Here is a 54,801-nt window from a genome sequence, read left to right as displayed (position 1 = left end):
AGCGACCTTCCGTAGTAACCGAACGCATCACCGTTGGGGGAGCGATGTCACACCAGACCGAGCAGAGCGCGCGGACCGCGCACGGTGGCGGGGCCGCCTGGGCCCTCGTCATCACCAGCGTCGCCGGGTTCATGGCGGCGCTCGACAACCTCGTCGTCACCACCGCACTGCCCTCCATCCGCAAGGACCTGGGTGGAGCGCCGGGCGACCTGGAGTGGACGGTGAGCGCCTACACGTTCACGTTTGCCGTCCTGCTGATGTTCGGCGCGGCGCTGGGCGACCGCTTCGGCCGTCGCCGGCTCTTCCTCGTCGGCATCTCGATCTTCACCGGCGCGTCCGCCGCCGCTGCCCTCGCGCCCGGCATCGACTCCCTGATCGCCGCCCGCGCGGTGCAGGGCGCCGGTGCGGCGATCATGATGCCGCTGACGCTGACCCTGCTGACGGCGGCCGTGCCCGCGGCCAAGCGTGGGATGGCGTACGGCATATGGGGCGCCGTCAACGGGCTCGCGATCGCGTCCGGGCCTCTCATCGGCGGCAGCCTCACCGAGCACATCTCCTGGCAGTGGATCTTCTGGCTGAACGTTCCGCTGGGCCTCGCTCTGCTGCCGCTCGCCCGCCTGCGCCTCTCCGAGTCGTACGGCACCGGAGCCCCGCTCGACATCCCCGGCACGCTGCTCGCCAGCGGCGGCCTGTTCGGGATCGTGTACGGCCTGGTGCGGGGGCCGGTCGACGGCTGGACCGCGCCCTTGGTCCTGACCGGCCTGTTCGCCGGAGGCGCGCTGCTGGCCGGATTCATCCTCTACAGCACCCGCTCCAAGAACCCGATGCTGCCGATGCGGCTGTTCCGCTCCCGGGCGTTCTCCGGGATCAACGCCGCGAGCATGCTGATGTTCCTCGGTATGTTCGGGTCGATCTTCCTGCTCAGTCAGTACATGCAGATCGTGCTCGGCTACTCGCCGACCGAGGCAGGGCTGCGGATGCTGCCGTGGACCGGCATGCCGATGCTCGTCGCGCCGATCGCCGGCATCCTCTCCGACCGCATCGGTGGGCGCCCCGTCGTTGCTACCGGCTTGTTCCTCCAGGCCGCCGGGCTCGCCTACCTGGCCCCCGTGACCACCGTCGACGCGTCGTACGCCGCCCAGTTGCCCGGCCTGATCATCAGCGGCATCGGCATGGCCCTGTACTTCGCCCCCGCTTCCAACCTGGTCATGTCCAGTGTCCGTGCCTCACAGCAGGGTGTCGCTTCCGGAGCCAACAACGCGCTGCGGGAGGTCGGCGGGGCGCTCGGCATCGCCGTCATGGCGTCGATCTTCTCCGCGCAGGGTGGGTACGAGACCGGCCAGACCTTCGTGGACGGGCTGCGGCCCGCGTTGGTCACCGGTGCGGGGGTGGTGGCTCTCGCGGGGGTGGCTGCGCTGCTGATCCCGGGGCGGCGGCGGGCCGACGGGGGCGTGCGGCCGGCCGAGTCGGCGCCGGCGCTGGAAACGGTCGCCGGCTGACAGTGCCTGGGGGTGCCGCCCGCACCATCGGGTTCCTCGCCCCCGCCGCCCCTACCCGTCCCGTCCCCAGGGGCTCCGCCCCTTCGACCCCGCCAGGGGGCTGCGCCCCCTGGACCCCCCATCGGCCTGAACGACCTCGTCCTCAAACGCCGGACGGGCTGAAATGCCGGGACCGGCGCCGAGAAGCACCGTCTGAGTGCCGTCGGATTGCCGGGACCGGCGTCGCACAGCGGCCGAAGCGGCGGCGCGCCCCCCCCGGGCCGCACCCCCCGGCACGGCCCCGACCCACCCACCGCACCGCAGGCGCCACGCGCACCCCCACCCAACCCCCACAGGCCGCCGCAGGCATCCCACCCCCCACCGTCTCGTACTCTTGAGCCCGTGCAGGAACTCCACGACGCCCCCCTCGCCCCCCTCACCACCTTCCGGCTGGGCGGCCCCGCCACCCGGCTGGTCACCGCCACCACCGACGCCGAGGTGATCGACGTCGTGCGTGAGGCCGACGCTGACGGCACCCCGTTGTTGATCATCGGCGGCGGATCGAACCTGGTCATCGGGGACAAGGGCTTTGACGGCACCGCGCTCGTCATCGCCACGAAGGGCTTCGAGCTGGACGGCACCACGCTCGAGCTGGCCGCCGGCGAGGTGTGGACCGACGCCGTCGCCCGCACGGTGGAGGCCGGTCTCGCCGGCATCGAGTGCCTCGCCGGAATCCCCGGCTCCGCAGGCGCCACGCCGATCCAGAACGTCGGTGCGTACGGCCAGGAGGTCTCCGCGACGATCACCGAGGTGATCGCGTACGACCGACAGGCAGGCGAGACCGTCGTCATCCCGAACGCCGACTGCGCCTTCTCCTACCGCCACAGCCGCTTCAAGGCCGACCCCGACCGCTACGTCGTCCTGCGCGTCCGCTTCCAGCTGGAGAACGCCGAAGGCCTCTCCGCCCCCATCAAGTACGCCGAGACCGCCCGCGCCCTCGGCGTCGAACCAGGCGACCGCGTACCCCTCGCCGCCGCCCGCGAGACCGTGCTGAAGCTGCGTTCCGGGAAGGGCATGGTCCTGGACCCGGAGGACCACGACACCTGGTCGGCCGGCTCCTTCTTCACCAACCCGATCCTCACGGACGAGCAGTTCACGGCGTTCCACGCGCGCGTGCGCGAGCACCTCGGCGCCGACGTGGAGCCGCCCGCGTACCCGGCGGGGGAGGGGCGCACCAAGACCTCCGCGGCCTGGCTCATCGACAAGGCCGGCTTCACCAAGGGCTACGGCACAGGCCCGGCGCGTATCTCCACCAAGCACACCCTCGCCCTCACCAACCGTGGCGAAGCGACGACCGAGGACCTCCTCGCGCTCGCCCGCGAGGTCGTAGCCGGAGTGCGCGAGACCTTCGGCATCACGCTGGTGAACGAGCCGGTGACGGTCGGCGTGAGCCTCTAGCCCGCCTCGGAGGCTCCCGTAGCCGCGGCCGTCAGTAGGCCACTCCCACCCCCTGCTTCACCGTCGCCGAGTCCTCCGCCATCTTCAGCATCGCGTGCGCCACATCCGCCCGCCCGATGAAGCGCCCCTTGCGCGGAAACCCGCCGATCACGGTCCGGTACCTGCCGGTGAGCGGCTTGTCCTGCAGCCGCGGCGGCCGTACGACCGTCCAGTCCGTGCCGCTGCCGGCCACCTCGGTCTCCATCTCCCGCAGGTCGGTGTAGATGTCCTTGAGGACCGCCGACACGACGCCGAGCACGGCACGGTCCAGCAACCCGTCCCCCTCCGGCGTGGGCCCGACCGGCGCGGCGCTGACCACGAGCAGCCGCCGCACCTCCGCGGCCTCCAGGGCCGCCAGCACCGTCCGGGTCAACCGTGCCGCTACGCCCGCATCCTTGCGCCCGCGGGCACCGAGGCCGGACAGCACGGCGTCCCGTCCGGTGACGGCGGGTCGAAGGGCATCGGGGTCGGTCAGATCTGCTCGGAACACCTCCAGACGGTCACCGGTGAGGGGGAGACGCGCGGGGTCCCGTACGACGGCCGTGACGTCGTGACCGGCGTCCAGGGCCTGGCGGACGATCTCCTTGCCGATACCGCCGGTGGCACCGAAAACGGTGAGTTTCATGAGAGCTCCCGTACGCATGAGACAGGTCCTTGGATTGCAGAGCAGGTCGGAGGACCGACCGGTGGGTGAGTATTCACTCACCCACGCTCACCTCTAGAGTGAGTAAGTACTCACCCACCCGTCAAGGGCGATTGGACAAGCCATGGAGAACAAGCCGACCCGGGTCCGGCTCCTCGACGCCGCTCACGAGCTGATGCTCACGGTCGGGCTGGCCCGGGCGACGACGAAGGAGATCGCGCGGGCGGCCGGATGCTCCGAGGCCGCGCTCTACAAGCACTTCGACAGCAAGGAAGAGCTGTTCATCCGGGTGCTCACCGAGCGCCTGCCCCCGCTGCGCCCCCTGCTCAGCAGCCTCGCCGCCGAGCCGGGACGGCGTTCCGTCCAGGAGAACCTCACCGAGATCGCCCGGCAGGCGGCGCTGTTCTACGAACAGAGCTTCCCGATCGCCGCGTCGCTGTACGCGCAGACCGAGCTGAAGCGACGGCACGACGACGCCGTACGGCAGATGGGGGCGGGCCCGCACGTGCCGATCCAGGAACTCGACACCTACCTGCGGGCCGAACAGGAGCTGGGCCGGGTCAGCACGGACACGGACACGTTCGCGGCGGCGTCACTGCTGATGGGGGCTTGCGCGCAGCGGGCGTTCGCCTACGACGCGACGAAGGAGGCCGTACGGCCGCCGGTTGACGAGTTCGCCACCCGGCTGGCCCGCACGCTGCTGGCCGGTATCGCCGACTGACGCCGGCCATGGGACGAGCGGCCTAGGCGAGCCAGTCGTCCACCCCGGCCAACAGCTTCGCCTTCACTTCCTCCGGCGCCGCCGACCCCCGCACCGACTGCCGCGCCAGTTCCGCCAGTTCCTCGTCCGTGAAGGCGTGGTGGTGGCGGGCGATGTCGTACTGGGCGGCCAGACGCGAGCCGAAGAGAAGGGGGTCGTCGGCGCCCAGGGCCATCGGGACGCCGGCCTCGTACAGCGTCCGAAGGGGGACGTCCTCCGGCTTCTCGTAGACGCCGAGGGCGACGTTCGACGCGGGGCAGACCTCGCACGTCACGCCCCTGTCGGCGAGGCGCTTCAGCAGCCGCGGGTCCTCGGCGGCCCGCACACCGTGGCCGATCCGGTTCGCGTCCAGGTCGTCCAGGCAGTCACGGACCGAGGACGGGCCGGTCAGCTCGCCGCCGTGCGGGGCCGACAGCAGGCCGCCCTCACGGGCGATGTGGAAGGCACGGTCGAAGTCGCGCGCCATGCCCCGGCGCTCGTCGTTCGACAGCCCGAAGCCGACCACGCCCCGGTCGGCGTACCGCACCGCGAGCCGCGCCAGTGTGCGGGCGTCCAGGGGGTGCTTCATCCGGTTCGCGGCGACCAGGACGCGCATCCCGATCCCCGTGTCCCGCGTCGCAGCGTCCACCGCGTCCAGGATGATCTCCAGCGTCGGGATCAGACCGCCCAGCCGGGGCGCGTAAGACGTCGGGTCGACCTGGATCTCCAGCCAGCCGGAACCATCCCTGACGTCCTCCTCCGCGGCCTCTCTGACCAGCCGCTGGATGTCCTCCGGCTGCCGTAGGCACGAGCGCGCGGCGTCGTACAGGCGCTGGAAGCGGAACCAGCCCCGCTCGTCCGTCGCCCGCAGTTTCGGCGACTCCCCACGGGTCAGCGCGTCGGTCAGCGCCTCGGGCAGGCGCACGCCGTACTTGTCGGCCAGTTCCAGCAGGGTCGCCGGTCGCATCGAGCCGGTGAAGTGCAGGTGCAGATGGGCTTTCGGCAGTTCAGAGACATCACGTACACGCTCCATTCCAGGATCCTGCCGTACGTGTGCGCCGTCCCGGTAGCGGTTTCCCCGTTCGTGGTCTTGCTCGCACAAACAAATGGGTCACCCACGAAAAAAGGGTCACCTCCGGAAAACCGGAGGTGACCCTTGGGAAACGGAAGGCGGACGTCAGTCCCTGGCCTCCGCCAGCAGCTTCTGGATGCGGCTCACGCCCTCGACGAGGTCCTCGTCCCCGAGCGCGTACGACAGCCGCAGATAGCCCGGCGTGCCGAAGGCCTCGCCCGGCACCACCGCGACCTCGGCCTCCTCCAGGATCAGCGCGGCCAGCTCGACCGTGTCCTGCGGGCGCTTGCCGCGGATCTCCTTGCCGAGCAGGGCCTTGACCGACGGGTACGCGTAGAAGGCGCCCTCGGGCTCCGGGCAGAGCACGCCGTCGATCTCGTTGAGCATCCGCACGATCGTCTTGCGGCGGCGGTCGAAGGCCTCACGCATCTTCGCGACCGCGTCCAGGTCACCGGACACCGCGGCCAGCGCCGCGACCTGGGCGACGTTCGAGACGTTCGAGGTGGCGTGCGACTGGAGGTTGGTCGCGGCCTTCACCACGTCCTTCGGGCCGATGATCCAGCCCACCCGCCAGCCCGTCATGGCGTAGGTCTTGGCGACACCGTTGACCACGATGCACTTGTCGCGCAGCTCCGGCAGGACCGCGGGCAGCGACACGGACACCGCGTCGCCGTAGACCAGGTGCTCGTAGATCTCGTCCGTCAGCACCCACAGGCCGTGCTCGACGGCCCAGCTGCCGATGGCCTCGGTCTCGGCCTCGCTGTAGACCGCGCCCGTCGGGTTGGACGGGGACACGAAGAGGACGACCTTCGTCTTCTCCGTACGGGCCGCCTCCAGCTGCTCCACGGAGACGCGGTAGCCGGTCGTCTCGTCGGCGACGACCTCGACCGGGACGCCGCCCGCGAGACGGATCGACTCCGGGTACGTCGTCCAGTACGGGGCCGGGACGATGACCTCGTCGCCCGGGTCGAGGATCGCGGCGAAGGCCTCGTAGATGGCCTGCTTGCCGCCGTTGGTGATCAGGATCTGCGACACGTCGGGCTCGTAGCCGGAGTCGCGCAGCGTCTTCGCGGCGATCGCGGCCTTCAGCTCGGGCAGACCGCCGGCGGGGGTGTAGCGGTGGTACTTCGGGTTCTTGCAGGCCTCGATTGCGGCCTCGACGATGTAGTCCGGGGTCGGGAAGTCGGGCTCGCCGGCGCCGAAGCCGATCACCGGACGCCCGGCGGCCTTGAGGGCCTTGGCCTTGGCGTCCACGGCGAGGGTGGCGGACTCGGAGATCGCGCCGACTCGGGCGGAGACCCGGCGCTCGGTGGGAGGGGTTGCAGCGCTCATGGGGCCCATCGTTTCAGACAGGAAACGCGCCCGGCACGGGGGTTTCACGGACTGAACATCAGTTGAACAACCGTGCGGATCGCGGCCGCGGCCAGCGGATCTTGTGTTCCGCGACCGGTGATCTTCGGCCGATCTTTCGCGGACCAAGCCCCCCACGGGCGCTTTCTGTTCGACGGCGCGCCCAGGACCACGTACACTCTCACCTCGTTGGCCTTCAGCGGTCCGCAGTCGCAGGGTGTACACCGAGCACCCGTCCGGATGCGGTACGTTGGTGGACAGACACAAAGGGTCGTAGCTCAATTGGTAGAGCACTGGTCTCCAAAACCAGCGGTTGGGGGTTCAAGTCCCTCCGGCCCTGCTACACACTCCTTCGCCAGGATGTGTGCGCATGTACGTACAGCAATGCAACGCCGTGCGGCTCAGACCGGGCGCGGCACGGCCACGACCCGGAATCAGGTGAGGACGAGTGACGGACGCCGTGGGCTCCATCGACATGCCTGATGCCCAGGACGAGGCGCCGGAGTCCAAGAAGACCCGTAAGGGTGGCAAGCGCGCCAAGAAGGGCCCGCTGAAGCGACTCGCGCTCTTCTACCGCCAGATTGTCGCGGAACTCCGCAAGGTTGTCTGGCCGACGCGTAACCAGCTGACGACGTACACCACTGTGGTGATTATCTTCGTCGTCATCATGATCGGTCTGGTGACCGTGATTGACTATGGGCTCGACAACGCCGCCAAGTACGTCTTCGGCTGAGCCAAGAGCGAAGGGCGCCGTGGTTACCGGCGCCCCTTTCGCATGTTCCACCCCTATGTATCCAGGAAGAAGCAGCCACCGTGTCTGACCAGAACCTGAACGACGCCGTCGAGCCGGACGAGTCCGTGGAAGACGAGCTCGACATCGTCGAGGGCGCGGACGAGGACCTGGACGAGGTCGAGGCTGCCGATGCCGAGGCGGGCGAGCCCGCCGAGGAAGCCGCGCTGCACGTCGAGGACGAGGAAGAGGCCCCCGAGGAGGAGGCCGAGCCCGTCGACCCCGTCGCCGCCCTGCGCGAGGAGCTCCGCACGCTGCCCGGCGAGTGGTACGTGATCCACACCTACGCCGGCTACGAGAACCGCGTGAAGACCAACCTGGAGCAGCGCGCCGTCTCGCTGAACGTCGAGGACTACATCTTCCAGGCCGAGGTGCCGCAGGAAGAGGTCGTCCAGATCAAGAACGGCGACCGCAAGACGATCAAGCAGAACAAGCTGCCGGGTTACGTCCTGGTCCGCATGGACCTGACCAACGAGTCCTGGGGTGTCGTCCGCAACACCCCCGGCGTCACCGGTTTCGTGGGCAACGCCTACGACCCGTACCCGCTGACCCTGGACGAGATCGTCAAGATGCTCGCCCCGGAGGCCGAGGAGAAGGCCGCCCGCGAGGCCGCAGAGGCCGAGGGCAAGCCCGCTCCGCAGCGCAAGGTCGAGGTCCAGGTGCTGGACTTCGAGGTCGGCGACTCGGTCACCGTCACCGACGGCCCGTTCGCGACGCTGCAGGCCACGATCAACGAGATCAACGCCGACTCGAAGAAGGTCAAGGGCCTCGTCGAGATCTTCGGCCGCGAGACCCCGGTCGAGCTCAGCTTCGACCAGATCCAGAAGAACTAGCCCTTTCCGGGCTGCTTCGGTTCCTTCTGGACACACCGCTTCCGAGCAGGTCAGATCGGCTCTCATAGCCGCTCTGACCTGCTCGGTTTTTGGCCGCGCATAGATACCCGTTATCGTTGTGCGGTATGCCTCCATCCGGATGATCCGGACTGGATGGCTGAACACTCTCACTAAGACCCGGAGAGAGAGCACATGCCTCCCAAGAAGAAGAAGGTCACGGGGCTCATCAAGCTCCAGATCCAGGCCGGTGCCGCCAACCCGGCCCCGCCGGTCGGCCCCGCGCTGGGCCAGCACGGCGTCAACATCATGGAGTTCTGCAAGGCCTACAACGCCGCGACCGAGTCGCAGCGCGGTTGGGTCATCCCGGTGGAGATCACGGTCTACGAGGACCGCTCCTTCACCTTCATCACCAAGACTCCGCCGGCCGCCAAGATGATCCTCAAGGCTGCGGGTGTTGAGAAGGGCTCCGGCGAGCCGCACAAGACCAAGGTCGCCAAGATCACCGAGGCGCAGGTCCGCGAGATCGCCACCACCAAGATGCCCGACCTCAACGCCAACGACCTGGACGCCGCCGCGAAGATCATCGCCGGCACCGCCCGTTCCATGGGCATCACGGTCGAGGGCTGAGCCCAACCTTCCCAGCAGAAGTGAGTGGCAGGGCCTGCTCGGCCCGGACCACAACTCCTAAGAAACCCAGGAGCAGTAGTGAGCAAGCGCAGCAAGACTCTCCGCGCTGCGGACGCCAAGATCGACCGGGACAAGCTCTACGCCCCGCTCGAGGCCGTCCGTCTCGCCAAGGAGACGTCCGCGACCAAGTTCGACGGCACCGTCGAGGTCGCCTTCCGTCTGGGTGTAGACCCGCGCAAGGCCGACCAGATGGTCCGTGGCACCGTGAACCTTCCGCACGGCACCGGTAAGACCGCCCGGGTCCTGGTCTTCGCGACCGGTGACCGTGCCGAGGCCGCGCGTGCCGCGGGCGCCGACATCGTCGGCTCCGACGAGCTGATCGACGAGGTCTCGAAGGGCCGCCTGGACTTCGACGCCGTCGTCGCCACCCCGGACCTCATGGGCAAGGTCGGCCGCCTCGGCCGTGTCCTCGGCCCGCGTGGTCTGATGCCGAACCCGAAGACCGGCACCGTGACCCCGGACGTGGCCAAGGCCGTGACCGAGATCAAGGGCGGCAAGATCGAGTTCCGCGTCGACAAGCACTCGAACCTGCACTTCATCATCGGCAAGGCGTCCTTCGACGACACCAAGCTGGTGGAGAACTACGGCGCCGCGCTGGACGAGATCCTTCGTCTGAAGCCGTCCGCCGCCAAGGGTCGCTACATCAAGAAGGCCGCCATCACCACCACGATGGGCCCCGGCGTTCCGGTCGACCCGAACCGCACCCGCAACCTCCTCGTCGAGGAGGACCCGGCCGCGGTCTGAGCCATCGGCTCACCAGGCTCGAAACGGGCCCCGCACCTTCAGGGTGCGGGGCCCGTCCCTGTCTTCCCCTTGTCTCCCCTGTTTGTCAGTGCCCTGGGTTAACGTGCATTCACGGGATTCGCACAGGGGGGACGAATGACGAGCACGAGGGCGCGCCGGTCGGTGCTGTGGGTCGCGCTGCTGACGGCGCTGACAGCCCTGGCCGCCTGTACGTCCTCCGACGACCCCGGCCAAGCCGATCGCACTGGGCCCGCCCGCGCCGTGACCGCAGCCCTGCGCACCGTCGAGCGGTCCACCGGCCAGGCCGAGTCCGCCCGCGTCAGGTCGACGACGACCATGGGCTCGACGCTGTCGATGAGGGCCACCGGCACTCTCGCCTGGAGCGACGGCCTCACCGGCAGCCTGACGATCACCTACACCGGCGGCACGACGGCCGAGACGATGCGCCGCCTCGGCACCACGTCGATGGAGGCCCGCTACCTCCCCGACGCCTACTACGCGCGCATGGGCGACACATTCGCCGAGAAGACCGACGGCAAGCACTGGATCAAGTACGCCTACGACGATCTGGACGACCTCGCCGGCAGCTCCGGAGCCGCTCTCGCGGACCAGATGCGTGGGACCGCGCCGCATACGTCGGTGAAGCTGCTGCTCTCTTCCGCCGACGCGCGCAAGGTCGGCGAGGAGACGGTGAGCGGCGAGCACACCAGGCACTACTCCGGCACGGTGCAGGGGGAAGGCGCCACCGAGCAGACCGTCGACATATGGGTCGACGACCGGGACCTGCTGGTCAAGAAGGTCGAGAAGGGCCGTACGGCCACGGGGGCGCTGACCCAGACCGCGTACTACAGCGACTACGGCGTGAAGACCGAGGTCGAGAGACCTGCGGCGGGGGACACCGCGGACCTCAAGGAGCTGCTGAAGAGCTCCGAGCGCCACTGACTCCTGACTCCTAAGTCGTGAGTCGTGAATTCGAAGACCGTTTCCTTGGGGGGAACCAGTGCGGGAATCAATGCGGCTTGGCGTGCGCGCCTTCGTGCCGCGTCGGGCGGCGGGTGCAGGCCTTGCCGCGCTGCTGCTCGCCGGCTGTGAGGCAGGCGCCGGCGCGGAGCCGGCCGCGGGCTCATCGGCCGCCGAAGCCGTCACGCGGGCCGTGGAGAAGACCGAGGGCGTCGTCTCTCTCAGCTACCGGGTCACCGGCCAGTTTCCCGAGCGCGGACGCATAGCGGACGAGGCGACCGTCCGCACGACGCAGCCGGTGGCGGCGCGCCTCAGGACGGCCAACCTGAGCGGCGATCAGCAGGGCGAGTCCGAGCTGCGGTTGGTCGACGGGGTGCTGTACGGCAGCGCGACCGGCGACATGGTCGAGGAGATGGGCGGCCGGCACTGGATCAGCTACGGCCCGAACGCCGAGTTCACCACGCACGGTGGCCTGCGCATGGACGTCGGCGGCCTGCGCGACCAGGTCAGCCGCAACCCGGCCCGGGAAGCCGCCTTCCTGGCCGCCGCCGAGGACGTGAAGCGGATGGGCTCCGAGCAGGTCGGCGGTGCCGCCACCACGCACTACACGGGTACGGCCTCCGTCGACGGACTCCGCGCCTCCCTGGACGAGGTGAAGGACAAGGCCACCCGGACGGGGCGTGGGAACAGCCTCGACCAGTACGAGAAGCTCGGAGTGGACGAGCTCACCCTGGATGTGTGGGTCGACGGCGACGAGCACATCAAGCGGCTCCGCACCCAGGGCTTCGGACGCCACGGCACGCTCGACCTCACCTTCACCTTCCTCGACCACGGCAAGACGGTGACGGTCCGGGCACCACGCCCCGACGACACCGCGGACCTGCGCAAGCCCCTGAAGAAGAACGGCAGCTGAGCACCGTACGGGCCGATTTGCCTGACGGCGATTCCGTCCCGTATTCTCCTACAGAAGCCAAAGACCGCTGGTCGTTGCCGTGCGCTCGCAAGAGGGTGTGGTGGCCGAAGGATCCGCTGAAATGCGGACGACCCGCGCAGGTGTCAGTGGAAGAACTCCCGTAGTGCGTATGTCTTTCGTATGTGCAGTCGGTCGAGTCCGCCCCGTGCGCCTGCGCCGGGGCGTTTCGTTTCCACAGTCCTCCTTCGGGTCCGCGCGGTCCGAATCACCCGGAAGGAGGCCGAGGCTCATGGCGAGGCCAGACAAGGTCGATGCCGTCGAGGAGATGCGGGACAAGTTCCGCAATTCCAACGGCGCTGTCGTTACCGCGTACACCGGTCTCACCGTGGCGCAGCTCCAGCAGCTGCGTCGTTCACTCGGTGAGAACGCTCAGTACCGTGTGGCGAAGAACACGCTGACCAAGATTGCGGCCAACGAGGCCGGGATCACCACGATCGACGACCTCTTCACGGGTTCGTCGGCCGTCGCCTTCGTGACCGGTGACCCGGTCGAGGCGGCGAAGGGTCTCCGTGACTTCGCCAAGGACAACCCCAACCTCGTCATCAAGGGCGGCGTCCTTGACGGCAAGGCGTTGTCCGCCGATGAGATCAAGAAGCTTGCGGACCTCGAGTCCCGCGAGGTTCTGCTCTCCAAGCTGGCCGGTGCCTTCAAGGCGAAGCAGTCCCAGGCTGCCTCCGTCTTCCAGGCGCTGCCGTCGAAGCTCGTCCGCACCGTGGACGCGCTCCGTGCCAAGCAGGACGAGCAGGGCGGTGCCGAGTAACTCGGCTCGCACACTGGCCCCCGCTGCCTGAACGCGGAGGCCACAGCGGGCCGACGTACGCCCGCCACACCCAGTACATCCGGCACCTGCCGATTTAGTGGAAGGACCGCCATCATGGCGAAGCTCAGCCAGGAAGACCTGCTCGCGCAGTTCGAGGAGATGACCCTCATCGAGCTCTCCGAGTTCGTGAAGGCGTTCGAGGAGAAGTTCGACGTCACCGCCGCCGCTGCCGCGCCGGTCGTCGTCGCCGGTGGTGCCGCTGGTGGCGCCGCCGCCGAGGCCGCTGAGGAGCAGGACGAGTTCGACGTCATCCTCACCGGTGCCGGCGACAAGAAGATCCAGGTCATCAAGGTCGTGCGTGAGCTGACCTCCCTGGGTCTGAAGGAGGCCAAGGACCTCGTGGACGGCGCCCCGAAGCCCGTTCTCGAGAAGGTCGCCAAGGAGGCCGCCGAGAAGGCCGCCGAGTCCCTCAAGGGCGCCGGCGCCTCCGTCGAGGTCAAGTAAGACCTTCCCGGTCCTACTGGTCGACCACGACCTCCGCGCTTGCTGAAAGACAGTCCTCCGGGGCTGTAACGCAGTCGCACCGAAGAGCGATCATCCATTCGGGTGGTCGCTCTTCGGCGTTCCTGGGGGCGCGGCCACGGTTGCCTTGCGCCCGCTATGGCGAGGGGTATGGTGATCTTCGTCGTGTCCCTGGGCGCCTCCGCGTGGGGCATGGGGGCCTTGACGAACCGCACGCAGCGCGCAATTCTCAGGACGCGTCGTCACAAGGATCCGAATCCGAGGCATGGATCGGCGGCGAAGAGGGCAGTATCAACGTGCATTGAGGGCGAGCATGCCGAGGGCGTTGAGAACAACGAGGGTCGCGAAAAACCCGCACTGGACATCAGTGTGCCAACTGGCTACACTGACCCTTTGCGCTGCCTGTTAGCTGTCCCCTGCCCGTCACCAGGGGCATGCCCTCGCTTGAGCACCGATGACCGGACCTCCCTGACCTGGCCTTCTTTGGTCGGACAAGGAAACGCCTGTCTCTGTGTCCCTGTGAGGGGCCGGTACGCGCGTAGTGAGTCCGAGCCCTCGGAAGGACCCCCTCTTGGCCGCCTCGCGCACTGCCTCGACCGCGAATACGAATAACGCCGCCAGCACCGCCCCGCTGCGCATCTCCTTTGCAAAGATCAAGGAGCCCCTCGAGGTTCCCAACCTGCTCGCGCTGCAGACCGAGAGCTTCGACTGGCTGCTCGGCAACACCGCCTGGCAGAGTCGGGTCGAGGCGGCTCTGGAGTCCGGTCAGGACGTCCCCACCAAGTCCGGTCTGGAGGAGATCTTCGAGGAGATCTCTCCGATCGAGGACTTCTCCGGGTCGATGTCGCTGACGTTCCGCGACCACCGTTTCGAGCCGCCGAAGAACAGCATCGACGAGTGCAAGGAGCGCGACTTCACGTACGCCGCTCCGCTCTTCGTGACGGCTGAGTTCACCAACAACGAGACCGGCGAGATCAAGTCCCAGACGGTCTTCATGGGCGACTTCCCGCTCATGACGCACAAGGGCACCTTCGTCATCAACGGCACCGAGCGTGTCGTGGTGTCCCAGCTGGTCCGCTCGCCCGGTGTCTACTTCGACTCCTCCATCGACAAGACGTCCGACAAGGACATCTTCTCCGCCAAGATCATCCCGTCCCGGGGTGCCTGGCTGGAGATGGAGATCGACAAGCGCGACATGGTCGGTGTCCGCATCGACCGCAAGCGCAAGCAGTCCGTGACCGTTCTGCTCAAGGCTCTCGGTTGGACGACCGAGCAGATCCTCGAGGAGTTCGGCGAGTACGAGTCCATGCGCGCCACCCTGGAGAAGGACCACACTCAGGGCCAGGACGACGCGCTGCTCGACATCTACCGCAAGCTGCGTCCGGGCGAGCCCCCCACGCGTGAGGCCGCGCAGACGCTTCTGGAGAACCTGTACTTCAACCCGAAGCGCTACGACCTCGCCAAGGTCGGCCGCTACAAGGTCAACAAGAAGCTGGGCGCGGAGGCCCCGCTCGACGCGGGCATCCTGACCGTCGAGGACATCATCTCGACGATCAAGTACCTGGTGAAGCTGCACGCCGGCGAGACCGAGACCACCGGGGACAGCGGCAGCACGATCGTCGTCGAGACCGACGACATCGACCACTTCGGCAACCGTCGTCTGCGCAGCGTCGGCGAGCTCATCCAGAACCAGGTCCGTACGGGTCTGGCGCGTATGGAGCGAGTCGTCCGTGAGCGCATGACGACCCAGGACGTCGAGGCGATCACGCCGCAGACCCTGATCAACATCCGGCCGGTCGTCGCCTCCATCAAGGAGTTCTTCGGCACCAGCCAGCTGTCGCAGTTCATGGACCAGAACAACCCGCTGTCGGGTCTCACCCACAAGCGCCGTCTGTCGGCTCTTGGCCCGGGTGGTCTCTCCCGTGAGCGGGCCGGCTTCGAGGTCCGTGACGTGCACCCGTCTCACTACGGCCGTATGTGCCCGATCGAGACTCCCGAAGGCCCGAACATCGGTCTGATCGGTTCGCTGGCCTCCTACGGCCGCGTCAACGCGTTCGGCTTCGTCGAGACGCCGTACCGCCGGGTCACCGACGGTGTCGTCACCGACGAGGTCGACTACCTGACGGCCGACGAAGAGGACCGCTTCGTCATCGCGCAGGCCAACGCCACGCTCTCGGACGACATGCGGTTCGCCGAGAACCGCGTCCTCGTCCGCCGCCGTGGCGGTGAGGTCGACTATGTCGCCGGTGACGACGTGGACTACATGGACGTCTCGCCGCGCCAGATGGTGTCGGTCGCGACCGCCATGATCCCGTTCCTCGAGCACGACGACGCCAACCGTGCCCTCATGGGCGCGAACATGATGCGTCAGGCCGTGCCGCTGATCAAGTCCGAGTCCCCGCTCGTCGGCACCGGCATGGAGTACCGCTCCGCCGTCGACGCCGGCGACGTGGTCAAGGCCGAGAAGGACGGTGTGGTCCAGGAGGTCTCCGCGGACTACATCACCACCGCCAACGACGACGGCACGTACATCACGTACCGCCTGGCCAAGTTCTCCCGGTCCAACCAGGGCACCTCGGTCAACCAGAAGGTCATCGTCAACGAGGGCGACCGGATCATCACGGGCCAGGTGCTCGCCGACGGTCCCGCCACCCAGAACGGCGAGATGGCGCTGGGCAAGAACCTGCTCGTGGCGTTCATGCCGTGGGAGGGTCACAACTACGAGGACGCGATCATCCTGTCGCAGCGCCTCGTGCAGGACGACGTCCTCTCCTCGATCCACATCGAGGAGCACGAGGTCGACGCCCGTGACACCAAGCTCGGCCCCGAGGAGATCACCCGGGACATCCCGAACGTCTCCGAGGAGGTCCTCGCCGACCTCGACGAGCGCGGCATCATCCGTATCGGTGCCGAGGTCGTCGCCGGCGACATCCTCGTCGGCAAGGTCACGCCCAAGGGTGAGACCGAGCTGACGCCGGAGGAGCGCCTGCTTCGTGCGATCTTCGGTGAGAAGGCCCGTGAGGTCCGTGACACCTCGCTGAAGGTCCCGCACGGCGAGATCGGCAAGGTCATCGGCGTCCGCGTCTTCGACCGCGAGGAGGGCGACGAGCTTCCCCCCGGTGTGAACCAGCTGGTGCGCGTGTACGTGGCGCAGAAGCGCAAGATCACCGACGGTGACAAGCTCGCCGGCCGCCACGGCAACAAGGGCGTCATCTCCAAGATCCTGCCCATCGAGGACATGCCGTTCCTCGAGGACGGGACCCCGGTCGACATCATCCTCAACCCGCTGGGTGTGCCGTCCCGAATGAACCCGGGACAGGTCCTGGAGATCCACCTCGGCTGGCTCGCCAGCCGCGGCTGGGACGTCTCCGGCCTCGCGGACGAGTGGGCGCAGCGCCTCCAGGCGATCGGCGCCGACGCGGTCGAGCCGGGCACGAACGTCGCGACCCCCGTCTTCGACGGTGCGCGCGAGGACGAGCTCGCCGGTCTGCTGGAGCACACGATTCCGAACCGCGACGGCGAGCGCATGGTGCTCCCGACCGGTAAGGCGCCGCTGTTCGACGGCCGTTCGGGTGAGCCCTTCCCGGAGCCGATCTCGGTCGGCTACATGTACATCCTGAAGCTGCACCACCTGGTCGACGACAAGCTGCACGCCCGTTCGACCGGCCCGTACAGCATGATCACCCAGCAGCCGCTGGGTGGTAAGGCCCAGTTCGGTGGCCAGCGCTTCGGTGAGATGGAGGTGTGGGCGCTGGAGGCATACGGCGCCGCGTACGCCCTCCAGGAGCTGCTGACCATCAAGTCCGACGACGTCACCGGCCGCGTGAAGGTCTACGAGGCCATCGTCAAGGGCGAGAACATCCCCGAGCCCGGCATCCCCGAGTCCTTCAAGGTGCTCATCAAGGAGATGCAGTCGCTCTGCCTGAACGTGGAGGTGCTGTCCAGCGACGGTATGTCCATCGAGATGCGTGACACCGACGAGGACGTCTTCCGCGCTGCGGAGGAGCTCGGCATCGACCTGTCCCGGCGCGAGCCGAGCAGCGTCGAAGAGGTCTGACGGGAGTCCGGCGGGGCCCTTACCCACAGGGCCCCGCCGACCCCCAGGCCCCCGTTTCAGACCCCAAGACTTACAACCCTGAGAGGGATTGACGCATAGTGCTCGACGTCAACTTCTTCGATGAGCTCCGGATCGGTCTGGCCACCGCTGACGACATCCGTCAGTGGAGCCACGGCGAGGTCAAGAAGCCCGAGACCATCAACTACCGCACCCTCAAGCCCGAAAAGGACGGACTCTTCTGCGAGAAGATCTTCGGTCCGACCCGGGACTGGGAGTGCTACTGCGGCAAGTACAAGCGTGTCCGCTTCAAGGGCATCATCTGTGAGCGCTGCGGCGTCGAGGTGACTCGCGCCAAGGTGCGTCGTGAGCGGATGGGCCACATCGAGCTGGCCGCTCCTGTTACGCACATCTGGTACTTCAAGGGTGTCCCGAGCCGGCTGGGCTACCTGCTCGACCTGGCTCCCAAGGACCTCGAGAAGGTCATCTACTTCGCGGCGTACATGATCACGTACGTCGACGAGGAGCGCCGTACGCGTGACCTGCCCTCCCTGGAGGCGCACGTATCCGTCGAGCGGCAGCAGGTCGAGAACCGCCGGGACGCCGACCTGGAGGCCCGCGCCAAGAAGCTCGAGACCGACCTGGCCGAGCTCGAGGCCGAGGGCGCCAAGGCCGACGTGCGCCGCAAGGTGCGCGAGGGTGCCGAGCGCGAGATGAAGCAGCTGCGTGACCGTGCGCAGCGCGAGATCGACCGTCTCGACGAGGTGTGGACCCGGTTCAAGAACCTCAAGGTCCAGGACCTCGAGGGCGACGAGCTCCTCTACCGCGAGCTGCGTGACCGCTTCGGCACGTACTTCGACGGCTCGATGGGTGCCGCGGCGCTGCAGAAGCGCCTGGAGTCCTTCGACCTCGACGAGGAAGCCGAGAAGCTCCGCGAGATCATCCGTACCGGCAAGGGCCAGAAGAAGACCCGTGCGCTCAAGCGCCTGAAGGTCGTCTCCGCGTTCCTGCAGACCAGCAACAGCCCCAAGGGCATGGTGCTCGACTGCGTGCCGGTCATCCCGCCGGACCTTCGCCCGATGGTGCAGCTGGACGGTGGCCGCTTCGCGACCTCCGACCTGAACGACCTGTACCGCCGTGTGATCAACCGGAACAACCGACTGAAGCGCCTTCTCGACCTCGGTGCGCCCGAGATCATCGTGAACAACGAGAAGCGCATGCTCCAGGAGGCCGTCGACGCGCTGTTCGACAACGGTCGTCGTGGTCGCCCGGTCACCGGTCCCGGTAACCGTCCGCTGAAGTCCCTCAGCGACATGCTGAAGGGTAAGCAGGGTCGATTCCGTCAGAACCTGCTCGGTAAGCGTGTGGACTACTCCGCGCGTTCCGTGATCGTCGTCGGTCCGCAGCTGAAGCTGCACCAGTGCGGTCTGCCCAAGGCGATGGCGCTGGAGCTCTTCAAGCCGTTCGTGATGAAGCGCCTGGTCGACCTGAACCACGCGCAGAACATCAAGAGCGCCAAGCGCATGGTGGAGCGCGGCCGCACGGTCGTGTACGACGTCCTCGAAGAGGTCATCGCCGAGCACCCGGTTCTGCTGAACCGTGCTCCCACCCTGCACCGCCTCGGTATCCAGGCCTTCGAGCCGCAGCTGGTCGAGGGCAAGGCCATCCAGATCCACCCGCTCGTCTGCACCGCGTTCAACGCGGACTTCGACGGTGACCAGATGGCCGTGCACCTGCCGCTGTCCGCGGAGGCGCAGGCCGAGGCCCGCATCCTGATGCTGTCCTCGAACAACATCCTCAAGCCCGCCGACGGCCGTCCGGTGACGATGCCGACCCAGGACATGGTCCTCGGTCTGTTCTTCCTCACCACCGACAGCGAGATGCGGAACGTGAAGGGCGCGGACCGCGGCTTCTCGTCCGTGGCCGAGGCGATCATGGCCTTCGACGCCGGCGAGCTCTCGCTCCAGTCGAAGATCGACATCCGCTTCCCGGTGGGCACCATCCCGCCGCGTGGCTGGATGCCGCCCGCCCAGGAAGAGGGCGAGCCGGAGTGGCAGCAGGGTGACAGCTTCCGTCTGAAGACCACGCTCGGCCGTGCGCTCTTCAACGAACTGTTGCCCGAGGACTACCCGTTCGTCGACTACGAGGTCGGCAAGAAGCAGCTCTCCGAGATCGTCAACGACCTCGCCGAGCGCTACCCGAAGGTCATCGTGGCGGCGACGCTCGACAACCTGAAGGCGTCCGGCTTCTACTGGGCCACCCGTTCCGGCGTCACCGTCGCCATCTCCGACGTCGTCGTTCCCGAGGCGAAGAAGGAGATCGTCAAGGGCTACGAGGCGCAGGACGAGAAGGTCCAGAAGCAGTACGAGCGCGGTCTGATCACCAAGGACGAGCGCACGCAGGAGCTCATCGCGATCTGGACCAAGGCGACCAACGAGGTTGCCGAGGCGATGAACGACAACTTCCCGAAGACCAACCCGATCTTCATGATGGTGAACTCGGGTGCACGAGGCAACATGATGCAGATGCGTCAGATTGCCGGTATGCGTGGTCTGGTGTCGAACGCGAAGAACGAGACCATCCCGCGTCCGATCAAGGCCTCGTTCCGTGAGGGCCTGTCCGTGCTGGAGTACTTCATCTCCACGCACGGTGCCCGTAAGGGTCTGGCGGACACCGCCCTTCGTACCGCCGACTCCGGTTACCTCACCCGTCGTCTGGTCGACGTCTCCCAGGACGTCATCATTCGCGAGGAGGACTGCGGCACGGAGCGTGGCCTCAAGCTGGCCATCGCCGAGCGCGGCGCGGACGGTGTGCTGCGCAAGGCGGACAACGCCGAGACCAGCGTGTACGCGCGCTGCCTCGCCGAGGACATCGTCGTCGACGGCAAGGTGCTCGCCCCGGCGGGCGTCGACCTCGGTGACGTCCTCATCGACCAGCTGGTCAAGGCCGGCATCGAGGAGGTCAAGACCCGCTCGGTCCTGACCTGCGAGTCCGCCGTCGGCACCTGCGCCATGTGCTACGGCCGCTCGCTGGCCACCGGCAAGCTGGTCGACATCGGTGAGGCGGTCGGCATCATCGCCGCCCAGTCCATCGGTGAGCCCGGTACCCAGCTGACGATGCGTACCTTCCACACCGGTGGTGTGGCCGGTGACGACATCACCCAGGGTCTGCCGCGTGTCGTCGAGCTCTTCGAGGCCCGTACCCCGAAGGGTGTCGCCCCGATCTCCGAGGCCACCGGCCGCGTCCGGATCGAGGAGACCGAGAAGACCAAGAAGCTGGTCGTCACCCCGGACGACGGCAGCGACGAGACGGCGTACCCGATCTCGAAGCGTGCCCGGCTCCTGGTCAGCGAGGGCGAGCACGTCGAGGTGGGCCAGAAGCTCACCGTGGGTGCCACCAACCCGCACGACGTGCTGCGCATCCTGGGCCAGCGTGCCGTCCAGGTCCACCTGGTCGGCGAGGTCCAGAAGGTCTACAACTCGCAGGGTGTGTCGATCCACGACAAGCACATCGAGATCATCATCCGGCAGATGCTGCGCCGCGTGACGATCATCGAGTCCGGCGACGCCGAGCTGCTGCCCGGCGAGCTGGTCGAGCGCTCGAAGTTCGAGACCGAGAACCGTCGTGTGGTCCAGGAGGGTGGTCACCCGGCCTCCGGTCGTCCGCAGCTGATGGGTATCACCAAGGCCTCGCTGGCGACGGAATCCTGGCTGTCGGCCGCCTCCTTCCAGGAGACGACCCGAGTCCTGACGGACGCGGCGATCAACGCCAAGTCCGACAGCCTCATCGGCCTCAAGGAGAACGTCATCATCGGTAAGCTCATCCCGGCCGGTACGGGTCTGTCCCGCTACCGCAACATCCGGGTCGAGCCGACCGAGGAGGCCAAGGCCGCGATGTACTCGGCCGTCGGCTACGACGACATCGACTACTCGCCGTTCGGCACCGGCTCCGGCCAGGCCGTTCCGCTGGAGGACTACGACTACGGTCCGTACAACCAGTAAGCGAGCAGCCTGAGTCAGGCACAGTCGAGGGCGGTCACCTTTCGGGGTGGCCGCCCTTCGGCGTGCCTGGCTTGATTCGGGCCGTAGCGGGCGTCTCCGGGTTTTCTCCGGGCAGACCCCGATGCCCTCGATGCCGGTTCGGCGCATCATGGAGGGACCCGACCAGTACGGGGGAGGTGCTCCATGACGCATCCGTCGTGGCAGCCGGGGCAGCCGTGGCAGCCATGGAAGGGCAGCAGTGCGCCGCAGCCGTGGTCCGGCGCCGGCGCGCCGCAGCCGTGGACGGGGCCGAGCGCGCCGTCCATGCTGGCCTCGCACGCCGACCGTGAGCGCGCCGTCGACGTGCTCAGAGCCGGCTACGCCGAGGGGCGGCTGGAGCAGCCGGAGTTCGAGCAGCGGGTCTCGCGGGCCTACACGGCCCGTACGGTGGGGGACCTGGCCCTGCTCGTCGCCGACCTGCCCCAGGGCCCCATGCCGCACCCGGCGCCCATGACGCCCGTACCACCGACGTTCCTGGCGGCGCCCCGGCCGCCGACGAACGGCAAGGCCGTCGGTTCGGCGGTCTGCGGGGTGCTGTGCCTCGTGAGCTTCGGCCTGACCGGCATTCCGGCCGTCGCCCTGGGGCACGCCGCGCGCGCCGAGATCCGCCGAACCGGCGAGGGCGGCGATGCCCTCGCTCTCACCGGCCTCGTGCTGGGGTGGCTGTCGACCGCGGCCTGGGCGGCCATGCTGACGCTGATGATCGTCGCTGCCGCCTTGTCCGCATGACGGCTGCGGGCGCTCGTTCCGTCGACCGTGCGATGTGGCGCTGACATGCCGGGATCGCCGATTCGAAGATCAAACACGGCGTACGGTCTTGACATCGGCCGTATGGCGATGCGGGCGAGGCCCATTTGTTTTGACCGCAGCGAATGAGGTAGGTACGCTCAGACCTTGTGCCTGGGGTGTGCCCTGGCTCTCGTGCGTGCCTTTACCCGCATCGCGAGCTGTGAGCGGCCACCGTAATCTGTGCTGTTTTCGCCTTGCGGCGGGAGTCCGCCGGATTCGACACACCCGACCGCGTGGGTCGGCGACGTTCCAGGTTAGCTTCACCATTCGGCACACAGAAACCGGAGAAGTAGTGCCTACGATCCAGCAGCTGGTCCGTAAGGGCCGGCAGGACAAGGTCGAGAAGAACAAGACGCCCGCACTCGAGGGTTCCCCTCAGCGTCGTGGCGTCTGCACGCGTGTGTTCACGACCACCCCGAAGAAGCCGAACTCGGCCCTGCGTAAGGTCGCGCGTGTGCGTCTGACCAGCGGGATCGAGGTCACCGCTTACATTCCGGGTGAGGGACACAACCTGCAGGAGCACTCCATCGTGCTCGTGCGCGGCGGCCGTGTGAAGGACCTGCCGGGTGTTCGCTACAAGATCATCCGTGGCTCCCTCGACACCCAGGGTGTCAAGAACCGCAAGCAGGCCCGTTCCCGCTACGGCGCCAAGAAGGAGAAGTAGAAATGCCTCGTAAGGGCCCCGCCCCGAAGCGCCCGGTCATCATCGACCCGGTCTACGGTTCTCCTCTGGTGACGTCGCTCATCAACAAGGTGCTGCTGAACGGCAAGCGCTCCACCGCCGAGCGCATCGTCTACGGCGCCATGGAGGGTCTGCGTGAGAAGACGGGCAACGACCCGATCATCACGCTGAAGCGCGCGCTGGAGAACATCAAGCCGACCCTCGAGGTCAAGTCCCGCCGTGTCGGTGGTGCGACGTACCAGGTTCCGATCGAGGTCAAGCCCGGTCGTGCCAACACGCTCGCGCTGCGCTGGCTGGTCGGTTACTCCCGCGCCCGTCGCGAGAAGACCATGACCGAGCGTCTGCTCAACGAGCTTCTCGACGCTTCGAACGGCCTCGGTGCGGCCGTCAAGAAGCGCGAGGACACGCACAAGATGGCCGAGTCCAACAAGGCCTTCGCGCACTACCGCTGGTAGTCGCTACCCACATCGAGACCGAGAGAAGACTGAAGCCTTATGGCTACCACTTCACTTGACCTGGCCAAGGTCCGCAATATCGGGATCATGGCCCACATCGACGCGGGCAAGACGACCACCACCGAGCGGATCCTGTTCTACACCGGTGTGTCTTACAAGATCGGTGAGGTCCACGACGGCGCTGCCACCATGGACTGGATGGAGCAGGAGCAGGAGCGTGGCATCACGATCACGTCTGCTGCGACCACCTGTCACTGGCCGCTCGAGGACAACGACTACACCATCAACATCATCGACACCCCGGGGCACGTCGACTTCACCGTTGAGGTGGAGCGCTCCCTGCGTGTGCTCGACGGTGCCGTGACGGTGTTCGACGGTGTCGCCGGTGTCGAGCCGCAGTCCGAGACGGTGTGGCGTCAGGCCGACCGTTACGGCGTGCCGCGTATCTGCTTCGTCAACAAGCTGGACCGTACCGGCGCCGAGTTCCACCGCTGCGTGGACATGATCTCGGACCGCCTGGGCGCCCAGCCGCTCGTCATGCAGCTTCCGATCGGCGCCGAGGCCGACTTCAAGGGCGTCGTGGACCTGGTCCGCATGAAGGCGCTCGTGTGGTCCGCCGAGGCCGCCAAGGGCGAGATGTACGACGTCGTCGACATCCCGGCCACGCACACCGAGGCTGCCGAGGAGTACCGCGGCAAGCTGATCGAGGGCGTCGCCGAGAACGACGAAGAGATCATGGAGCTGTACCTGGAGGGCCAGGAGCCCACCGAGGAGCAGCTGTACGCCGCGATCCGTCGCATCACCATCGCGTCCGGCAAGTCCAGCGACACCACCGTCACCCCGGTGTTCTGTGGTACCGCGTTCAAGAACAAGGGCGTCCAGCCCCTGCTCGACGCGGTCGTGCGCTACCTGCCGACCCCGCTCGACGTCGAGGCCATCGAGGGCCACGACGTGAAGGACCCCGAGCTGGTCGTCAAGCGCAAGCCGTCCGACGACGAGCCGCTGTCCGCGCTGGCGTTCAAGATCATGAGCGACCCGCACCTCGGCAAGCTCACCTTCGTCCGGGTTTACTCGGGCCGCCTGGAGTCCGGCACCGCCGTGCTGAACTCCGTCAAGGGCAAGAAGGAGCGCATCGGCAAGATCTACCGCATGCACGCGAACAAGCGTGAGGAGATCGACTCGGTGGGCGCCGGCGACATCATCGCCGTCATGGGCCTGAAGCAGACCACCACCGGTGAGACGCTGTCCGACGACAAGAACCCGGTCATCCTGGAGTCCATGGACTTCCCGGCGCCGGTCATCCAGGTCGCCATCGAGCCCAAGTCGAAGGGCGACCAGGAGAAGCTGGGCGTCGCGATCCAGCGCCTGGCCGAGGAGGACCCGTCCTTCCAGGTCCACTCGGACGAGGAGACCGGCCAGACCATCATCGGTGGTATGGGCGAGCTGCACCTCGAGGTGCTGGTCGACCGTATGCGCCGTGAGTTCAAGGTCGAGGCCAACGTCGGCAAGCCGCAGGTCGCCTACCGTGAGACGATCCGCAAGGCCGTCGAGCGCGTCGACTACACGCACAAGAAGCAGACTGGTGGTACCGGCCAGTTCGCCAAGGTGCAGATCGCGATCGAGCCGATCGAGGGCGGCGACGCCTCGTACGAGTTCGTGAACAAGGTGACCGGTGGTCGTATCCCGAAGGAGTACATCCCTTCGGTCGACGCCGGTGCGCAGGAGGCCATGCAGTTCGGCATCCTCGCCGGTTACGAGATGACCGGCGTGCGCGTCACCCTCATCGACGGTGGCTACCACGAGGTCGACTCCTCGGAGCTCGCCTTCAAGATCGCCGGCTCGCAGGCCTTCAAGGAGGCCGCGCGCAAGGCCAGCCCCGTGCTCCTTGAGCCGATGATGGCCGTCGAGGTCACCACGCCCGAGGACTACATGGGCGAGGTCATCGGCGACATCAACTCCCGCCGTGGCCAGATCCAGGCCATGGAGGAGCGGGCGGGTGCTCGCGTCGTGAAGGGCCTCGTGCCCCTCTCGGAGATGTTCGGTTACGTCGGCGACCTGCGCAGCAAGACGTCCGGCCGTGCCAGCTACTCCATGCAGTTCGACTCCTACGCCGAGGTTCCGCGGAACGTCGCCGAGGAGATCATCGCGAAGGCCAAGGGCGAGTAACGCACCGCGTTCACACGCTTTAGGCTTGACTCCGGAGCCTTGAGGGGCAAACACCCGCGAACACGGATGTTTGCCCCGAGGCCCGGGCTTTCCAGCAAAGATCACCTGGCGCCGATGAAGCAAGGCGTTCAGAACCACTCCACAGGAGGACCCCGTGGCGAAGGCGAAGTTCGAGCGGACTAAGCCCCACGTCAACATCGGCACCATCGGTCACATCGACCACGGTAAGACGACCCTTACGGCCGCCATTACCAAGGTGCTGCACGACGCGTACCCGGACCTGAACGAGGCCTCGGCCTTCGACCAGATCGACAAGGCTCCCGAGGAGCGCCAGCGCGGTATCACCATCTCCATCGCGCACGTCGAGTACCAGACCGAGACGCGTCACTACGCCCACGTCGACTGCCCCGGTCACGCGGACTACATCAAGAACATGATCACCGGTGCTGCCCAGATGGACGGCGCCATCCTCGTGGTCGCCGCCACCGACGGCCCGATGCCGCAGACCAAGGAGCACGTGCTCCTGGCCCGCCAGGTCGGCGTTCCGTACATCGTCGTCGCCCTGAACAAGGCCGACATGGTGGACGACGAGGAGATCCTGGAGCTCGTCGAGCTCGAGGTTCGTGAGCTGCTCTCCGAGTACGAGTTCCCGGGCGACGACCTGCCGGTCGTCAAGGTCTCGGCGCTCAAGGCCCTTGAGGGCGACAAGGAGTGGGGCAACACCGTCCTCGAGCTCATGAAGGCCGTGGACGAGAACATCCCGCAGCCCGAGCGTGACGTCGACAAGCCGTTCCTGATGCCGATCGAGGACGTCTTCACGATCACCGGTCGCGGTACGGTCGTCACCGGCCGTATCGAGCGTGGTGTCCTCAAGGTCAACGAGACCGTCGACATCGTCGGCATCAAGACCGAGAAGACCACCACCACGGTCACCGGCATCGAGATGTTCCGCAAGCTGCTCGACGAGGGCCAGGCCGGTGAGAACGTCGGTCTGCTGCTCCGCGGCATCAAGCGCGAGGACGTCGAGCGCGGCCAGGTCATCATCAAGCCCGGTTCGGTTACGCCGCACACCGAGTTCGAGGCCCAGGCCTACATCCTGTCCAAGGACGAGGGTGGCCGCCACACGCCGTTCTTCAACAACTACCGTCCGCAGTTCTACTTCCGTACGACGGACGTGACCGGCGTTGTGACCCTCCCCGAGGGCACCGAGATGGTCATGCCGGGTGACAACACCGAGATGAAGGTGGAGCTCATCCAGCCCGTCGCCATGGAAGAGGGCCTGAAGTTCGCCATCCGTGAGGGTGGCCGGACGGTCGGCGCCGGCCAGGTCACCAAGATCAACAAGTGAGCTTGTTGATTTGACCTGGTAGCTCCAGCGCGAGCTCCTGAAGGGGCCCGTACGACTTTGGTCGTACGGGCCTCTTTGCTGTGCGGCGTGGGGGACGCGTCAGGTGTTGGAGCCGTCCTCGACGAGGCAGAAGTCGATGTGGCTGAGGCCGTAGAAGTCGTCCGGGTCCATCTGAGTGCTCGTGTTGAGCGGCGCGTGGAGATCTTCGTCGGCCTGGATGCCCGTGGGCCGGTAGTCATAGAGATTGGCGTTCGGGCCGCCCTTGACGATCACGCCCGCGGCGTTGAAGTCGTCGCTGATGACGAAGTCGAAGGTGTTGTCGGTGTCGATGTTCTGGATGGTGATCTCGTCGTCTTCCCCGAACGTCCCCTCCGTCACCGGGTCGACCTTGACGATCCGGTCGCAGTCGAAGGGGGGAATGGTGGTGGGCAGCGTGGCGAAGGTCGGGTTGCCCGCCACCTCCACCGGCTGCTCGCCGGAGTCGCTGGGGGGCCCCGGCTGTGCCGACGCGGAACCGGCCCCGAGGGTGACCGCCAGGGCCGTGGTCAGGCCGAGGCCGACGCAGCGCGCTGCCCATCTCGCTCGCGTCGGCCACGCGGCCGCTCGACTGGTTACTCGCACGATAAGTGCTCCTTTTGCTCTGGATCTGCCTGTTTGCACCCTTTTGTGGGCAGTCTGATTATTCGCACAATCGGGTCGGCGTCAGTCCTGGGGAATCCATTTCTTGGGCCGTCCGGGGTGCAGGGCACCGGAAAGGACGAACGTCGGCCCCGGCGGCGTGCGCCGGGTAGTCGAGGGTGTCGGCAACACGCCCGTATGTGCTGGTGCTCGCGATGCGGTCATAGTAAATACACGTAAATACAGATTCTGCGCATTTCGGGAAGGGCGCCGCCATGTCAGAGACCGCTGCGCCGCCTGGTGGAAGCGCCCGTGCGGGCCAGGCCGGTCACAGGGCTGTCGTCGAGCGTTCTCTGCGGGGTTTCACCGGGGCGGGCTACGACAAGGGCCGGCCCTGGCTGATCCAGGCCGCGTGGTTCGCCGTATTGCATCTCGTGTTCCGCAAATGGTGGTTCCCGGCCCGCTGGCGGCCTGCGGTGCTGCGGGCGTTCGGTGCGCGGGTCGGGCGGCGGGTGCTGATCCGGCACGGTGTCCGGGTGCACTGGCCCTGGCGGCTGTCCGTCGGCGACGACGTGTGGATCGGTGAGGGCGCCTGGTTGCTGAACCTTCAGCCGATCACTATCGGCAGCGACGTGTGTGTCTCGCAGGACGCGTTCCTGTGCACCGGAAGTCACCAACACCGCAGCCCCACCATGGAGTTCGACAACGGGCCGATCCGCCTGGAGCCCGGATCCTGGGTCGCGGCGCGGGCCGTCGTGCTGCGCGGCGTGACCGTCGGCCGCAGCGCGGTCGTCGGTGCCTCGGCGATCGCCCACCGGGACCTCGCTCCCGGCGAGGTCATCACCCAGGGGGTCGCGGCATGAGAGTCGTCCATGTGGTGACGCTCGTGAGCGACGACGGAGCGTACGGCGGTCCGACCAGCGTGGCCGCCGGGCACCTTGAGGAGTGCGCGGCCCGAGGCCACGAGGTCACGCTGGTGTCGCTGTGGCGAGGCAGGTCCTCAGCGCCGAAACGCCTCGGCTCGGTGCCGCTGCGCACGCGTCCGGCCCGCTCACTGCTCCCGGGGCGCTTCACCGGGCTCATGCATCCGCTGCTGGTCAGGGACCTGTGGGTCTCGATGGGCAGGGCCGACGTGGTCCACGTCCACGCGGGGCGCGACCTCGTCTCCCTCGCGGCGCTCGCCGTCGCCGCGTTGCGCCGCAAGAAGTTCTTCGCGCAGACGCATGGCATGCTGCAGCCCCGGCACGCGGCCGTTGCCAGGCTCTTCGACCGTGTCTACGTGCCGCTGCTGCGGCGCGCGCACGGCTGCCTGGTCCTCACCGAGCACGAGCGCCGGGCCGTGGCCGAGGTCATCGGTGCCGACGGTCCGCCGCTGATGACCCTGCCCAACGGGGTGCGACCCGAGCCCGGGGGAGGGGCGGAGCACCCGCGGCGCCACCGCGAGGTGCTCTTCCTCGCCAGACTGCACCCGCGCAAGCGTCCGGAGGCGTTCGTCGAGATGGCCGCTCTGGTCCACCGGCGGATGCCCGACGCCCGGTTCACCATCCATGGGGCGGACGAGGGGATGCTGCCGACGGTGCGCCGGCTGATCGCCGCCCATGGACTGCAGGGGATCGTCTCCTACGGCGGGGCTCTGCGGCACCCGGAGGCGGTGCGGGCGTATGCGAGGGCGGCGGTCTATGTGCTGCCCAGCGTCGACGAGCCGTTCCCAATGACCGTGATGGAGGCCCTCTCGGCCGGCACTCCCGTGGTCTGCACGGACAGCTGCGGCATCGCGGACGAGCTGGCTCGCCGGGGCGCGGCGAAGGTCACCGACGGCAGTCCGGAGGCGCTGGCCGAAGCCGTGTGCGGTGTGCTGGCCGACGACGCCGAGCGGGACGCCCTCGTGGAGGCGGGGCATCGCGCCGTCCGGGAGGCGTTCTCGATTCATGCGGTGACGGATCGGCTGGAGGCGATCTATCGGGGTGCCTGTCACGTGCCCTCTCGGGATTAGCTCGCGCGCGGACGACTCCGAGAATTCGGTACGCGGTTGCTCCTTCTGCCCGTTCACGCACGAGGTCAGGTAATGGAATTCTCCAGCACGCTGCAGCAGCTCTCGAAGGTGCAGAAGCCCGCCCAGGGGGTTTCCGTCTACGCACGGTTCGTCAACCGGCCGGCCGGGAGACTGCTCGCAGCAGCGGCGTACCGTATCGGGCTCTCGCCCAATCATGTGACGGCCGTCAGCGCGCTGGTCACTTTCGCGGCCGTTCTCGCGATTGCACTGTGCCCGCCTTCATATGCGGTGGGACAGTGGGTCTCACTCGCGCTGCTTCTCGGGTTCGCGCTCGATTCCGCGGACGGTCAGCTGGCCAGGCTGCACCGGTCGTCCAGCCTTTCCGGGGAGTGGCTGGACCATGTGGTGGACTGCGCGAAAATCCTGGGCATTCACGCTGCGGTGCTGATTTCCTTCTACCGCTTCTTCGATCTGACGCAGCCCGCGCTACTGCTCCCGGTCATCTTCCAGTTCGCCGCCGTCCTGCTGTTCTTCGGAGGGATTCTCACGGAACAGCTGAGAAGGCGAAGGGTGAAGCCGCCCACCGGGCCGCCGGCCCCGGCTTCCAGTGTTCGGGGCATGGTCCTGTTGCCCGTGGATTACGGCCTGTTCTGCCTGATCTTCCTGTCCCTGGGGAACCAGAAGCTGTTCCTCGCACTGTACGTCGCCCTGCTCGTGGCCCATGTCGTGCTGCTTCCGGCGTTCTTTGCCAAGTGGCTCCGGGAGCTCTCCTGACGCGAACTCGGACGGAGGTATCGGGCACCTTGTGATGCGGAAACGCGCGTCATATCACATGAAAAGGTGTAAACAGTGATTAATCTGCCAGTCGGATTCCGGCTTTCCAGAAGGAGCTGCCATGAGCAAGCAGGTGGATGTCGTTGTCGCGGGTGGCGGAGGATTCATTGGTGGGCATCTGGCGGCCCACCTTTTGTCCCAGGGCCTGACCGTGCGGTGTGTCGACATCAAGCCGCAGCATGAGTGGCAGCAGGTGCATGCCGGCGCCGAGAACGTCGTCGCCGATCTGTCCCTCCTCGAAAGCGCCCGCGCCGCCGTCCGGAACGCCCGTCAGGTGTACATGCTGGCCGCCGACATGGGCGGCATGGGATTCATCGAGAACCACAAGGCGGCCTGCATGATGTCGGTGCTGACCAGCACCCACATGCTCAAGGCCGCGCAAGAGGCGGGTGTGGAGCGCTATTTCTATTCCTCGTCCGCCTGCGTGTACGCCGCCGACAAACAGGGCGACCCGAAAGTCACCGCCCTCAAGGAGGAGGACGCCTACCCGGCGCAGCCCGAGGACGGCTACGGCTGGGAGAAGCTCTTCTCGGAGCGCATGTGCCGCCACTTCGAGGAGGACTACGGGTTCACCTGTCGTGTCGCGCGCTACCACAACGTCTACGGCCCCGCGGGCACCTGGACCGGAGGACGCGAGAAGGCCCCGGCCGCCGTGTGCCGCAAGATCGCCGAGGCGGTCATCTCCGGTGAGCACCGGATCGACATCTGGGGCGACGGCCGGCAGACCCGTTCCTTCATGTACGTCGACGACTGCCTCCACGGCACGCAGATGCTCATGAACGGCACCAGCAGCGTCCCGGTCAACCTCGGCTCCTCCGAGCTGGTCACCATCAACCAACTGGTCGACATCGTCGAGGAGATCGCGGGCATCCGCTGCGAGCGCGCCTACCGGCTGGACGCGCCGCAGGGCGTACGCGGCCGCAACTCCGACAACGGCCTGATTAGGGAACTGTACGGCTGGGAGCCGTCGATCCCGCTGGCCGACGGGCTCGAGAAGACCTACGCCTGGGTCTTCGACCAGGTCAAGCGCGCTCGTTCCTGATCCCTCGAACCGGCCGGGAGAGCAGTACATGAGGATCCTCGTCCACGACTACAGCGGGCACCCGTTCCAGGCCCAGCTCAGCCGTGAACTGGCATACCGCGGTCATGACGTCGTCCACTCGACCTGCTCGGCCTACGTCTCCGGGAAGGGCAACCTCGCCGAGGACACGGTCGTCGGCCTCCGCTTCGTCACCATCGGCGACCGTGTCGTACTGGACAAGGGCGCCTATGTCCGACGCCTCTTCAAGGAGACGTGGCTGGGTCTGGAGCTGGCACGGCAGGTGCGGCGCGAGAAGCCGGACGTGGCGATGCTGGCGAACCTGCCGATCCCGACCCTGGTCGTGGCCGCGTCGGCGCTGAAGGCGCTGCGTATCCCGTGGGTGCTCTGGCACCAGGACATCACCGCCGTCGCACTGAAGAGCTTCGCCGCCGCAGGGGTGTCGAGGCTGATGGGCGTCGCCGCCCGGGTCTTCGAGCAGGGCGAGAAGTGGTCGGCGCGACGGGCCTCGGCGATCGTCGTGATCGCCGACTCCTTCGTGCGGGTCCACCGGGAGTGGGGCACCGCCGGCAAGGTCACCGTCATTCCCAACTGGGCGCCGCTGGACGAGATCCTGCCCGTGCCCCGCGCCAACGCATGGTCGCAGGAGCACGGCCTCACCGGCGTCAGGACCGTGCTGTACTCGGGCACGATCGGCCTCAAGCACAACCCCGTCCTGCTGGTGCGGCTGGCCGAGACCCTGCGTGAGCAGGGCGAACGAGTCCGCCTCGTCGTCGTCAACGACGGACCGGCCGTCCCGGTCATCAAAGAGGCTGCCGCCGCTCGCGGCGTCGACCTGACCCTGCTGCCCTTCCAGCCCTACGAGCGGCTGCCCGAGGTGCTGGGCGCGGGCGATGTGCTGGTCGTGCTTCTGACGGCGGACGCGGGAGAGTTCTCGGTCCCCTCCAAGACGCTGTCCTATCTGTGCGCCGGACGCCCGGTGCTGGGCCTGATGCCGGCGGACAACCTGGCGGCGAAACTGCTCCGGCGGGCCGGCTCGCCGGTGTTCGCCCCCGAGGAGTCCTCGCTGTCCGAAGCGGCCACATGGGTCCGGGAGGTACTGAACGACCCGGCGCGGGCGGAGTCCCTGGGCAAGGAGAGCAGGGCCCTGGCCGAGCGGGAGTTCGCCCTTGAGCGGTGTGCTTCGCGGTTCGAGGAAATTCTGCGGGCGGCAAGCCACGCCCTCACGTGATTAATGTGACTTTATAGTAATTCACGTCATGTGAAACGCCCTCTGAAATGCGCGGGATCGGCCTGGCCTTTGGGCTATAAATCTACCGGTGTCGATCCATTACGTTTGCTCGCTCAATCGGGGGTGCAGGTGCGAGGCGGTGAACAGCGTTCCGTGGCAGCGGTGTGCTGCTGGGCCTTCTTTTTCGTCGCCTTCCTGCCCGCGCTGATTCTCCAGGCCATCGACACGCGATTCGGGACGGCACTCGCCGTGCAGTGTGTCGTCGTGGTGCATACCGGAGTGGGGCTGGCCCGGGTGCTCACCGATACGTCGGTGCGCCTGGTCGCGTTCGGATTCTGGCTCTTCTCCTACGTATGGCTCGGTCTGGCGCCGCTCGCCATGCTCGCCACCGACACCTATCCGCTGGGCCACCGCAGCGGTGAGACGACCGCTTTCGTGGCCGTCATGCTGACGGAACTCGGTCTCCTCGCCTACACCGCGGGGGCGGCCCTGGCCGCCGGACGCAAGCGCGGCAGGTCGGCCGTACTGGAACCGCTGCTGTCCCGCACGCTCTCGCCGCTGCCCGTCCTCCTCCTGTGCGGCCTGTCGCTGCTGCTCGCGGTCGCGCTGATCCCCGGGCAGGAAGGCGGCCTGCGGGCCTACTTCACCAGCCGCCAGGCTCTGTGGCAGTCGGACACCCAATCGGACACGGTGCACGCGCTGCGCGTCTGGTGCCTCGCCGTCCCGGCCTTCTGGTCCATGGTGGCCCTGGTCCACCTGCCCCGCAGGGCCACCGGCGACCGGCTGCTGCGCGCGGTCCGCCGGCTGCTGCTCCCGGCCCTGCTCGCACTCAACGTGATCGTCAACAACCCCATCAGCAGACCGCGGTTCTGGGCCGGAACCGTCCTTTTGGTGCTGCTCTTCTCATGGCGCCGGTTCAACACCCCGCGGGCCTTTCGCGGCACCGCCGTAGCCATCACCGCCGTGGTGCTGTTCGCTTTCCCCTACAGCGACTACTTCCGCTACGACGAACGTGAATCGCTGCAAGTCGTGGGACTTGCGGAGCAGTTCAGCACCAGCATGGACTACGACGCATTCCAGCAAATGCAGACCGGCATCGACTATGTGCAGGAAAACGGCTTCTCGCCGTCGGCCCTGCTCGGTGTCGTCCTGATCGTGATTCCTCGCACCGTGTGGCCCGGAAAACCGCAGGCCACCGGTATCGAATTCGCAGAGTACGCGGGTTATGACTTCCACAACCTCTCCGCGCCGCTGTGGATCGAGAGTTATCTGTGGGGCGGTCCGCTGTGTGTCGTCGCGGTCTTCTGCCTGCTGGGCGCGGCCGGACGGCGGGTGGACGACATCAGGGCACGGCTGCGGGACCGGCAGAGCACCCTGGCGGTTCTGCTGGTCCCCGCCTACGCCTTCTACCAGTTGATCTTCCTGCGCGGCAGCCTCATGGCGATCATCGCGCCCCTCGCGCTGCTCCTGATCCTCCCGCTCTTCCTCACCCGCGCCGTCGGGCCGTCACGGCTCCCGGCCCCGGCGCGGTCACCCGCCACCGCGGGCCACGCACTCATCCCCGGCCACAGGAGGCACCCGTGACCAGCCCCGCCGGTTTCGACGATCGGTACGACGACCCCGACGAGCTTCGCGACCAGGTGCGCCTGCTGCTGAGGTACCGCGCGACCCTCGTGTCGGGCGTGATCCTGGGGCTGCTCGGCGGGCTGCTGCTGGTTCTGCTGCGCGCGGGCAGTTACACCTCCACCGCTGAAGTGCTCGTGCGCCCCAGGTCCGACCCCTTCAGCACGATCGGAGTGGGCGCGGACAGCCAGGTGAGCATGGGCACGGAGCGGCAGATCGCGCTCAGCGCGACCGTCGCGTCCCGGGCTGCAACGGAACTGCGGCACAAGCCCGGCGCCGACGCGCTGCTGGCGGACATGCGCGTGACGAACCTCCCGGACACCCAGGTGCTCCGGTTCGAGTACACGGCGGGCACCGCGCAGGGTGCCGCTCGGGTCACCAACGCGTTCGCCCGGGCCTACCTCGCCGATCGCCAGGACCGCTCCGAGGCCATGGCCGCGCGGATGGCTGCCGGTCTGGAGCGGCAGATCGCCGAGCTGACCGAGCGGCTCGACACGAAGAAGGGCGACCCGCCCGTCGCCGGCGCCGCGGGACTGCGGGAACAGGTCGGCATTCTGCGCAAGAAGATCTCGGACGTAAGGACCTACGACCCCTTCGCCGGCGACATCGTCCGCAGGGCCGAGCCGGCGGCACGGCCCGCGGGACCCGCCCCCGGTTGGCTCATCGCGGCCGGCCTGATCGGCGGTCTCATCCTGGGTGTCGTGCTCGCCTGGCTGCGATCCGCCCTCGAACCACGGGCGCGTTCGGTCGGCGAGGTCCAGCAGGCGCTGCACGCTCCCGTGCTGGGTATCCTCCCGGCTCCTGGCACCGGGGGCGAAGTGCTGGAGGTCGGCCGGGCCGACGGCAGCCGAGCGGAGGCGTACCGGGCCCTGGCCCTGCGTCTGCGGGGCAGCGACGGCCGTATGTCCCTGAGCAGGCTCATGATCGTGGCGCCGAGGCAGCATCGAGGTGCCGAGGCCGTGGCCGTGAATCTCGCCGCCGCCCTCGCCGAGTCCGGTGACGAGGTACGACTGGTGGACGCCGGCGCGCACACCCCCGACCTCTGGGCCCGACTGCCGCTGTCGTGCGGCGACCCGGAGACGGACGACGTACCTGAGGGCGCGGTGGTCGTCGACGCGGGCACGGCCGGGCGGTTCACGCTCTTCCCCCACAGCCGCGGCGCCAGCGGCGAAGACGGGCCGGCGTTTCCGGCCGCGCGTGCCGTGCCGGATGCCGATTCCTGCGGGCCGACGCTCGTCCTGAGCCCGCCTCTTCTGGAACACGGCGACGGTCTGGCGCTCGCCCCGTGCGTGGACGGTGTTCTCGTGGTGGGCGCGCTGGACGACATCAGGCGCGACGACCTCAAGCGCGTGCGCGAGCTGGTCAGCTGCTTGGGCGGACACCTCGTCGGTGCTGCGCTCCACGACGGCACCCGGTCCGGCTTGCTCCGCCGTGTCAGGGGCGGCGATCCGCCGCGCCGGCGGCGGGAAAGGAACGGGCCCATGACTTCCGCTCCGGCCGACGAAGCCCCGGCGAAGCCGACCGCGCCCATGCGGGACGACACGCTCACCACCTCCCGGTGAGCACCTCCGGTACGACGGTGCCGGCCACCGGCCGGTCGACCGTCCGCTCCGGCGTCGCCGCCACCGCACGCGGCGGGTGGTGGGGGTTCCTGGGCTCGACGGTCAACGCGGTATTCGGCTATGTCCTGGTCACCCTGGTCACCCGCGGGCTCGGGGCGTACGGGGCCGGAGCGGTGTTCACCGGCGTCGCGGCCTTCACCATCCTGTGCAACGCCTGCAAGCTCGGCGCCGACACCGGGCTGGTGCGCTTCGTCCCCGGCGACCTGGCCATCACCGGTGGCCGCAAGGTGGGCGCGCTGCTGCGCAGCGCGGTCGTGCCAGGTGCCCTGGCGAGCACCACGGCCGCCGCGCTGCTGTTCCTGTCGCCTCGCACAGCCACCGCGCTGCTGCCGAGTCTCGCTCCAGGCGACGCGGTGACCCTGGTCAGGCTGTTCGCCGTGTTCCTCCCCCTGGCCACGGTCACCCTGATCCTGCTGGGTGCCACTCAGGGGCACGGCACCGTGATCCCGTACGTCGGTGTCGAGCAGATCGGGAAGCCGGTACTGCGCGTACTGATCGCCGTACCGGTTCTGCTGCTGGCCCCGGGGGTGCTGAGTCTGGCCGCCGCCTGGCTCGTGCCCTCGCTGGCCGGTTTCCTCTTCGCCTGGATCGCCCTGCGCAGGTGCCGTCGCAGGAGTACTGAACCCGTCTGCGTACGGGAAACCGCCGTACGGGAGATCGCCGCCACCCGGCGCGGGTTCTGGGCGTTCGCCGCGCCCCGGGCGATCTCGTCCGTGTTCGACATCAGTGCGGTCTGGCTGGGCGTCGTCCTGCTGTCCTCCCTGGCGACGAGCGAGGAAGCGGGTATCTACACCGCCGTCGCCCGCGTGGTCATCGCGGCGACGCTCCTCCAGTTGGCCATCCGGCTGGCCGTCGCCCCGGAGATCAGCCGCCTCCTGGCCCTGGGCGACCTCGCGCAGGCCGCCCATCTCCACCGTGTCTCGACGCGGTGGATCGTGCTGTTCTCCTGGCCGCTGCTCGCCCTGCTCACGAGCTTCCCGGGCACCGTTCTGTCGCTGTTCGGACCGGAGTTCGAGCAGGGGGCGAGCGCGCTGGTGCTGCTCTGTATCGCCTCGGCGGTCAACGTCGGGGTCGGCAACGCCCAGACCGTGCTGCTCATGGCGGGCAAGAGCACCTGGCATCTGGCGGTCACAGGCGTCGCGTTCGCGGTGCAGCTGACGGTCGGGTTCCTCGCGATTCCCCGGCTCGGCGTCCTTGGCGCCGCCCTGTCCTGGGGGGCGGCGACCGTCGTGGAGAACGTCGTCGCAGCCGTGTTGGTGCGGCGGCATCCCGGCTTCGTCTTCATCGACGGCGGATACCTGCTGGCGACGGCCGTCGCACTGTGCCTCACCGTGCCCCTGGTCGTCACCGGCAGGCTGCTGGCAGGTGACACGGCCGTCGGAATTGCCGCCGCAATCACCATGGGATTGTGCGCATTTGGTATAGGTTTGTGGCGATTTCGTACAGCTTTGGGAGTGCACGAACTCGTCGGTGTGCTGCGCGAACGCACCCCATGAGGCCGTCTCGAAACCGAGACCGCCGCTCCATCTCCCCTTCCTCCACCCGTCCTTGCTGCAACCCGGGATGTTCCATGCGCTTGAGAAAAAGCACGAAGCGGGGAGTCACCGCGGCTTCGGTCGCGGCCCTCCTCGCGGCTGCCTCGCTCATCACCGCTTCGGCCTCGGTGGCCGACAGCGACGAAAAGACCCTGACCGCCGACCCCTTGGCGACCTGGCAGACCGACGGCATCGTCTGGTCGATCGAGTACGCACGCGGCGTCGTCTATGTCGGCGGAACGTTCAACAAGGTCCGGCCTCCTGGCGCCGAGCCCGGCCGGCAGGAGGTCGCACGCAAGAACTTCGCGGCCTTCGACGCCGTCACCGGCAAACTGCTGCCGTGCGCCCACCGCTTCACCGGCGCCGGAAACACCGTGCGGGCGCTCAAGGCGACCGCGGACGGCAAGTTGCTCTACGTCGGCGGCTCTTTCGCCAACGCGGGCCAGGCCAGGGCAACCAACGCGGTCGCGCTCAACACGGCCGGCTGCTCGCTGCGCCAGGACTTCCGCCCGAAGATCTCGTCTGCCGTTCGGGCCATCGACGTCACGAAGGGCGCGGTCTACCTGGGAGGCGACTTCACGGCCGTCAACGGCCGGGAGAGGGAGCGCATCGCGGCGTTCACCCGCAGCGGTGCGCTGCTGCCGTTCAAGGCGGAGATCGAGGCTCCGGTACGCGCCATCAGCGCCGCGCCCGAGTACGGCAAGATCATCGTCGGCGGTGACTTCCAGCTGGTCAACGAGGACCTGGAGGCATCGCTCGTCGCCCTGCACCCCCGCACGGGGAAGACGGTGGCCCAGTACACGGACTGGCTGCCGGCCCGATCGGTCGTGAAGGCGCTGGTCCGCGACAAGACCAAGTTCTACGTGGCGGCCGAGGGCACCGGAACGGGCATCTTCGACGGGCGCATCGCCGCCAGCCTCCGTACCGGCAAGCTGGTGTGGAAGGACACCTGCCTGGGCGCAACCCAGGCCCTCGCCCTGCACAACGGCGTTCTCTACAGCGGATCCCACGCCCACGACTGCCGTGACACACCGGGCGGCTTCGCCGAGCACCACAACCGCCAGCACTTCCTGGCCCAGTCGACCCGTGACCGCCGCATCCTGCACTGGTTCCCCGACACGAACGAGGGGATCGGCGAGCAGAACGGTCCCCGGGCCATGGCGATGGCCGGCGGCATCCTGTGGGCGGGCGGCGAGTTCACCACCGTCAACAACCGTCCGCAGCAGAGCCTGACACGCTTCGCGTCCGGCCCGGACCGGGGGGCTCCGGAGAACCCGCCCCGGCTCACGGCCTCGGTCAAGAGCGCCGGTCGGGTGACGCTCACGTGGCGTGCCGCATGGGACCGGGACGACGCGGAGCTGAAGTACCTCATCTACCGGGACGGCGTGCTCGTGACGACGCGGACGGGACGGTCCCAGGAGTGGAACCGTCCCACGATGAAGTACACGGACACGGTCACCCCCGGCTCGCGCCATCGGTACACGATCGCCGTCTCCGACGGGCAGAACACCACGCTCAGGTCGCAGGCGCTCACAGTCACCGCGGTCGCCGACAAGGCTACGAAGGCCTCCAAGGCGTCCAAGGCGTCCAAGGCCTCCAAGGCGTCCAAGGCTTCGAAGGAAAGGCGGCGATGAGGGAGCGTCTCGGCTACGCGCCAGGGGTCTTCGACCTCTTCCACGTGGGCCATCTGAATGTCCTGCGCCGGGCCCGCGGGCACTGCGACCGGCTCGTCGCCGGAGTGTGCTCGGACGACCTCGTGGTGCGCCTGAAAGGCAGGCCGCCCGTGGTACCGCTCGCCGAGCGACTGCAGATCGTCCGCAGTGTGCGCTACGTGGACGAGACTTTCGTCGCGACCGTGGACGACAAGATGGAGATCTGGAAGGAAGTCGGTTTCGACGTCATCTTCAAGGGTGACGACTGGCTCGGCACGGACGTCTGGACGACGCTCGAAACCGAATTCGCGAGGGTGGGGGTGGAGGTCGTCTACTTCCCCTACACCGAGCACACCTCAAGCACCTTGCTCCGGGATGCGCTCCACCTCCTCGCCCCGCAGAAGCCTTCCGAGGCGCTCACGGGTCAGCTCGCCGGACCCCGTCCGGGCGGAGCGGAGAGCTGACGCGGGCGCCGATGGTCTGATGCTGGTGTGACTGACGGGTCCGTTGAGGTTGCGGGCCCGTCAGTCCGTCTGTCCGCCCCCGAATCAGGCGCCGCGCACCCCGCCCGGTCCGGGGCACGGCTGCCCGGGTTTCACCTACGTCACCCTCGGGGTATTCTCTCCGGCTCGATTGGCCAGCCCCCTGCCCCATATGGCAGACTGTCCGAGTTGCTCGGTCGAGTGTTGATGCTGCGCGCCTCCCGCCGGGAGGACCGGAAGCGAGTCCCACAGTACTCGTCGCCCTAACTGCCGTAAGGCAGCGCTGGGGCGGACGTACGGGAATCTTTCGGGAAGTGACAGTGCGACGCCGACCAGGCGCCCGGTGGGCCTCCTAGCTCCCGGCTTGCGGTTCCGGAAGGGCCGTGTTCCCACGCAGGGATGTTCGATCAAGGGGCATCTGTGTCAGCGGGAGCGCGACACGCCCGACCGCGTGGGTCGGAGGAGGTCAAGGGAACACCGGGTTCCAGAGCGTAAGAGAGACAGGACTACTGAGTAGCCATGGCGGGACAGAAGATCCGCATCCGGCTCAAGGCCTACGACCACGAGGTCATCGACTCCTCGGCGAAGAAGATCGTCGAGACGGTGACCCGCACTGGTGCGTCGGTCGCGGGCCCGGTGCCGCTGCCCACTGAGAAGAACGTGTACTGCGTCATCAAGTCGCCGCACAAGTACAAGGACTCGCGCGAGCACTTCGAGATGCGCACGCACAAGCGCCTGATCGACATCCTCGACCCGACTCCCAAGACCGTTGACTCTCTGATGCGACTCGACCTCCCGGCCGGTGTCGACATCGAGATCAAGCTCTGAGGGCCGGTGATCTGAGAATGGCTAAGCAGATCAAGGGCATCCTGGGCGAGAAGCTCGGCATGACGCAGGTGTGGGACGCGAACAACCGTGTTGTTCCGGTCACCGTCGTCAAGGCCGGCCCCAACGTCGTGACCCAGGTGCGTACGAACGACATCGACGGCTACGAGTCGGTCCAGATCGCCTTCGGCGAGATCGACCCGCGCAAGGTGAACAAGCCCCTCAAGGGTCACTTCGCCAAGGCCGACGTCACGCCCCGCCGCCACCTCGTCGAGATCCGCACCGCGGACGCCTCCGAGTACACGCTGGGTCAGGAGATCTCTGCGGAGGTCTTCGAGGCCGGCGTCAAGGTGGACGTGACCGGCAAGAGCAAGGGCAAGGGCTTCGCCGGTGTCATGAAGCGTCACAACTTCAAGGGCCTCGGCGCCGGACACGGCACCCAGCGCAAGCACCGCTCTCCCGGTTCCATCGGTGGCTGCGCCACCCCGGGCCGTGTGTTCAAGGGCCTCCGCATGGCGGGTCGCATGGGCAACGAGCGGGTCACCACCCAGAACCTGACCGTCCACGCCGTTGACGCGGAGAAGGGTCTGCTGCTCATCAAGGGCGCGGTTCCCGGTCCGAACGGCGGCCTCGTCCTGGTCCGCACTGCGGCCAAGGGGGCCTGAGGTAACCGATGAGCACTGTTGACATCCTTTCGCCGGCGGGCGACAAGGCCGGTTCCGTCGAGCTCCCCGCGGAGATCTTCGACGTAGAGAAGATCAGCGTTCCGCTGCTCCACCAGGTCGTCGTCGCGCAGCTGGCCGCTGCCCGCCAGGGCACGCACAAGACCAAGACCCGCGGTGAAGTCCGTGGCGGTGGCAAGAAGCCTTACCGCCAGAAGGGCACCGGTCGCGCCCGTCAGGGTTCGACCCGCGCGCCGCAGTTCGCCGGTGGTGGCGTCGTGCACGGTCCCGTGCCGCGTGACTACTCGCAGCGGACCCCGAAGAAGATGAAGGCCGCGGCCCTGCGCCACGCCCTGACCGACCGGGCCCGCAACAACCGCATCCACGTCGTCTCCGGCGTGATCGAGGGCGACAACCCGTCCACGAAGGCCGCCAAGAGCCTGTTCGGCAAGATCTCGGAGCGCAAGAACCTGCTCCTGGTCGTCGAGCGCGCCGACGAGGCCGCGTGGCTGTCCGCCCGCAACCTGCCCCAGGTCCACATCCTGGAGCCGGGCCAGCTGAACACGTACGACGTTCTCGTCTCGGACGACGTGGTCTTCACCCAGGCCGCGTTCGAGTCCTTCGTGTCGGGCCCGAAGGCCAATGACACCGAAGGGAGCGAGGTCTGATGGCCATCCGTCACCCCGCCATTGCCTCGAAGGCCGCGAAGAAGGCCAAGGAGGCGCGCGTCAAGAAGGCGCGTCGCCACGCCGCCGAGGGCAAGAACACCGTCGTCACGCCGGCGAGCAAGGCGTTCACGGACCTCCGTGACATCCTGATCAAGCCGGTCGTGTCCGAGAAGAGCTACGCGCTCCTCGACGACAACAAGTACACGTTCGTCGTCGCCCCGGGCAGCAACAAGACCCAGATCAAGCAGGCCGTCGAGACGGTCTTCGAGGTCAAGGTCACCGGGGTCAACACGATCAACCGCCAGGGCAAGCGCAAGCGCACCAAGACCGGTTTCGGTCAGCGTGCCGGCACCAAGCGCGCGATCGTGACCCTCGCTGAGGGCGACCGTATCGACATCTTCGGCGGTCCGACCGCCTAAGGGCGGTCCGGATCGTCCGATATCGGACGAGGACTGAGAAATGGGAATCCGCAAGTACAAGCCGACTACGCCGGGCCGTCGTGGCTCCAGCGTCGCCGACTTCGTCGAGGTCACGCGGTCCACGCCGGAGAAGTCGTTGGTCCGCCCCCTGCACAGCAAGGGTGGCCGTAACAACTCCGGTCGTGTGACCGTCCGCCACCAGGGTGGTGGCCACAAGCGCGCCTACCGAGTGATCGACTTCCGTCGTCACGACAAGGACGGCGTGCCGGCGAAGGTCGCGCACATCGAGTACGACCCCAACCGCACCGCGCGCATCGCGCTGCTGCACTACGCCGACGGCGAGAAGCGCTACATCCTCGCCCCGCGCAACCTGCAGCAGGGTGACCGCGTGGAGAACGGTCCCGGGGCCGACATCAAGCCGGGCAACAACCTGGCGCTCCGCAACATCCCGGTCGGTACCACGATCCACGCGATCGAGCTCCGTCCCGGTGGCGGCGCCAAGTTCGCCCGCTCCGCCGGTGCCTCCGTGCAGCTGCTCGCGAAGGAGGGCTCGATGGCCCACCTCCGCATGCCCTCCGGCGAGATCCGCCTGGTCGACGTGCGCTGCCGCGCCACCGTCGGCGAGGTCGGCAACGCCGAGCAGAGCAACATCAACTGGGGCAAGGCCGGCCGTAAGCGCTGGCTGGGCGTTCGTCCGACCGTTCGCGGTGTGGCGATGAACCCGGTTGACCACCCCCACGGTGGTGGTGAGGGCAAGACCTCCGGTGGTCGCCACCCGGTCAGCCCCTGGGGTCAGAAGGAAGGTCGTACTCGTGCTCCCAAGAAGGCGAGCAACAAGTACATCGTCCGCCGCCGCAAGACGAACAAGAAGCGCTAGGAGCGGGTTTAGATGCCGCGCAGTCTCAAGAAGGGGCCCTTCGTCGACGACCACCTGATCAAGAAGGTGGAAACGCAGAACGAAGCAGGCACCAAGAACGTCATCAAGACCTGGTCCCGTCGCTCCATGATCGTGCCGGCCATGCTCGGCCACACGCTCGCGGTGCACAACGGCAAGACCCACATCCCGGTGTTCGTCACCGAGTCGATGGTCGGCCACAAGCTCGGCGAGTTCTCGCCGACGCGCACCTTCCGGGGCCACGTCAAGGACGACCGGAAGTCGAAGCGCCGCTAGTAGCGGATCGCATTCAGACACGTAAGTAACTGAGAGGGACAACCATGGAAGCCAGGGCCCAGGCGCGGTACATCCGCGTTACGCCCATGAAGGCCCGCCGCGTGGTGGACCTTATCCGTGGCATGGATGCCACGGAGGCTCAGGCTGTTCTGCGATTCGCTCCGCAGGCAGCCTCCGTGCCCGTCGGCAAGGTGCTCGACAGCGCCATCGCCAACGCCGCGCACAACTACGACCACCCGGACGCCTCCTCGCTGGTCATCAGCGAGGCGTACGTCGACGAGGGCCCGACCCTGAAGCGGTTCCGGCCGCGCGCCCAGGGCCGTGCCTACCGGATCCGCAAGCGGACCAGCCACATCACCGTGGTCGTCAGCAGCAAGGAAGGAACCCGGTAATGGGCCAGAAGGTAAACCCGCATGGGTTCCGGCTCGGTGTCACGACCGACTTCAAGTCGCGTTGGTACGCCGACAAGCTGTACAAGGACTACGTCAAGGAAGACGTCGCCATCCGTCGGATGATGACGTCCGGTATGGAGCGCGCCGGTATCTCGAAGGTTGAGATCGAGCGCACCCGTGACCGCGTGCGGGTGGACATCCACACCGCTCGTCCGGGCATCGTCATCGGCCGCCGTGGCGCCGAGGCCGACCGCATCCGCGGTGACCTCGAGAAGCTCACGGGCAAGCAGGTCCAGCTGAACATCCTCGAGGTCAAGAGCCCCGAGACGGACGCTCAGCTGGTTGCTCAGGCCGTTGCCGAGCAGCTCTCCTCCCGCGTCTCCTTCCGTCGCGCCATGCGTAAGAGCATGCAGGGCACGATGAAGGCCGGCGCCAAGGGCATCAAGATCCAGTGCGGTGGCCGCCTCGGTGGCGCCGAGATGTCCCGCTCGGAGTTCTACCGCGAGGGCCGTGTGCCCCTGCACACGCTCCGTGCGAACGTGGACTACGGCTTCTTCGAGGCCAAGACGACCTTCGGCCGCATCGGTGTGAAGGTCTGGATCTACAAGGGCGACGTCAAGAACATCGCCGAGGTCCGCGCCGAGAACGCTGCCGCCCGTGCGGGTAACCGCCCGGCTCGCGGTGGCGGCTCCGACCGCCCGGCCCGTGGTGGCCGCGGTGGCGAGCGGCGCGGTCGTAAGCCGCAGCAGGCTGCCGGCGCCGAGGCCCCCAAGGCCGAGGCCCCCGCCGCTCCGGCTGAGAGCACCGGAACGGAGGCCTGACCGAAATGCTGATCCCCCGTAGGGTCAAGCACCGCAAGCAGCACCACCCGAAGCGCAGCGGTATGTCCAAGGGTGGAACGCAGGTTGCGTTCGGCGAGTACGGCATCCAGGCGCTCACCCCGGCCTATGTGACGAACCGTCAGATCGAGGCCGCTCGTATCGCCATGACGCGTCACATCAAGCGTGGTGGCAAGGTCTGGATCAACATCTACCCGGACCGTCCCCTCACCAAGAAGCCTGCCGAGACCCGCATGGGTTCCGGTAAGGGTTCTCCGGAGTGGTGGATCGCCAACGTGAAGCCCGGACGCGTGATGTTCGAGCTGTCGTACCCCAACGAGAAGATCGCCCGTGAGGCGCTGACCCGTGCGGCCCACAAGCTGCCGATGAAGTGCCGGATCGTCAAGCGCGAGGCAGGTGAAGCGTGATGTCGGCCGGTACCAAGGCGTCCGAGCTGCGCGAACTGGGTGACGAGGAGCTGCTGAACAAGCTCCGCGAAGCCAAGGAAGAGCTGTTCAACCTCCGCTTCCAGGCGGCGACGGGCCAGCTCGAGAACCACGGTCGGCTCAAGGCCGTCCGTAAGGACATCGCGCGGATCTACACCCTGATGCGTGAGCGCGAGCTGGGCATCGAGACGGTGGAGAGCGCCTGATGAGTGAGAGCAACGTGACTGAGCAGACTGCAGAGGCCCGCGGCTTCCGCAAGACCCGTGAGGGTCTCGTCGTCAGCGACAAGATGGACAAGACCGTCGTCGTCGCCGTCGAGGACCGCGTCAAGCACGCGCTGTACGGCAAGGTCATCCGCCGTACCAACAAGCTCAAGGCGCACGACGAGCAGAACGCCGCGGGCGTCGGCGACCGTGTCCTCCTCATGGAGACCCGGCCGCTGTCCGCGACGAAGCGCTGGCGCGTCGTCGAGATCCTCGAGAAGGCCAAGTAATTTCCTGCGGGCAAACCCGCAGGTCAGTTCCGCCAGGCTCGGCAGGGGCACGCCTCGTCATGAGACGGCCCCTGCCGGGAACCGGCAGACAAACAGGAGATAGACGTGATCCAGCAGGAGTCGCGACTGCGTGTCGCCGACAACACTGGTGCGAAGGAGATCCTTTGCATCCGTGTGCTCGGTGGCTCCGGTCGCCGCTACGCGGGCATCGGTGACGTCATCGTCGCCACCGTCAAGGACGCGATCCCCGGTGGCAACGTGAAGAAGGGTGACGTCGTCAAGGCGGTCATCGTTCGCACCGTCAAGGAGCGCCGCCGTCCGGACGGCTCGTACATCCGCTTCGACGAGAACGCCGCCGTCATTCTGAAGAACGACGGCGACCCTCGCGGCACCCGTATCTTCGGCCCCGTCGGCCGTGAGCTGCGCGAGAAGAAGTTCATGAAGATCATCTCGCTCGCGCCGGAGGTGCTGTAAGCATGAAGATCAAGAAGGGCGACCTGGTCCAGGTCATCACCGGCAAGGACAAGGGCAAGCAGGGCAAGGTCATTGCCGCTTACCCGCGCGACGAGCGTGTCCTGGTCGAGGGTGTCAACCGGGTCAAGAAGCACACCAAGGCCGGCCCGACCGCCAAGGGTTCGCAGGCCGGTGGCATCGTCACGACTGAGGCGCCGATCCACGTCTCCAACGTCCAGCTGGTCGTTGAGAAGGACGGCAACAAGGTCGTCACGCGTGTCGGTTACCGCTTCGACGACGAAGGCAACAAGATCCGCGTTGCCAAGCGGACGGGTGAGGACATCTGATGGCTACCACCACCACTCCGCGTCTGAAGACGAAGTACCGCGAGGAGATCGCGGGCAAGCTGCGTGACGAGTTCAAGTACGAGAACGTCATGCAGATCCCCGGCCTCGTCAAGATCGTGGTCAACATGGGTGTGGGCGACGCCGCCCGCGACTCCAAGCTGATCGAGGGCGCCATCCGCGACCTCACCACGATCACCGGTCAGAAGCCGGCCGTCACCAAGGCCCGCAAGTCCATCGCGCAGTTCAAGCTGCGTGAGGGCCAGCCGATCGGTGCCCACGTCACGCTCCGTGGCGACCGCATGTGGGAGTTCCTGGACCGCACCCTGTCGCTCGCGCTGCCGCGCATCCGCGACTTCCGTGGTCTGTCCCCCAAGCAGTTCGACGGCCGTGGCAACTACACCTTCGGTCTCACCGAGCAGGTCATGTTCCACGAGATCGACCAGGACAAGATCGACCGTACCCGGGGCATGGACATCACCGTGGTGACCACGGCGACCAACGACGCTGAGGGCCGTGCGCTCCTTCGTCACCTCGGCTTCCCCTTCAAGGAGGCGTGAGCGAGATGGCGAAGAAGGCTCTGATCGCGAAGGCTGCTCGCAAGCCCAAGTTCGGCGTGCGTGGCTACACGCGCTGCCAGCGTTGTGGCCGTCCCCACTCCGTGTACCGCAAGTTCGGCCTGTGCCGCGTGTGCCTTCGTGAGATGGCTCACCGTGGCGAGCTGCCGGGCGTGACCAAGAGCTCCTGGTAATCCCCCTTTTAGGGATTCCAAGGGCTCTCGGTAAGCACTGGGCGTGTCAGGCGCCCTCCCTTCCATGGCTTAGGCTTGGAGGGTTGGGCGCCTGACGGTCGCCCGTACGACTTACTACGCCGTAGGTCCACCGCGCCGCACCCGTCCCGTCTCGGATCGGGGAGAGGGATGGCGCACCAGGAAACCCCGGCGAGAGAGGCCGAAGGCCAATTCATGACCATGACTGATCCGATCGCAGACATGCTTACGCGTCTGCGGAACGCGAACTCGGCATACCACGACTCCGTGACGATGCCGGCATCGAAGATCAAGTCGCACATCGCGGAGATCCTCCAGCAGGAGGGCTTCATCACGGGCTGGAAGGTCGAGGACGCCGAGGTCGGCAAGAACCTCGTTCTCGAGCTGAAGTTCGGCCCGAACCGTGAGCGCTCCATCGCGGGCATCAAGCGGATCTCCAAGCCCGGTCTCCGGGTGTACGCGAAGTCCACCAACCTGCCGAAGGTGCTCGGCGGCCTCGGCGTGGCGATCATCTCCACGTCGCACGGGCTCCTCACCGACAAGCAGGCCGGCAAGAAGGGCGTGGGTGGGGAAGTCCTCGCCTACGTCTGGTAGCGGAAGGGAACGGAGGAAACAGCTATGTCGCGTATTGGCAAGCTCCCCATCACGGTTCCCGCCGGCGTGGACGTCACCATCGACGGCCGTACGGTTTCGGTCAAGGGCCCCAAGGGCGAACTGACCCACACCGTTGCCGCGCCGATCGACATCGTCAGGGATGAGGAGGGCGTTCTGAACGTCACCCGCCCGAACGACGAGCGTCAGAACAAGGCCCTGCACGGCCTGTCCCGCACGCTGGTGGCGAACATGATCACCGGCGTGACCCAGGGTTACGTGAAGAAGCTCGAGATCAGCGGTGTCGGTTACCGCGTGACGGCCAAGGGTTCGAACCTGGAGTTCGCTCTGGGCTACAGCCACCCGATCACCGTCGAGGCCCCCGAGGGCATCACCTTCAAGGTGGAGGCCCCCACCCGGTTCTCGGTCGAGGGCATCGACAAGCAGAAGGTCGGCGAGGTTGCGGCCAACATCCGCAAGCTGCGCAAGCCCGACCCGTACAAGGCCAAGGGCGTCAAGTACGAGGGCGAAGTCATCCGCCGCAAGGTCGGAAAGGCGGGTAAGTAAGCCATGGCATACGGACAGAAGATCCTTAAGGGCGACGCCTACAAGCGCGCCGCGATCAAGCGCCGCCACATCCGGATCCGTAAGCACATCAACGGAACGGCGGAGCGTCCGCGTCTGGTCGTTACCCGCTCGAACCGCCACATCGTGGCCCAGGTGATCGACGACATCAAGGGTCACACCCTTGCGTCGGCATCCACCCTGGACACCACGATCCGCGGTGGCGAGGGCGACAAGTCCGCGCAGGCCAAGCAGGTCGGCGCCCTGGTCGCCGAGCGCGCCAAGGCCGCCGGCGTCGAGGCTGTCGTATTCGACCGTGGTGGCAATCAGTACGCCGGGCGCATTGCCGCCCTGGCGGACGCCGCCCGCGAAGCCGGGCTCAAGTTCTGAGCCGCTTCCGTAGCTAGCGGAAAAAGAGAGAGGTAATTCCAATGGCTGGACCCCAGCGCCGCGGTGGCGGTGCCGGTGGCGGCGAGCGGCGGGACCGGAAGGGCCGTGACGGCGGCGCAGCTGCCGCCGAGAAGACCGCTTACGTTGAGCGCGTTGTCGCGATCAACCGTGTCGCCAAGGTTGTGAAGGGTGGTCGTCGCTTCAGCTTCACCGCGCTGGTCGTGGTGGGCGACGGTGACGGCACCGTAGGTGTCGGTTACGGCAAGGCCAAGGAGGTGCCGGCCGCCATCGCCAAGGGTGTTGAGGAGGCCAAGAAGCACTTCTTCAAGGTCCCCCGTATCCAGGGCACCATCCCGCACCCGATCCAGGGTGAGAAGGCTGCCGGCGTCGTGCTGCTCAAGCCCGCGTCGCCCGGTACCGGTGTTATCGCCGGTGGTCCGGTGCGTGCCGTGCTCGAGTGCGCCGGTATCCACGACATCCTGTCGAAGTCGCTCGGCTCCGACAACGCGATCAACATCGTGCACGCGACCGTGGCGGCCCTGAAGGGCCTGCAGCGTCCCGAGGAGGTCGCGGCCCGCCGTGGTCTGCCGCTCGAGGACGTCGCCCCCGCGGCTCTTCTCCGTGCGCGTGCCGGGGCGGGTGCGTAATCATGGCGCAGCTCAAGATTACGCAGGTCAAGTCCTACATCGGCAGCAAGCAGAACCACCGCGACACCCTGCGCTCCCTTGGTCTCAAGGGGATCAACACGCAGGTCGTCAAGGAGGACCGCCCCGAGTTCCGCGGCATGGTGCACACCGTCCGCCACCTCGTGACGGTCGAGGAGGTCGACTGATCATGGCGGAGAACAACCCGCTCAAGATCCACAACCTCCGTCCCGCCCCGGGCGCCAAGACCGCCAAGACCCGTGTGGGTCGTGGTGAGGCGTCGAAGGGTAAGACGGCCGGTCGTGGTACCAAGGGTACGAAGGCTCGTTACCAGGTTCCGGAGCGCTTTGAGGGTGGGCAGATGCCCCTCCACATGCGCCTTCCGAAGCTGAAGGGCTTCAAGAACCCGTTCAAGACCGAGTTCCAGGTCGTGAACCTCGACAAGCTGGCCGCGCTCTACCCCGAGGGTGGCGAGGTCACGGTCGAGGGCCTGGTGGCGAAGGGTGCCGTTCGCAAGAACAGCCTCGTCAAGGTCCTCGGCCAAGGTGAGATCTCCGTGGCGCTGCAGGTGACGGTTGACGCCGTCTCCGGCTCCGCCAAGGAGAAGATCACCGCCGCCGGCGGCAGCGTCACCGAGCTCGTCTGAACCCATCAGGCGTCTCGATGACTTGAGCGATCCCGACCGGGGATACCCCACAAATGGGGTATCCCCGGTTGGTCGTTCCAAGGGGGGCGGTCCCGCGGGTAAGGTGGCCTGCACTGCCCACTTTTACGGAGTGCTTCTTGTGGGGCACTCTGAGCGGCAGTTGACCGTTAGCTAAGTCGTTCCTATTAGTCGAACCTCAAGACCGTCACCCTTGACGCAGTAGCGCGGGGGTCGCAGGAGGCACCGTGCTCACCGCGTTCGCCCGGGCGTTCAAGACGCCCGACCTGCGCAAGAAGCTGCTCTTCACGCTCGGCATCATCGTGATCTTCCGGGTCGGTACCCACATTCCGATTCCGGGTGTCGATTACCGGGCCGTACAGGTCTGTATCGACCAGGCGGACGCCAACCAGGGCCTTTTCGGTCTGGTCAACATGTTCAGCGGCGGCGCACTGCTTCAGATCACGATCTTCGCGCTCGGCATCATGCCGTACATCACGGCGAGCATCATCCTGCAGCTGCTGACCGTCGTGATCCCGCGCCTGGAAGCCTTGAAGAAGGAAGGCCAGGCCGGTACGGCGAAGATCACGCAGTACACCCGGTACCTGACGGTGGCGCTCGCCGTGCTGCAGGGAACCGGTCTGGTAGCCACCGCCCGCAGTGGTGCGCTCTTCCAGAACTGCCAGGTCGCCAACCAGATCGTGCCGGACCGCTCGATCTTCACCACCGTCGTGATGGTCATCACCATGACCGCCGGTACGGCCATGGTCATGTGGCTCGGTGAGCTGATCACCGACCGCGGCATCGGCAACGGCATGTCGATCCTGATGTTCATCTCGATCGCCGCGACCTTCCCGTCCGCGCTGTGGGCCATCAAGAAGCAGGGCTCCCTGGCCGGCGGCTGGATCGAGTTCGGCACCGTGGTCGCGGTCGGTCTCGTCATGATCGGCCTGGTGGTCTTCGTCGAGCAGGCTCAGCGCCGAATTCCCGTCCAGTACGCGAAGCGCATGATCGGCCGCCGGTCCTACGGCGGTACTTCGACGTACATTCCGCTGAAGGTCAACCAGGCGGGCATCATCCCTGTGATCTTTGCCTCGTCGCTGCTCTACATCCCCGCACTGATCGCGCAGTTCGCCGGTGGAAACGCCGGTTGGAAGACCTGGATCGAGCAGAACCTCGCGCTCACGGACGCTCCGCTGCACATCACCCTGTACTTCTTCCTGATCATTTTCTTCGCGTTCTTCTACGTGGCCATCTCGTTCAACCCCGAGGAAGTCGCGGACAACATGAAGAAGTATGGTGGCTTCATCCCGGGCATCCGGGCTGGCCGACCGACCGCTGAGTACCTTTCGTACGTGCTCAACCGGATCACTTGGCCGGGCTCGCTGTACTTGGGCCTGATCGCTCTCGTGCCGACGATGGCGTTGGCTGGTTTCGGGGCAAACCAGAACTTCCCGTTCGGCGGGACCAGCATCCTGATCATCGTGGGTGTCGGTCTCGAAACGGTGAAGCAGATCGAGAGCCAGCTCCAGCAGCGCAATTACGAAGGGTTCCTCCGCTGATGCGTATCGTCCTCGTCGGGCCGCCGGGCGCCGGTAAGGGAACGCAGGCTGCGTTCCTCGCCAAGAACCTGTCGATCCCGCACATCTCCACGGGCGACCTGTTCCGCGCCAACATCAGCCAGCAGACGGAGCTCGGGAAGCTCGCGAAGTCCTACATGGACGCGGGCAACCTGGTGCCGGACGAGGTCACCATCGGGATGGCCAAGGACCGCATGGAGAAGCCGGACGCCGAGGGCGGCTTCCTGCTGGACGGCTTCCCGCGCAACGTGTCCCAGGCCGAGGCGCTCGACGAGATGCTCCAGTCCGAGAGCATGAAGCTGGACGCCGTCCTGGACCTCGAGGTCCCGGAGGAAGAGGTCGTCAAGCGGATCGCCGGGCGGCGGATCTGCCGCAAGGACTCCAGCCACGTCTTCCACGTGACGTACAGCCAGCCGAAGAAGGAAGGCGTCTGCGACGTCTGCGGCGGCGAGCTGTACCAGCGGGACGACGACTCGGAGGAGACGGTCCGCAAGCGTCTCGAGGTCTACCACACGCAGACCGAGCCGATCATCGACTACTACAAGACCCAGGGACTGGTGGTCACCATCTCCGCTCTGGGCAAGGTCGAAGAGGTCACGGCGCGCGCCATGGAGGCGCTCCAGCGTGACGGGGACGGCAAGTAGCAGCGTTCCTGGCTCTCGCACGTAGCTCAGGCCGCGGCTCCCTTTGAGGGGGCCGCGGCTGCTGCGTGGGGTGGGGCGCGCAGCCTCCGCCCTTATGGTTGAAGCAGTCCCCTCTATTCAGTTCAGGAAGGCCCCCGTCCCCATGGTGCAGATCAAGAGCCCCGAGCAGATCGCCAAGATGCGTGAGGCGGGGCTGGTCGTCGCCGCCATTCACGCGGCCACGCGCGAGGCCGCGGTACCGGGGGCCAGCACCAAGGATCTGGACGAGGTCGCCCGCAAGGTGCTCGCGGAGCACGGCGCCAAGTCGAACTTCCTCGGCTACGGCGGTTTCCCGGCCACCATCTGCACGTCCGTGAACGACGTCGTCGTCCACGGCATCCCGTCCGAGGACGTCGTCCTCAAGGACGGCGACATCATCTCCATCGACTGCGGTGCGATCATCGACGGCTGGCACGGTGACGCCGCCTACACCGCCTTCGTGGGCTCCGGTCACGCTCCGGAGCTCGTCGAGCTCTCCCGGGTGACCGAGGAGTCGATGTGGGCCGGCATCGCGGCCATGAAGCAGGGCAATCGTCTCGTCGACGTCTCCCGTGCCATCGAGACGTACATCCGCCGGCAGCCCAAGCCGGGCGGCGGGCGCTACGGGATCATCGAGGACTACGGCGGCCACGGCATCGGGACCGAGATGCACATGGACCCGCACCTGCTGAACTACGTCGAGCGGCGGCGGGGGAAGGGGCCGAAGCTCGTGCCGGGGTTCTGTCTCGCCATCGAGCCCATGGTTTCGCTGGGCACGCCCAAGACCGAGGTCCTCTCGGACGACTGGACCGTGATCACGACTGACGGCACGTGGTCGTCCCACTGGGAGCACTCGGTCGCGCTGACCGAAGAGGGGCCGCTCGTGCTGACGGCTCCCGACGGCGGCAAGGCGAAGCTGGCCGAGCACGGCATCGTCGCCGCGCCGGATCCGTTGGCCTGAGCGCCGTCCGGGCAGGGTGAACCTGCTGGTCGGCGGGTGCGGCTTCGTCGTGGTTGCCGGCGCAGTTCGGCGCGCCCCCGGGTCGGCTGCGCTTAAGGATCTTCCAAGTGGGGCAGAGTTCCCCGATTCGTCTTTCCGGGTGCGCTGACGTAGACTGACTCGTCGGCTCTTGTGCACCCGCATGTCTGCATGCACCCGTAAGGGAAAGCGCAGGAGTCGATCAAGGTAGTCGATTCCGAAGGGCGAAGCGTGGCCAAGAAGCAAGGTGCCATCGAGATCGAGGGCACTGTCGTCGAGTCTCTGCCGAACGCCATGTTCAAGGTCGAGCTCCAGAACGGCCACCAGGTCCTGGCACACATCAGCGGCAAGATGCGCATGCACTACATCCGCATCCTCCCTGACGACCGGGTCGTGGTGGAGTTGTCTCCGTACGACCTGACGCGTGGCCGGATCGTCTACCGCTACAAGTAGATCTTGCCCGCGCCCCGGGCTTCCCGAGGCGATGGCACTGACCCGGAGAACCTCACCAATGAAGGTCAAGCCGAGCGTCAAGAAGATCTGCGACAAGTGCAGGGTGATCCGCCGTCACGGTCGGGTCATGGTCATCTGCGAGAACCCGCGCCACAAGCAGCGCCAGGGCTGACGCACGATCGTCCACTCCCTCTGCAACGACATCGCAGAGATTCGCGCGACGCGAGCTGAATATGTTCATACGCAGGACCCAGGCGAGTTTCGCCTGACACCCCCGGTTCGGAGGCCGGGGACCCAGTTCGTACCTGGTACGGCGGCTGGGATTCGGTCCTGTGGAAGACCTCCGAAGATCACCAGGAGCCATTGAATGGCACGCGTTTCCGGTGTTGACATCCCGCGCGAAAAGCGCGTGGAGGTCGCCCTCACCTACGTGTTCGGCATCGGCCGGACCCTTTCGCAGCTGACGCTGGCGGAGACGGGCATCGACCCGAACACCCGTGTTCGTGACCTGAGCGAAGAGCAGCTCGTCGCGATCCGCGAGTACGTCGACAACAACATCAAGACCGAGGGTGACCTCCGTCGCGAGATCCAGGCCGACATCCGCCGCAAGGTCGAGATCGGCTGCTACCAGGGTCTGCGTCACCGCCGTGGCCTGCCGGTCCGCGGTCAGCGCACCAGCACCAACGCCCGCACCCGCAAGGGCCCGCGTCGCGCCATCGCCGGCAAGAAGAAGCCGGGCAAGAAGTAGTCCTCAGCGGACAACGCTTCATCAGCGGTCTTCGCTGTAGGACCGACCACCTCCCCGTAGGAGTTAACAGATGCCCCCCAAGGGACGTCAGGGCGCCGTCAAGAAGGTGCGCCGCAAGGAAAAGAAGAACGTCGCTCACGGCCACGCGCACATCAAGAGCACGTTCAACAACACGATCGTCTCCATCACGGACCCGTCGGGCAACGTGATCTCCTGGGCCTCCGCCGGCCACGTCGGCTTCAAGGGCTCCCGGAAGTCCACGCCGTTCGCCGCGCAGATGGCTGCCGAGTCGGCTGCCCGCCGCGCCCAGGAGCACGGCATGCGCAAGGTCGACGTCTTCGTCAAGGGTCCGGGCTCCGGTCGTGAGACCGCGATCCGCTCCCTGCAGGCCACGGGCCTCGAGGTCGGCTCCATCCAGGACGTCACCCCGACCCCGCACAACGGCTGCCGCCCGCCGAAGCGCCGCCGCGTCTGAGGCACGGTTCGCTTGAGGTTCCGGGCGGTACGACTCCGTAAGGGGTTGTATCGCCCGTACCCTTGCAGTACCCGCACTCTTCATGGGTGCGGTTTCCGTCGGACGTCAAATAGCGGGCGTCCACGAAAGAAGGATCTGATCCACACATGCTGATTGCTCAGCGTCCCTCGTTGACCGAAGAGGTCGTCGACGAGTTCCGCTCCCGGTTCGTGATCGAGCCGCTGGAGCCGGGCTTCGGTTACACCCTCGGCAACTCCCTGCGCCGGACCCTCCTGTCGTCGATCCCGGGTGCTGCGGTCACGTCCATCCGCATCGACGGCGTGCTGCACGAGTTCACCACCGTGCCGGGCGTCAAGGAGGACGTCACCGACCTGATCCTCAACATCAAGCAGCTGGTCGTC

General features: G+C 67.2%; 60 protein-coding genes, 1 tRNA gene and 1 pseudogene. 58 read left to right on the top strand and 4 right to left on the bottom strand.

Annotated elements, in window-relative coordinates; translation table 11 throughout:
* Positions 1-44: 44 nt before the first annotated feature.
* Complete coding sequence (locus ACFY5C_RS29065) at positions 45-1,499, top strand: MFS transporter (protein ID WP_389449295.1); 1,455 nt, start codon at positions 45-47, stop codon at positions 1,497-1,499.
* 381 nt (positions 1,500-1,880) lie between these two features.
* Positions 1,881-2,936, top strand: coding sequence for a UDP-N-acetylmuramate dehydrogenase (locus ACFY5C_RS29060; RefSeq protein WP_389449292.1), 1,056 nt, complete (start codon positions 1,881-1,883; stop codon positions 2,934-2,936).
* Between the two features lie 31 nt (positions 2,937-2,967).
* Here the strand turns inward: ACFY5C_RS29060 and ACFY5C_RS29055 are convergent, their stop codons facing one another.
* A complete protein-coding gene (locus ACFY5C_RS29055) occupies positions 2,968-3,600 on the bottom strand; it encodes an NAD(P)-dependent oxidoreductase (protein ID WP_389449289.1) in 633 nt (210 codons plus the stop codon).
* A gap of 142 nt (positions 3,601-3,742) precedes the next feature.
* Here ACFY5C_RS29055 and ACFY5C_RS29050 point away from each other — a divergent pair, with 142 nt between their 5' ends.
* Positions 3,743-4,339, top strand: coding sequence for a TetR/AcrR family transcriptional regulator (locus ACFY5C_RS29050; RefSeq protein WP_389449286.1), 597 nt, complete (start codon positions 3,743-3,745; stop codon positions 4,337-4,339).
* 22 nt (positions 4,340-4,361) lie between these two features.
* Here ACFY5C_RS29050 and ACFY5C_RS29045 read toward each other — a convergent pair whose 3' ends face one another.
* Positions 4,362-5,390 (bottom strand): adenosine deaminase, encoded by a 1,029-nt coding sequence (locus ACFY5C_RS29045; RefSeq protein WP_389449283.1) that lies wholly within the window; start codon positions 5,388-5,390, stop codon positions 4,362-4,364.
* 144 nt (positions 5,391-5,534) lie between these two features.
* A complete protein-coding gene (locus ACFY5C_RS29040) occupies positions 5,535-6,761 on the bottom strand; it encodes a pyridoxal phosphate-dependent aminotransferase (RefSeq protein WP_389449280.1) in 1,227 nt (408 codons plus the stop codon).
* A gap of 285 nt (positions 6,762-7,046) precedes the next feature.
* On the opposite strand from ACFY5C_RS29040, the gene ACFY5C_RS29035 reads away from it, so the two are divergent.
* The 16 genes from ACFY5C_RS29035 to tuf all read left to right on the top strand — a co-directional run bounded on the left by ACFY5C_RS29035 (position 7,047) and on the right by tuf (position 26,582).
* A tRNA-Trp gene (locus ACFY5C_RS29035) sits at positions 7,047-7,119 on the top strand.
* Positions 7,120-7,227: 108 nt separating this feature from the next.
* Positions 7,228-7,512, top strand: a complete 285-nt coding sequence (gene secE, locus ACFY5C_RS29030; RefSeq protein ID WP_234761724.1) for a preprotein translocase subunit SecE — start codon at positions 7,228-7,230, stop codon at positions 7,510-7,512.
* A gap of 80 nt (positions 7,513-7,592) precedes the next feature.
* On the top strand, positions 7,593-8,402 hold the full coding sequence (gene nusG / locus ACFY5C_RS29025) for a transcription termination/antitermination protein NusG (RefSeq protein ID WP_369272840.1): 810 nt from the start codon (positions 7,593-7,595) through the stop codon (positions 8,400-8,402).
* A gap of 192 nt (positions 8,403-8,594) precedes the next feature.
* Positions 8,595-9,029, top strand: coding sequence for a 50S ribosomal protein L11 (gene rplK, locus ACFY5C_RS29020; protein ID WP_028805116.1), 435 nt, complete (start codon positions 8,595-8,597; stop codon positions 9,027-9,029).
* Between the two features lie 78 nt (positions 9,030-9,107).
* Positions 9,108-9,833 carry a 50S ribosomal protein L1 gene (gene rplA / locus ACFY5C_RS29015; RefSeq protein WP_328879925.1) on the top strand — a complete coding sequence of 242 codons (726 nt, stop codon included), beginning with the start codon at positions 9,108-9,110 and terminating at the stop codon, positions 9,831-9,833.
* A 135-nt stretch (positions 9,834-9,968) separates the two neighbouring features.
* Entirely contained in the window at positions 9,969-10,775 is an 807-nt protein-coding gene (locus ACFY5C_RS29010; protein ID WP_389449277.1) for a hypothetical protein, read from the top strand.
* An 82-nt stretch (positions 10,776-10,857) separates the two neighbouring features.
* The gene (locus ACFY5C_RS29005; RefSeq protein ID WP_389449274.1) at positions 10,858-11,706 is read left to right on the top strand and encodes a hypothetical protein; all 849 of its coding nucleotides are present in this window, start codon (positions 10,858-10,860) and stop codon (positions 11,704-11,706) included.
* A gap of 289 nt (positions 11,707-11,995) precedes the next feature.
* Positions 11,996-12,526 carry a 50S ribosomal protein L10 gene (rplJ, locus tag ACFY5C_RS29000; protein ID WP_031118800.1) on the top strand — a complete coding sequence of 177 codons (531 nt, stop codon included), beginning with the start codon at positions 11,996-11,998 and terminating at the stop codon, positions 12,524-12,526.
* A 114-nt stretch (positions 12,527-12,640) separates the two neighbouring features.
* Positions 12,641-13,030 carry a 50S ribosomal protein L7/L12 gene (gene rplL / locus ACFY5C_RS28995; RefSeq protein WP_363118624.1) on the top strand — a complete coding sequence of 130 codons (390 nt, stop codon included), beginning with the start codon at positions 12,641-12,643 and terminating at the stop codon, positions 13,028-13,030.
* A gap of 589 nt (positions 13,031-13,619) precedes the next feature.
* Positions 13,620-17,105, top strand: a complete 3,486-nt coding sequence (rpoB, locus tag ACFY5C_RS28990) for a DNA-directed RNA polymerase subunit beta (RefSeq protein ID WP_389449271.1) — start codon at positions 13,620-13,622, stop codon at positions 17,103-17,105.
* 98 nt (positions 17,106-17,203) lie between these two features.
* Positions 17,204-21,103, top strand: coding sequence for a DNA-directed RNA polymerase subunit beta' (locus tag ACFY5C_RS28985; protein WP_389449268.1), 3,900 nt, complete (start codon positions 17,204-17,206; stop codon positions 21,101-21,103).
* Positions 21,104-21,406: 303 nt separating this feature from the next.
* Entirely contained in the window at positions 21,407-21,871 is a 465-nt protein-coding gene (locus ACFY5C_RS28980) for a DUF1707 and DUF4190 domain-containing protein (RefSeq protein WP_389449747.1), read from the top strand.
* 352 nt (positions 21,872-22,223) lie between these two features.
* Positions 22,224-22,595 carry a 30S ribosomal protein S12 gene (gene rpsL / locus ACFY5C_RS28975; protein ID WP_003948652.1) on the top strand — a complete coding sequence of 124 codons (372 nt, stop codon included), beginning with the start codon at positions 22,224-22,226 and terminating at the stop codon, positions 22,593-22,595.
* 2 nt (positions 22,596-22,597) lie between these two features.
* Positions 22,598-23,068 carry a 30S ribosomal protein S7 gene (gene rpsG, locus ACFY5C_RS28970; RefSeq protein WP_003992340.1) on the top strand — a complete coding sequence of 157 codons (471 nt, stop codon included), beginning with the start codon at positions 22,598-22,600 and terminating at the stop codon, positions 23,066-23,068.
* A 39-nt stretch (positions 23,069-23,107) separates the two neighbouring features.
* Complete coding sequence (fusA, locus tag ACFY5C_RS28965) at positions 23,108-25,234, top strand: elongation factor G (protein ID WP_190073629.1); 2,127 nt, start codon at positions 23,108-23,110, stop codon at positions 25,232-25,234.
* A gap of 154 nt (positions 25,235-25,388) precedes the next feature.
* Positions 25,389-26,582, top strand: a complete 1,194-nt coding sequence (tuf, locus tag ACFY5C_RS28960) for an elongation factor Tu (RefSeq protein WP_369171677.1) — start codon at positions 25,389-25,391, stop codon at positions 26,580-26,582.
* Between the two features lie 99 nt (positions 26,583-26,681).
* On the opposite strand, the gene ACFY5C_RS28955 is transcribed toward tuf, so the two are convergent.
* Positions 26,682-27,203 (bottom strand): hypothetical protein, encoded by a 522-nt coding sequence (locus ACFY5C_RS28955; RefSeq protein WP_389449265.1) that lies wholly within the window; start codon positions 27,201-27,203, stop codon positions 26,682-26,684.
* Positions 27,204-27,475: 272 nt separating this feature from the next.
* On the opposite strand from ACFY5C_RS28955, the gene ACFY5C_RS28950 reads away from it, so the two are divergent.
* The 39 genes and pseudogenes from ACFY5C_RS28950 to ACFY5C_RS28760 all read left to right on the top strand — a co-directional run.
* Positions 27,476-28,063 (top strand): putative colanic acid biosynthesis acetyltransferase, encoded by a 588-nt coding sequence (locus tag ACFY5C_RS28950; RefSeq protein ID WP_389449262.1) that lies wholly within the window; start codon positions 27,476-27,478, stop codon positions 28,061-28,063.
* A 23-nt stretch (positions 28,064-28,086) separates the two neighbouring features.
* Positions 28,087-29,193 carry a glycosyltransferase gene (locus ACFY5C_RS28945; RefSeq protein ID WP_389449260.1) on the top strand — a complete coding sequence of 369 codons (1,107 nt, stop codon included), beginning with the start codon at positions 28,087-28,089 and terminating at the stop codon, positions 29,191-29,193.
* 72 nt (positions 29,194-29,265) lie between these two features.
* A complete protein-coding gene (locus tag ACFY5C_RS28940) occupies positions 29,266-29,967 on the top strand; it encodes a CDP-alcohol phosphatidyltransferase family protein (RefSeq protein WP_389449257.1) in 702 nt (233 codons plus the stop codon).
* Between the two features lie 121 nt (positions 29,968-30,088).
* Entirely contained in the window at positions 30,089-31,069 is a 981-nt protein-coding gene (locus ACFY5C_RS28935) for an NAD-dependent epimerase/dehydratase family protein (protein WP_389449254.1), read from the top strand.
* Positions 31,070-31,097: 28 nt separating this feature from the next.
* Positions 31,098-32,297, top strand: coding sequence for a glycosyltransferase family 4 protein (locus ACFY5C_RS28930; protein WP_389449251.1), 1,200 nt, complete (start codon positions 31,098-31,100; stop codon positions 32,295-32,297).
* A 105-nt stretch (positions 32,298-32,402) separates the two neighbouring features.
* On the top strand, positions 32,403-33,881 hold the full coding sequence (locus ACFY5C_RS28925; RefSeq protein WP_389449248.1) for a hypothetical protein: 1,479 nt from the start codon (positions 32,403-32,405) through the stop codon (positions 33,879-33,881).
* Positions 33,878-35,482, top strand: coding sequence for a hypothetical protein (locus ACFY5C_RS28920; RefSeq protein ID WP_389449245.1), 1,605 nt, complete (start codon positions 33,878-33,880; stop codon positions 35,480-35,482). Before ACFY5C_RS28925 ends, ACFY5C_RS28920 begins: the two co-directional genes overlap by 4 nt.
* The gene (locus tag ACFY5C_RS28915) at positions 35,479-37,038 is read left to right on the top strand and encodes an oligosaccharide flippase family protein (RefSeq protein WP_389449242.1); all 1,560 of its coding nucleotides are present in this window, start codon (positions 35,479-35,481) and stop codon (positions 37,036-37,038) included. Before ACFY5C_RS28920 ends, ACFY5C_RS28915 begins: the two co-directional genes overlap by 4 nt.
* A gap of 74 nt (positions 37,039-37,112) precedes the next feature.
* The gene (locus ACFY5C_RS28910) at positions 37,113-38,711 is read left to right on the top strand and encodes a fibronectin type III domain-containing protein (RefSeq protein ID WP_389449239.1); all 1,599 of its coding nucleotides are present in this window, start codon (positions 37,113-37,115) and stop codon (positions 38,709-38,711) included.
* Positions 38,708-39,193, top strand: coding sequence for an adenylyltransferase/cytidyltransferase family protein (locus ACFY5C_RS28905; protein WP_389449236.1), 486 nt, complete (start codon positions 38,708-38,710; stop codon positions 39,191-39,193). Before ACFY5C_RS28910 ends, ACFY5C_RS28905 begins: the two co-directional genes overlap by 4 nt.
* A gap of 537 nt (positions 39,194-39,730) precedes the next feature.
* Entirely contained in the window at positions 39,731-40,039 is a 309-nt protein-coding gene (rpsJ, locus tag ACFY5C_RS28900) for a 30S ribosomal protein S10 (protein WP_003948644.1), read from the top strand.
* Between the two features lie 17 nt (positions 40,040-40,056).
* Positions 40,057-40,701, top strand: a complete 645-nt coding sequence (rplC, locus tag ACFY5C_RS28895; protein ID WP_389449233.1) for a 50S ribosomal protein L3 — start codon at positions 40,057-40,059, stop codon at positions 40,699-40,701.
* Positions 40,702-40,709: 8 nt separating this feature from the next.
* Positions 40,710-41,366, top strand: a complete 657-nt coding sequence (rplD, locus tag ACFY5C_RS28890) for a 50S ribosomal protein L4 (RefSeq protein ID WP_328424618.1) — start codon at positions 40,710-40,712, stop codon at positions 41,364-41,366.
* Positions 41,366-41,785: a 50S ribosomal protein L23 gene (rplW, locus tag ACFY5C_RS28885; RefSeq protein ID WP_389449230.1), complete on the top strand. Its 420-nt coding sequence runs from the start codon at positions 41,366-41,368 to the stop codon at positions 41,783-41,785. The genes rplD and rplW overlap by 1 nt, the downstream gene beginning before the upstream one ends.
* A 40-nt stretch (positions 41,786-41,825) precedes the next feature.
* Positions 41,826-42,662 (top strand): 50S ribosomal protein L2, encoded by an 837-nt coding sequence (rplB, locus tag ACFY5C_RS28880; protein ID WP_062706768.1) that lies wholly within the window; start codon positions 41,826-41,828, stop codon positions 42,660-42,662.
* A 12-nt stretch (positions 42,663-42,674) separates the two neighbouring features.
* Positions 42,675-42,956, top strand: coding sequence for a 30S ribosomal protein S19 (rpsS, locus tag ACFY5C_RS28875; RefSeq protein ID WP_147995160.1), 282 nt, complete (start codon positions 42,675-42,677; stop codon positions 42,954-42,956).
* A 44-nt stretch (positions 42,957-43,000) separates the two neighbouring features.
* Positions 43,001-43,348: a 50S ribosomal protein L22 gene (gene rplV / locus ACFY5C_RS28870; RefSeq protein WP_026290933.1), complete on the top strand. Its 348-nt coding sequence runs from the start codon at positions 43,001-43,003 to the stop codon at positions 43,346-43,348.
* Positions 43,348-44,169 carry a 30S ribosomal protein S3 gene (gene rpsC / locus ACFY5C_RS28865; RefSeq protein WP_037680401.1) on the top strand — a complete coding sequence of 274 codons (822 nt, stop codon included), beginning with the start codon at positions 43,348-43,350 and terminating at the stop codon, positions 44,167-44,169. The genes rplV and rpsC overlap by 1 nt, the downstream gene beginning before the upstream one ends.
* Positions 44,170-44,174: 5 nt before the next feature.
* Entirely contained in the window at positions 44,175-44,594 is a 420-nt protein-coding gene (rplP, locus tag ACFY5C_RS28860; RefSeq protein WP_030745246.1) for a 50S ribosomal protein L16, read from the top strand.
* Positions 44,594-44,818, top strand: coding sequence for a 50S ribosomal protein L29 (gene rpmC / locus ACFY5C_RS28855; protein WP_005481220.1), 225 nt, complete (start codon positions 44,594-44,596; stop codon positions 44,816-44,818). Before rplP ends, rpmC begins: the two co-directional genes overlap by 1 nt.
* Positions 44,818-45,105, top strand: coding sequence for a 30S ribosomal protein S17 (rpsQ, locus tag ACFY5C_RS28850; RefSeq protein ID WP_003992363.1), 288 nt, complete (start codon positions 44,818-44,820; stop codon positions 45,103-45,105). Before rpmC ends, rpsQ begins: the two co-directional genes overlap by 1 nt.
* 105 nt (positions 45,106-45,210) lie before the next feature.
* On the top strand, positions 45,211-45,579 hold the full coding sequence (gene rplN, locus ACFY5C_RS28845) for a 50S ribosomal protein L14 (RefSeq protein WP_003998823.1): 369 nt from the start codon (positions 45,211-45,213) through the stop codon (positions 45,577-45,579).
* 2 nt (positions 45,580-45,581) lie between these two features.
* On the top strand, positions 45,582-45,905 hold the full coding sequence (gene rplX / locus ACFY5C_RS28840) for a 50S ribosomal protein L24 (protein ID WP_030046380.1): 324 nt from the start codon (positions 45,582-45,584) through the stop codon (positions 45,903-45,905).
* The gene (gene rplE, locus ACFY5C_RS28835; RefSeq protein WP_020135807.1) at positions 45,905-46,462 is read left to right on the top strand and encodes a 50S ribosomal protein L5; all 558 of its coding nucleotides are present in this window, start codon (positions 45,905-45,907) and stop codon (positions 46,460-46,462) included. Before rplX ends, rplE begins: the two co-directional genes overlap by 1 nt.
* A 5-nt stretch (positions 46,463-46,467) precedes the next feature.
* Positions 46,468-46,653 carry a type Z 30S ribosomal protein S14 gene (locus tag ACFY5C_RS28830; protein ID WP_003948630.1) on the top strand — a complete coding sequence of 62 codons (186 nt, stop codon included), beginning with the start codon at positions 46,468-46,470 and terminating at the stop codon, positions 46,651-46,653.
* Between the two features lie 213 nt (positions 46,654-46,866).
* Entirely contained in the window at positions 46,867-47,265 is a 399-nt protein-coding gene (gene rpsH, locus ACFY5C_RS28825; RefSeq protein ID WP_007384075.1) for a 30S ribosomal protein S8, read from the top strand.
* 24 nt (positions 47,266-47,289) lie between these two features.
* Positions 47,290-47,829, top strand: a complete 540-nt coding sequence (rplF, locus tag ACFY5C_RS28820) for a 50S ribosomal protein L6 (RefSeq protein WP_389449227.1) — start codon at positions 47,290-47,292, stop codon at positions 47,827-47,829.
* Between the two features lie 3 nt (positions 47,830-47,832).
* Positions 47,833-48,216, top strand: coding sequence for a 50S ribosomal protein L18 (gene rplR, locus ACFY5C_RS28815; RefSeq protein ID WP_055622533.1), 384 nt, complete (start codon positions 47,833-47,835; stop codon positions 48,214-48,216).
* 41 nt (positions 48,217-48,257) lie between these two features.
* The gene (gene rpsE / locus ACFY5C_RS28810; protein ID WP_007494753.1) at positions 48,258-48,863 is read left to right on the top strand and encodes a 30S ribosomal protein S5; all 606 of its coding nucleotides are present in this window, start codon (positions 48,258-48,260) and stop codon (positions 48,861-48,863) included.
* Positions 48,864-48,865: 2 nt separating this feature from the next.
* Positions 48,866-49,048, top strand: a complete 183-nt coding sequence (gene rpmD / locus ACFY5C_RS28805) for a 50S ribosomal protein L30 (protein WP_003974250.1) — start codon at positions 48,866-48,868, stop codon at positions 49,046-49,048.
* A gap of 2 nt (positions 49,049-49,050) precedes the next feature.
* The gene (gene rplO, locus ACFY5C_RS28800) at positions 49,051-49,506 is read left to right on the top strand and encodes a 50S ribosomal protein L15 (protein WP_031141307.1); all 456 of its coding nucleotides are present in this window, start codon (positions 49,051-49,053) and stop codon (positions 49,504-49,506) included.
* A gap of 245 nt (positions 49,507-49,751) precedes the next feature.
* Positions 49,752-51,065, top strand: coding sequence for a preprotein translocase subunit SecY (secY, locus tag ACFY5C_RS28795; RefSeq protein WP_389449224.1), 1,314 nt, complete (start codon positions 49,752-49,754; stop codon positions 51,063-51,065).
* The gene (locus ACFY5C_RS28790) at positions 51,065-51,727 is read left to right on the top strand and encodes an adenylate kinase (RefSeq protein WP_389449221.1); all 663 of its coding nucleotides are present in this window, start codon (positions 51,065-51,067) and stop codon (positions 51,725-51,727) included. The genes secY and ACFY5C_RS28790 overlap by 1 nt, the downstream gene beginning before the upstream one ends.
* A 142-nt stretch (positions 51,728-51,869) precedes the next feature.
* Positions 51,870-52,706, top strand: coding sequence for a type I methionyl aminopeptidase (gene map, locus ACFY5C_RS28785; protein ID WP_389449744.1), 837 nt, complete (start codon positions 51,870-51,872; stop codon positions 52,704-52,706).
* Between the two features lie 249 nt (positions 52,707-52,955).
* Entirely contained in the window at positions 52,956-53,177 is a 222-nt protein-coding gene (gene infA / locus ACFY5C_RS28780) for a translation initiation factor IF-1 (protein ID WP_003948620.1), read from the top strand.
* A gap of 58 nt (positions 53,178-53,235) precedes the next feature.
* On the top strand, positions 53,236-53,349 hold the full coding sequence (rpmJ, locus tag ACFY5C_RS28775; RefSeq protein WP_003998809.1) for a 50S ribosomal protein L36: 114 nt from the start codon (positions 53,236-53,238) through the stop codon (positions 53,347-53,349).
* Positions 53,350-53,544: 195 nt separating this feature from the next.
* Positions 53,545-53,925 carry a 30S ribosomal protein S13 gene (rpsM, locus tag ACFY5C_RS28770; RefSeq protein ID WP_037680379.1) on the top strand — a complete coding sequence of 127 codons (381 nt, stop codon included), beginning with the start codon at positions 53,545-53,547 and terminating at the stop codon, positions 53,923-53,925.
* A gap of 70 nt (positions 53,926-53,995) precedes the next feature.
* On the top strand, positions 53,996-54,400 hold the full coding sequence (gene rpsK / locus ACFY5C_RS28765) for a 30S ribosomal protein S11 (RefSeq protein ID WP_017949643.1): 405 nt from the start codon (positions 53,996-53,998) through the stop codon (positions 54,398-54,400).
* A 146-nt stretch (positions 54,401-54,546) separates the two neighbouring features.
* A pseudogene (locus ACFY5C_RS28760) lies at positions 54,547-54,801 on the top strand (DNA-directed RNA polymerase subunit alpha); the annotation flags it as partial.

It is taken from the genome of Streptomyces sp. NPDC012935, assembly GCF_042900345.1.
In the GTDB taxonomy this organism is placed as follows: Bacteria; Actinomycetota; Actinomycetes; order Streptomycetales; family Streptomycetaceae; genus Streptomyces.
This window is presented reverse-complemented; position numbering and strand designations above follow the sequence as displayed.

Excerpts from the sequence above, each read along its gene's own strand:
- ACFY5C_RS29065 (WP_389449295.1), top strand. The coding sequence starts at position 45 with ATGTCACACCAGACCGAGCAGAGCGCGCGGACCGCGCACGGTGGCGGG.
- ACFY5C_RS29055 (WP_389449289.1), bottom strand. The coding sequence starts at position 3,600 with ATGAAACTCACCGTTTTCGGTGCCACCGGCGGTATCGGCAAGGAGATC.
- ACFY5C_RS29050 (WP_389449286.1), top strand. The coding sequence starts at position 3,743 with ATGGAGAACAAGCCGACCCGGGTCCGGCTCCTCGACGCCGCTCACGAG.
- ACFY5C_RS29045 (WP_389449283.1), bottom strand. The coding sequence starts at position 5,390 with ATGGAGCGTGTACGTGATGTCTCTGAACTGCCGAAAGCCCATCTGCAC.
- ACFY5C_RS29040 (WP_389449280.1), bottom strand. The coding sequence starts at position 6,761 with ATGAGCGCTGCAACCCCTCCCACCGAGCGCCGGGTCTCCGCCCGAGTC.
- rplK (WP_028805116.1), top strand. The coding sequence starts at position 8,595 with ATGCCTCCCAAGAAGAAGAAGGTCACGGGGCTCATCAAGCTCCAGATC.
- ACFY5C_RS29010 (WP_389449277.1), top strand. The coding sequence starts at position 9,969 with ATGACGAGCACGAGGGCGCGCCGGTCGGTGCTGTGGGTCGCGCTGCTG.
- rplJ (WP_031118800.1), top strand. The coding sequence starts at position 11,996 with ATGGCGAGGCCAGACAAGGTCGATGCCGTCGAGGAGATGCGGGACAAG.
- rplL (WP_363118624.1), top strand. The coding sequence starts at position 12,641 with ATGGCGAAGCTCAGCCAGGAAGACCTGCTCGCGCAGTTCGAGGAGATG.
- ACFY5C_RS28980 (WP_389449747.1), top strand. The coding sequence starts at position 21,407 with ATGCTGGCCTCGCACGCCGACCGTGAGCGCGCCGTCGACGTGCTCAGA.
- rpsG (WP_003992340.1), top strand. The coding sequence starts at position 22,598 with ATGCCTCGTAAGGGCCCCGCCCCGAAGCGCCCGGTCATCATCGACCCG.
- fusA (WP_190073629.1), top strand. The coding sequence starts at position 23,108 with ATGGCTACCACTTCACTTGACCTGGCCAAGGTCCGCAATATCGGGATC.
- ACFY5C_RS28950 (WP_389449262.1), top strand. The coding sequence starts at position 27,476 with ATGTCAGAGACCGCTGCGCCGCCTGGTGGAAGCGCCCGTGCGGGCCAG.
- ACFY5C_RS28940 (WP_389449257.1), top strand. The coding sequence starts at position 29,266 with ATGGAATTCTCCAGCACGCTGCAGCAGCTCTCGAAGGTGCAGAAGCCC.
- ACFY5C_RS28935 (WP_389449254.1), top strand. The coding sequence starts at position 30,089 with ATGAGCAAGCAGGTGGATGTCGTTGTCGCGGGTGGCGGAGGATTCATT.
- ACFY5C_RS28930 (WP_389449251.1), top strand. The coding sequence starts at position 31,098 with ATGAGGATCCTCGTCCACGACTACAGCGGGCACCCGTTCCAGGCCCAG.
- ACFY5C_RS28910 (WP_389449239.1), top strand. The coding sequence starts at position 37,113 with ATGCGCTTGAGAAAAAGCACGAAGCGGGGAGTCACCGCGGCTTCGGTC.
- ACFY5C_RS28905 (WP_389449236.1), top strand. The coding sequence starts at position 38,708 with ATGAGGGAGCGTCTCGGCTACGCGCCAGGGGTCTTCGACCTCTTCCAC.
- rpsJ (WP_003948644.1), top strand. The coding sequence starts at position 39,731 with ATGGCGGGACAGAAGATCCGCATCCGGCTCAAGGCCTACGACCACGAG.
- rplC (WP_389449233.1), top strand. The coding sequence starts at position 40,057 with ATGGCTAAGCAGATCAAGGGCATCCTGGGCGAGAAGCTCGGCATGACG.
- rplD (WP_328424618.1), top strand. The coding sequence starts at position 40,710 with ATGAGCACTGTTGACATCCTTTCGCCGGCGGGCGACAAGGCCGGTTCC.
- rplW (WP_389449230.1), top strand. The coding sequence starts at position 41,366 with ATGGCCATCCGTCACCCCGCCATTGCCTCGAAGGCCGCGAAGAAGGCC.
- rplB (WP_062706768.1), top strand. The coding sequence starts at position 41,826 with ATGGGAATCCGCAAGTACAAGCCGACTACGCCGGGCCGTCGTGGCTCC.
- rpsS (WP_147995160.1), top strand. The coding sequence starts at position 42,675 with ATGCCGCGCAGTCTCAAGAAGGGGCCCTTCGTCGACGACCACCTGATC.
- rplV (WP_026290933.1), top strand. The coding sequence starts at position 43,001 with ATGGAAGCCAGGGCCCAGGCGCGGTACATCCGCGTTACGCCCATGAAG.
- rpsC (WP_037680401.1), top strand. The coding sequence starts at position 43,348 with ATGGGCCAGAAGGTAAACCCGCATGGGTTCCGGCTCGGTGTCACGACC.
- rplP (WP_030745246.1), top strand. The coding sequence starts at position 44,175 with ATGCTGATCCCCCGTAGGGTCAAGCACCGCAAGCAGCACCACCCGAAG.
- rpmC (WP_005481220.1), top strand. The coding sequence starts at position 44,594 with ATGTCGGCCGGTACCAAGGCGTCCGAGCTGCGCGAACTGGGTGACGAG.
- rpsQ (WP_003992363.1), top strand. The coding sequence starts at position 44,818 with ATGAGTGAGAGCAACGTGACTGAGCAGACTGCAGAGGCCCGCGGCTTC.
- rplX (WP_030046380.1), top strand. The coding sequence starts at position 45,582 with ATGAAGATCAAGAAGGGCGACCTGGTCCAGGTCATCACCGGCAAGGAC.
- rplE (WP_020135807.1), top strand. The coding sequence starts at position 45,905 with ATGGCTACCACCACCACTCCGCGTCTGAAGACGAAGTACCGCGAGGAG.
- ACFY5C_RS28830 (WP_003948630.1), top strand. The coding sequence starts at position 46,468 with ATGGCGAAGAAGGCTCTGATCGCGAAGGCTGCTCGCAAGCCCAAGTTC.
- rpsH (WP_007384075.1), top strand. The coding sequence starts at position 46,867 with ATGACCATGACTGATCCGATCGCAGACATGCTTACGCGTCTGCGGAAC.
- rplF (WP_389449227.1), top strand. The coding sequence starts at position 47,290 with ATGTCGCGTATTGGCAAGCTCCCCATCACGGTTCCCGCCGGCGTGGAC.
- rplR (WP_055622533.1), top strand. The coding sequence starts at position 47,833 with ATGGCATACGGACAGAAGATCCTTAAGGGCGACGCCTACAAGCGCGCC.
- rpsE (WP_007494753.1), top strand. The coding sequence starts at position 48,258 with ATGGCTGGACCCCAGCGCCGCGGTGGCGGTGCCGGTGGCGGCGAGCGG.
- rpmD (WP_003974250.1), top strand. The coding sequence starts at position 48,866 with ATGGCGCAGCTCAAGATTACGCAGGTCAAGTCCTACATCGGCAGCAAG.
- rplO (WP_031141307.1), top strand. The coding sequence starts at position 49,051 with ATGGCGGAGAACAACCCGCTCAAGATCCACAACCTCCGTCCCGCCCCG.
- ACFY5C_RS28790 (WP_389449221.1), top strand. The coding sequence starts at position 51,065 with ATGCGTATCGTCCTCGTCGGGCCGCCGGGCGCCGGTAAGGGAACGCAG.
- map (WP_389449744.1), top strand. The coding sequence starts at position 51,870 with ATGGTGCAGATCAAGAGCCCCGAGCAGATCGCCAAGATGCGTGAGGCG.
- rpmJ (WP_003998809.1), top strand. The coding sequence starts at position 53,236 with ATGAAGGTCAAGCCGAGCGTCAAGAAGATCTGCGACAAGTGCAGGGTG.
- rpsM (WP_037680379.1), top strand. The coding sequence starts at position 53,545 with ATGGCACGCGTTTCCGGTGTTGACATCCCGCGCGAAAAGCGCGTGGAG.
- rpsK (WP_017949643.1), top strand. The coding sequence starts at position 53,996 with ATGCCCCCCAAGGGACGTCAGGGCGCCGTCAAGAAGGTGCGCCGCAAG.